Source organism: Paenirhodobacter enshiensis (genome assembly GCF_000740785.1).
Taxonomy (GTDB): Bacteria; Pseudomonadota; Alphaproteobacteria; order Rhodobacterales; family Rhodobacteraceae; genus Rhodobacter; species Rhodobacter enshiensis.
The window spans coordinates 1-50,356 of record NZ_JFZB01000033.1; the positions used below are offsets into that span (position 1 = coordinate 1).

General features: G+C 67.5%; 51 protein-coding genes, 1 tRNA gene and 1 other RNA gene. 30 read left to right on the top strand and 23 right to left on the bottom strand.

The features are described 5' to 3' along the window. Nucleotides 1-168 precede the first annotated feature (168 nt). The 10 genes from CG50_RS17105 to CG50_RS12965 form a co-directional block, all read right to left on the bottom strand. Nucleotides 169-330 carry a hypothetical protein gene (locus tag CG50_RS17105; RefSeq protein ID WP_161785408.1) on the bottom strand — a complete coding sequence of 54 codons (162 nt, stop codon included), beginning with the start codon at nucleotides 328-330 and terminating at the stop codon, nucleotides 169-171. A 67-nt stretch (nucleotides 331-397) separates the two neighbouring features. Beyond that, nucleotides 398-616 carry a hypothetical protein gene (locus CG50_RS16875; protein WP_152559523.1) on the bottom strand — a complete coding sequence of 73 codons (219 nt, stop codon included), beginning with the start codon at nucleotides 614-616 and terminating at the stop codon, nucleotides 398-400. Nucleotides 617-672: 56 nt separating this feature from the next. Beyond that, on the bottom strand, nucleotides 673-879 hold the full coding sequence (locus CG50_RS12930; RefSeq protein WP_036639173.1) for a cold-shock protein: 207 nt from the start codon (nucleotides 877-879) through the stop codon (nucleotides 673-675). Nucleotides 880-1,785: 906 nt separating this feature from the next. After that, nucleotides 1,786-1,875 (bottom strand) — tRNA-Ser (locus tag CG50_RS12935). Between the two features lie 94 nt (nucleotides 1,876-1,969). Next, entirely contained in the window at nucleotides 1,970-3,223 is a 1,254-nt protein-coding gene (locus CG50_RS12940; RefSeq protein WP_036639175.1) for an NAD(P)/FAD-dependent oxidoreductase, read from the bottom strand. Nucleotides 3,224-3,342: 119 nt separating this feature from the next. Then, on the bottom strand, nucleotides 3,343-4,278 hold the full coding sequence (locus CG50_RS12945; protein WP_036639177.1) for an FAD:protein FMN transferase: 936 nt from the start codon (nucleotides 4,276-4,278) through the stop codon (nucleotides 3,343-3,345). Then, nucleotides 4,259-6,466 carry a PepSY domain-containing protein gene (locus CG50_RS12950; protein WP_036639180.1) on the bottom strand — a complete coding sequence of 736 codons (2,208 nt, stop codon included), beginning with the start codon at nucleotides 6,464-6,466 and terminating at the stop codon, nucleotides 4,259-4,261. The genes CG50_RS12945 and CG50_RS12950 overlap by 20 nt, the downstream gene beginning before the upstream one ends. 160 nt (nucleotides 6,467-6,626) lie before the next feature. After that, nucleotides 6,627-7,100 (bottom strand): DUF2271 domain-containing protein, encoded by a 474-nt coding sequence (locus CG50_RS12955; protein ID WP_036639182.1) that lies wholly within the window; start codon nucleotides 7,098-7,100, stop codon nucleotides 6,627-6,629. Between the two features lie 35 nt (nucleotides 7,101-7,135). Continuing rightward, nucleotides 7,136-7,543, bottom strand: coding sequence for a hypothetical protein (locus CG50_RS12960; protein ID WP_036639184.1), 408 nt, complete (start codon nucleotides 7,541-7,543; stop codon nucleotides 7,136-7,138). A 130-nt stretch (nucleotides 7,544-7,673) separates the two neighbouring features. Next, nucleotides 7,674-8,015 (bottom strand): PepSY domain-containing protein, encoded by a 342-nt coding sequence (locus CG50_RS12965; protein ID WP_036639186.1) that lies wholly within the window; start codon nucleotides 8,013-8,015, stop codon nucleotides 7,674-7,676. A gap of 170 nt (nucleotides 8,016-8,185) precedes the next feature. Here CG50_RS12965 and CG50_RS12970 point away from each other — a divergent pair, with 170 nt between their 5' ends. The 8 genes from CG50_RS12970 to CG50_RS13005 all read left to right on the top strand — a co-directional run bounded on the left by CG50_RS12970 (nucleotide 8,186) and on the right by CG50_RS13005 (nucleotide 19,014). Continuing rightward, nucleotides 8,186-8,845 (top strand): response regulator transcription factor, encoded by a 660-nt coding sequence (locus CG50_RS12970; RefSeq protein WP_036639188.1) that lies wholly within the window; start codon nucleotides 8,186-8,188, stop codon nucleotides 8,843-8,845. Then, the gene (locus CG50_RS12975; RefSeq protein WP_036639191.1) at nucleotides 8,842-10,191 is read left to right on the top strand and encodes a sensor histidine kinase; all 1,350 of its coding nucleotides are present in this window, start codon (nucleotides 8,842-8,844) and stop codon (nucleotides 10,189-10,191) included. The genes CG50_RS12970 and CG50_RS12975 overlap by 4 nt, the downstream gene beginning before the upstream one ends. Nucleotides 10,192-10,223: 32 nt before the next feature. Beyond that, complete coding sequence (locus CG50_RS12980; RefSeq protein ID WP_036639193.1) at nucleotides 10,224-10,934, top strand: VIT1/CCC1 transporter family protein; 711 nt, start codon at nucleotides 10,224-10,226, stop codon at nucleotides 10,932-10,934. Nucleotides 10,935-11,132: 198 nt separating this feature from the next. Beyond that, entirely contained in the window at nucleotides 11,133-12,362 is a 1,230-nt protein-coding gene (locus CG50_RS12985) for an efflux RND transporter periplasmic adaptor subunit (RefSeq protein ID WP_245615728.1), read from the top strand. Between the two features lie 12 nt (nucleotides 12,363-12,374). Beyond that, nucleotides 12,375-15,485, top strand: coding sequence for a multidrug efflux RND transporter permease subunit (locus CG50_RS12990; protein WP_036639196.1), 3,111 nt, complete (start codon nucleotides 12,375-12,377; stop codon nucleotides 15,483-15,485). Continuing rightward, nucleotides 15,482-16,180 (top strand): response regulator, encoded by a 699-nt coding sequence (locus CG50_RS12995; protein ID WP_036639198.1) that lies wholly within the window; start codon nucleotides 15,482-15,484, stop codon nucleotides 16,178-16,180. The genes CG50_RS12990 and CG50_RS12995 overlap by 4 nt, the downstream gene beginning before the upstream one ends. Then, entirely contained in the window at nucleotides 16,170-17,249 is a 1,080-nt protein-coding gene (locus tag CG50_RS13000) for a sensor histidine kinase (protein WP_036639200.1), read from the top strand. Before CG50_RS12995 ends, CG50_RS13000 begins: the two co-directional genes overlap by 11 nt. Continuing rightward, the gene (locus CG50_RS13005; protein WP_036639202.1) at nucleotides 17,242-19,014 is read left to right on the top strand and encodes an ABC transporter ATP-binding protein; all 1,773 of its coding nucleotides are present in this window, start codon (nucleotides 17,242-17,244) and stop codon (nucleotides 19,012-19,014) included. The genes CG50_RS13000 and CG50_RS13005 overlap by 8 nt, the downstream gene beginning before the upstream one ends. A gap of 18 nt (nucleotides 19,015-19,032) precedes the next feature. Here the strand turns inward: CG50_RS13005 and CG50_RS13010 are convergent, their stop codons facing one another. Next, nucleotides 19,033-20,550 (bottom strand): MFS transporter, encoded by a 1,518-nt coding sequence (locus CG50_RS13010; protein WP_036639204.1) that lies wholly within the window; start codon nucleotides 20,548-20,550, stop codon nucleotides 19,033-19,035. An 84-nt stretch (nucleotides 20,551-20,634) separates the two neighbouring features. Between CG50_RS13010 and CG50_RS13015 the strand changes: the two genes are divergently transcribed. Beyond that, entirely contained in the window at nucleotides 20,635-21,171 is a 537-nt protein-coding gene (locus CG50_RS13015; RefSeq protein WP_036639207.1) for a TetR/AcrR family transcriptional regulator, read from the top strand. A gap of 162 nt (nucleotides 21,172-21,333) precedes the next feature. On the opposite strand, the gene CG50_RS13020 is transcribed toward CG50_RS13015, so the two are convergent. After that, a complete protein-coding gene (locus tag CG50_RS13020; RefSeq protein ID WP_036639209.1) occupies nucleotides 21,334-23,616 on the bottom strand; it encodes an adenosylcobalamin-dependent ribonucleoside-diphosphate reductase in 2,283 nt (760 codons plus the stop codon). A gap of 202 nt (nucleotides 23,617-23,818) precedes the next feature. Between CG50_RS13020 and CG50_RS13025 the strand changes: the two genes are divergently transcribed. After that, entirely contained in the window at nucleotides 23,819-24,247 is a 429-nt protein-coding gene (locus CG50_RS13025) for a DUF1489 family protein (protein ID WP_036639211.1), read from the top strand. 72 nt (nucleotides 24,248-24,319) lie between these two features. Here the strand turns inward: CG50_RS13025 and CG50_RS13030 are convergent, their stop codons facing one another. Both CG50_RS13030 and CG50_RS13035 read right to left on the bottom strand, forming a co-directional pair. After that, the gene (locus tag CG50_RS13030; RefSeq protein WP_036639214.1) at nucleotides 24,320-25,138 is read right to left on the bottom strand and encodes an SseB family protein; all 819 of its coding nucleotides are present in this window, start codon (nucleotides 25,136-25,138) and stop codon (nucleotides 24,320-24,322) included. Further along, nucleotides 25,135-25,797 carry a uracil-DNA glycosylase family protein gene (locus tag CG50_RS13035; RefSeq protein WP_081880437.1) on the bottom strand — a complete coding sequence of 221 codons (663 nt, stop codon included), beginning with the start codon at nucleotides 25,795-25,797 and terminating at the stop codon, nucleotides 25,135-25,137. Before CG50_RS13035 ends, CG50_RS13030 begins: the two co-directional genes overlap by 4 nt. A gap of 131 nt (nucleotides 25,798-25,928) precedes the next feature. Here CG50_RS13035 and CG50_RS13040 point away from each other — a divergent pair, with 131 nt between their 5' ends. Genes CG50_RS13040 through kdsA form a run of 3 tightly spaced genes read left to right on the top strand, consistent with a single transcriptional unit; the run spans nucleotide 25,929 to nucleotide 29,096 of the window. Further along, on the top strand, nucleotides 25,929-26,579 hold the full coding sequence (locus tag CG50_RS13040) for an ABC transporter ATP-binding protein (RefSeq protein WP_036639216.1): 651 nt from the start codon (nucleotides 25,929-25,931) through the stop codon (nucleotides 26,577-26,579). A gap of 16 nt (nucleotides 26,580-26,595) precedes the next feature. Next, on the top strand, nucleotides 26,596-28,242 hold the full coding sequence (locus CG50_RS13045) for a capsule biosynthesis protein (protein WP_338048285.1): 1,647 nt from the start codon (nucleotides 26,596-26,598) through the stop codon (nucleotides 28,240-28,242). A 20-nt stretch (nucleotides 28,243-28,262) separates the two neighbouring features. Beyond that, nucleotides 28,263-29,096: a 3-deoxy-8-phosphooctulonate synthase gene (gene kdsA, locus CG50_RS13050; RefSeq protein WP_036639222.1), complete on the top strand. Its 834-nt coding sequence runs from the start codon at nucleotides 28,263-28,265 to the stop codon at nucleotides 29,094-29,096. Between the two features lie 50 nt (nucleotides 29,097-29,146). On the opposite strand, the gene nikR is transcribed toward kdsA, so the two are convergent. Further along, on the bottom strand, nucleotides 29,147-29,677 hold the full coding sequence (gene nikR / locus CG50_RS13055; protein ID WP_081880438.1) for a nickel-responsive transcriptional regulator NikR: 531 nt from the start codon (nucleotides 29,675-29,677) through the stop codon (nucleotides 29,147-29,149). A gap of 148 nt (nucleotides 29,678-29,825) precedes the next feature. Here nikR and CG50_RS13060 point away from each other — a divergent pair, with 148 nt between their 5' ends. The 6 genes from CG50_RS13060 (at nucleotide 29,826) to ilvD (ending at nucleotide 35,126) form a co-directional block, all read left to right on the top strand. Beyond that, nucleotides 29,826-30,602: a DUF4198 domain-containing protein gene (locus CG50_RS13060; RefSeq protein WP_036639223.1), complete on the top strand. Its 777-nt coding sequence runs from the start codon at nucleotides 29,826-29,828 to the stop codon at nucleotides 30,600-30,602. Between the two features lie 10 nt (nucleotides 30,603-30,612). Beyond that, nucleotides 30,613-31,230, top strand: coding sequence for a cobalt transporter CbiM (gene cbiM, locus CG50_RS13065; RefSeq protein WP_036639225.1), 618 nt, complete (start codon nucleotides 30,613-30,615; stop codon nucleotides 31,228-31,230). Then, nucleotides 31,227-31,784 (top strand): cobalamin biosynthesis protein CbiL, encoded by a 558-nt coding sequence (locus CG50_RS13070; protein WP_245615729.1) that lies wholly within the window; start codon nucleotides 31,227-31,229, stop codon nucleotides 31,782-31,784. Before cbiM ends, CG50_RS13070 begins: the two co-directional genes overlap by 4 nt. After that, complete coding sequence (gene cbiQ, locus CG50_RS13075) at nucleotides 31,781-32,485, top strand: cobalt ECF transporter T component CbiQ (protein WP_051909995.1); 705 nt, start codon at nucleotides 31,781-31,783, stop codon at nucleotides 32,483-32,485. Before CG50_RS13070 ends, cbiQ begins: the two co-directional genes overlap by 4 nt. Further along, nucleotides 32,482-33,186: an energy-coupling factor ABC transporter ATP-binding protein gene (locus tag CG50_RS13080; protein ID WP_036639227.1), complete on the top strand. Its 705-nt coding sequence runs from the start codon at nucleotides 32,482-32,484 to the stop codon at nucleotides 33,184-33,186. Before cbiQ ends, CG50_RS13080 begins: the two co-directional genes overlap by 4 nt. A 104-nt stretch (nucleotides 33,187-33,290) precedes the next feature. Continuing rightward, complete coding sequence (gene ilvD / locus CG50_RS13085) at nucleotides 33,291-35,126, top strand: dihydroxy-acid dehydratase (RefSeq protein ID WP_036639229.1); 1,836 nt, start codon at nucleotides 33,291-33,293, stop codon at nucleotides 35,124-35,126. A gap of 148 nt (nucleotides 35,127-35,274) precedes the next feature. Here ilvD and CG50_RS13090 read toward each other — a convergent pair whose 3' ends face one another. Beyond that, a complete protein-coding gene (locus tag CG50_RS13090) occupies nucleotides 35,275-35,670 on the bottom strand; it encodes a VOC family protein (protein WP_036639232.1) in 396 nt (131 codons plus the stop codon). A 66-nt stretch (nucleotides 35,671-35,736) separates the two neighbouring features. Further along, nucleotides 35,737-37,023: an Nramp family divalent metal transporter gene (locus tag CG50_RS13095; protein WP_036639234.1), complete on the bottom strand. Its 1,287-nt coding sequence runs from the start codon at nucleotides 37,021-37,023 to the stop codon at nucleotides 35,737-35,739. A gap of 135 nt (nucleotides 37,024-37,158) precedes the next feature. Between CG50_RS13095 and mntR the strand changes: the two genes are divergently transcribed. Beyond that, nucleotides 37,159-37,599: a manganese-binding transcriptional regulator MntR gene (mntR, locus tag CG50_RS13100; protein WP_036639268.1), complete on the top strand. Its 441-nt coding sequence runs from the start codon at nucleotides 37,159-37,161 to the stop codon at nucleotides 37,597-37,599. Between the two features lie 142 nt (nucleotides 37,600-37,741). Continuing rightward, on the top strand, nucleotides 37,742-38,011 hold the full coding sequence (gene rpsO / locus CG50_RS13105; RefSeq protein ID WP_036639236.1) for a 30S ribosomal protein S15: 270 nt from the start codon (nucleotides 37,742-37,744) through the stop codon (nucleotides 38,009-38,011). Nucleotides 38,012-38,103: 92 nt separating this feature from the next. Here rpsO and CG50_RS13110 read toward each other — a convergent pair whose 3' ends face one another. Next, a complete protein-coding gene (locus tag CG50_RS13110) occupies nucleotides 38,104-38,436 on the bottom strand; it encodes a DoxX family protein (RefSeq protein WP_036639238.1) in 333 nt (110 codons plus the stop codon). Nucleotides 38,437-38,741: 305 nt separating this feature from the next. On the opposite strand from CG50_RS13110, the gene pnp reads away from it, so the two are divergent. From pnp to CG50_RS13130, 4 genes are all read left to right on the top strand, one after another. Continuing rightward, entirely contained in the window at nucleotides 38,742-40,895 is a 2,154-nt protein-coding gene (gene pnp, locus CG50_RS13115; RefSeq protein ID WP_036639239.1) for a polyribonucleotide nucleotidyltransferase, read from the top strand. Nucleotides 40,896-41,020: 125 nt separating this feature from the next. After that, the gene (locus CG50_RS13120) at nucleotides 41,021-42,130 is read left to right on the top strand and encodes a glycosyltransferase family 8 protein (RefSeq protein WP_036639240.1); all 1,110 of its coding nucleotides are present in this window, start codon (nucleotides 41,021-41,023) and stop codon (nucleotides 42,128-42,130) included. Beyond that, nucleotides 42,123-42,911, top strand: coding sequence for a hypothetical protein (locus CG50_RS13125; protein ID WP_036639241.1), 789 nt, complete (start codon nucleotides 42,123-42,125; stop codon nucleotides 42,909-42,911). Before CG50_RS13120 ends, CG50_RS13125 begins: the two co-directional genes overlap by 8 nt. After that, nucleotides 42,901-43,743: a hypothetical protein gene (locus CG50_RS13130; protein WP_036639242.1), complete on the top strand. Its 843-nt coding sequence runs from the start codon at nucleotides 42,901-42,903 to the stop codon at nucleotides 43,741-43,743. The genes CG50_RS13125 and CG50_RS13130 overlap by 11 nt, the downstream gene beginning before the upstream one ends. A gap of 124 nt (nucleotides 43,744-43,867) precedes the next feature. Here CG50_RS13130 and CG50_RS13135 read toward each other — a convergent pair whose 3' ends face one another. From CG50_RS13135 to CG50_RS13145, 3 genes are all read right to left on the bottom strand, one after another. Then, entirely contained in the window at nucleotides 43,868-44,968 is a 1,101-nt protein-coding gene (locus tag CG50_RS13135; protein ID WP_036639243.1) for a TRAP transporter substrate-binding protein, read from the bottom strand. 198 nt (nucleotides 44,969-45,166) lie between these two features. After that, entirely contained in the window at nucleotides 45,167-45,820 is a 654-nt protein-coding gene (locus tag CG50_RS13140; protein ID WP_036639244.1) for a 3-oxoacid CoA-transferase subunit B, read from the bottom strand. 14 nt (nucleotides 45,821-45,834) lie between these two features. Beyond that, nucleotides 45,835-46,488, bottom strand: a complete 654-nt coding sequence (locus CG50_RS13145) for a CoA transferase subunit A (RefSeq protein WP_036639245.1) — start codon at nucleotides 46,486-46,488, stop codon at nucleotides 45,835-45,837. Nucleotides 46,489-46,954: 466 nt separating this feature from the next. Between CG50_RS13145 and CG50_RS13150 the strand changes: the two genes are divergently transcribed. The 3 genes from CG50_RS13150 to CG50_RS13160 all read left to right on the top strand — a co-directional run bounded on the left by CG50_RS13150 (nucleotide 46,955) and on the right by CG50_RS13160 (nucleotide 48,422). Beyond that, nucleotides 46,955-47,329: a DsrE family protein gene (locus CG50_RS13150; protein WP_036639247.1), complete on the top strand. Its 375-nt coding sequence runs from the start codon at nucleotides 46,955-46,957 to the stop codon at nucleotides 47,327-47,329. 126 nt (nucleotides 47,330-47,455) lie between these two features. Beyond that, nucleotides 47,456-47,836 (top strand): YbaN family protein, encoded by a 381-nt coding sequence (locus CG50_RS13155; protein WP_051909996.1) that lies wholly within the window; start codon nucleotides 47,456-47,458, stop codon nucleotides 47,834-47,836. Nucleotides 47,837-47,897: 61 nt separating this feature from the next. Further along, nucleotides 47,898-48,422 carry a flavin reductase gene (locus tag CG50_RS13160; RefSeq protein WP_036639250.1) on the top strand — a complete coding sequence of 175 codons (525 nt, stop codon included), beginning with the start codon at nucleotides 47,898-47,900 and terminating at the stop codon, nucleotides 48,420-48,422. A 6-nt stretch (nucleotides 48,423-48,428) separates the two neighbouring features. Here the strand turns inward: CG50_RS13160 and CG50_RS13165 are convergent, their stop codons facing one another. Next, nucleotides 48,429-48,698 (bottom strand): DksA/TraR family C4-type zinc finger protein, encoded by a 270-nt coding sequence (locus CG50_RS13165; RefSeq protein WP_036639252.1) that lies wholly within the window; start codon nucleotides 48,696-48,698, stop codon nucleotides 48,429-48,431. Between the two features lie 341 nt (nucleotides 48,699-49,039). On the opposite strand from CG50_RS13165, the gene CG50_RS13170 reads away from it, so the two are divergent. Continuing rightward, a complete protein-coding gene (locus CG50_RS13170) occupies nucleotides 49,040-49,762 on the top strand; it encodes a Bax inhibitor-1/YccA family protein (RefSeq protein WP_036639254.1) in 723 nt (240 codons plus the stop codon). Nucleotides 49,763-49,903: 141 nt separating this feature from the next. Further along, nucleotides 49,904-50,063: non-coding RNA, 6S RNA (ssrS, locus tag CG50_RS17570), on the top strand. A gap of 104 nt (nucleotides 50,064-50,167) precedes the next feature. On the opposite strand, the gene CG50_RS17110 is transcribed toward ssrS, so the two are convergent. Continuing rightward, the coding region (locus CG50_RS17110) for a hypothetical protein (RefSeq protein WP_036639255.1) at nucleotides 50,168-50,356 on the bottom strand (189 nt) is incomplete at its 5' end.

Consider the following 50,356-nt stretch of genomic DNA (forward strand, 5'->3'; position numbering starts at 1 on the left):
CTCCCGGCAGGGTTTTTCAGCGGCCTGCTAAAAAGCGAAACGGCAGGGATTTCTCCCTGCCGCTCCACCTCCCGGTGAGAAACCTGACGAACGCCGATCGGTTCTATTTGGAGCCATATCGCGCTCAGTCATCTGACCGGGAATTCTGCTCATCGCCTTGGCGGTGAGTTATTCCTGAATGCCACGCGGCAGTGCAAGCCGGCGCTCGGGAGATCTGTCGCTGGCAAGGCTTCTGAAGAAATCATGCCAGCCGAGGCTGGGGTGGTCTTCCCGACGCGGCGATTTGCACGCTCCGTGCGGTTTGCCCAAAGGCATCTTTTCGGCGGTCATGTCTGGCCCTCCGTAACATCCAGAGGAACATCCCCTGGAGTATCTGTCTGATGTGCTGTCGCCCGAATCAGTCGTGCGATTCTGATTTTTCGGATGGGGCAACATGTGCCTTTCCATCCATGTCCCGCGCCAGGCGAGCGGCGCGCAGGCTTGCAGTCAGATCTGCCCGCGTTTCGGCTTCGTCTCCAAGGATCAGCTTGACGGCAGCATCCGTGCGTTCCCACGCGGTTGTCGGTGTCTGAGACGCCACGGGGAAGAGGGAGCCGGTCTTGCCGTTATGGGACATGAAGCCTCCTTGAGAGTGCGATCCGGCCATTGTGGCCGGATCTCTCGTCGTCTGGATCAGGCGATCTTCAGATCGCAGGCAGACTCGCGACCGTCGCGGCCGCTCTCGATGTCGTAGGTCACGGCCTGTCCATCGTTGAGCTGCGAAATGCCCGCACGCTCAAGAGCCGAAATGTGGACGAAAATATCCCGTCCGCCGTTCTGCGGCGCGATGAAGCCGAAGCCTTTGTTTGCATTGAACCATTTCACGGTGCCATTGGCCATCGTGAGATCTCCTGTAATAAATGCCACCCGCAGGACGCGGTGGCCCAGCTCAGTCAATTCTAAAAGGCAGACTGAAGCCGGCAAAGGAGACAGGTGCAGTTGGGAACAACGTAGCCCGTTCTCACTATATGACTTTTCTACATTTTACAAGGGAAAAGGTCCTCATCGGCTTTCCCTTGCCGAATTGTGAATTGAATTTGCACGTCATCCGGTGCGTCAGACGAGCTGATCCGTCCAGCCTTCGAGGCCGGTGAGGACATTCGTTCCGAAGAAATGCAGCGGCGGGACATCTGCGCCGTCGCGCCCGCGGGCAACCACTACGCGGCCGATGCGGGGGGGGCGGGTCGAACACCCACCATCTGCCATCGAGACAGACCTCCATCCCCGCAGCGAAATCGCCCGGAGGATAGGGTGGCTCCATCCCCATATCGCCCAGATATCCGGTGCCGTTGCGCGCCGTCCAATCATTCACGTGCGATGCCTCGCACGGTGCAGGTCGCAACAATGCGGTGGTATCGGTCAATGCCGTGGAGCTGATCCTGTGGCCATGAACGTCGATAGTGTCGCCGTCAATGACCGAGGCCGTGCCGCTGATCGAGGCGGCAAGCGCCGGCCGGCCAAGCAATGCCAGAGCGATATAAGGGTGCCTTTCATAGCGCACGGGACAAACGGGCTCGGGGCCTGGGGACAATGCCGAGGTGTCGGAAGTCTGGGGGCTTCGGCCGCCTGACCCGCGTGTCCCCTTCGTTTGCACTCAGAGCCGACAGCGAAGGGGGGTAGGGGTCTGCTCCGAATCCAAAGCCGCCATCCGTAGCGACCTGACGCAATCAAGCGTTTTCAGGATGGCGGTTTTGTGATGGGGAAGACCGAAGGTCACGAAAATAATTCAATTATTTCAATGACACGTGGCGGAGTGGAAGGGATTCGAACCCTCGAGACGGTTTCCCGCCTGCACCCTTAGCAGGGGTGTGCCTTCGACCACTCGGCCACCACTCCGTCGCCTCGTATATTGTCCCGAACTGCCCGAGACAAGACGAAAGACGCGTTCCGGGAAAACTCCCGCAATACAGCTGCCGCAACTGGCGCAGACTCAGCTGCGCAGGCTCACCGTGCCTTTGCGATGGGCCGGGTCCAGCGCGTCGAGAACCTCCGAGCGCGCGCCCTCCATCCGCTCGGCCAGCAATTCAGCCGTGGTCGGGCCGAGGGTAAAGCCCTGATGGCCATGGCCGAAATCGAACCACAGCCCGGCGTGGTTCGGCGCCGGGCCGACCAGTGGCAGCATGTCGGGCAGGCAGGGACGGTTGCCGAACCATTGCGGCTCCTCGATCCGCGCGCCGAGCGGCACCAGCCCCGAGGCCGCCGCGATGCCGCGCCGCAGCTGCACCGGATCCGACGGATCGGTCGGCTGCACCAGCGCCGCCCCGGTCGCCAGCCGCAACCCCTTGCGCATCGGCGTCAGCAAGATGCCGTTCTCGGCGTCGAGGAACGGGCGTGCCAGGCGGACAGGGCTGTCGAAATGACCGTGATAGCCGCGCTTCCACAGCATCTGGATGCCATAGCCGAAGCGGGCCAGCAGTTCGGGCGACCAGGGGCCGAGTGCCACGACCGCCTTTTCGCCGGTGACGAGGCCGCGCGCGGTCTCGACGCTCCAGCCGGCACCCGCCTGCCGCAGGCTGAGCGCATCGCCACGCAGGAAGGTGCCGCCGCGGCGCTCGAACAGCGCGGCATAGGCCGCGGTCAGCGCGCCCGGATCGGCGCAGGTCCAGCAGTCGTGCCACAGCACCGCGCCGGCCATCGGAACGCGGATCGCGGGCTCGGCCTTCGCAAGGGCCGCGCTGTCCTCGATCCCGGCCGAGACGCCGTAGTCGCGCGCCAGTGCCTCGGCGCGGCGGGCGGCGGCCTCGAAACGATGCGCGCTGCGGTAGACATCGGCATAGCCGTTGCGGCGGATCAGCGCCTCGGCCTCGGCGGCGGCGATCAAGGGCGCATGATCGGCGGTCGAGCGGCGGGTGAGCTGGGCATAGATCTTCGAGATCGCCCGGTGCCGCTTCGGGGCGGAGGCGCGGAAATACCGCCACAGAACCGGGGCGAGCGCCGGCAGATATTTCGGATCGTAGACCACATCGTTGCTGCGCCCGAACGCGTAGGAGAGCAGCGTCATCGGATCGTGCGGGATCGGATGCGGCTCGGCCGCCTCGGCCTGGATGAAGCCCGCGTTGCCATAGCTGGTTTCCTCGCCGGCGCCGCGCCGGTCGACCAGCACCACGCGATGGCCGCGGGCCTGAAGTTCCAGTGCCGCGCTCACGCCGACCATGCCGGCGCCGAGGACGATGATTTCCGTCATGATCTGTCTCGTCGGTGAAAGGGCCTGCGGGCCGCATGTCGAACCGGCGCCGCTTCGGGGCGAGGAAACATCTCCCCGTCCGCCTGCGCAAGGTCTTTCTGGGCGTCGCGTCGGGATGCTCAGGCCGCGCCGCGGGTGCCCGAGGTTTCAGCCTCCGGCCCGCCCAGCAACAGCACCTCGACCCCGATCCGTTCGGCCAGCGCCTTCCCGTCCTCGCCCAGCACCATGAAGGCACTGGCGAGCGCATCGGCCTCCATGCAGCTTCCCGCGAGCACCGTGGCCGAAGCCGGCCCGCCCAGCACCGGCCCGCCGCGGCGCGGGTCCATCGTATGCGACAGGAACCGCCCGCCGACCGCGATCCGGTGGCGATAATCGCCCGAGGTGGCGATGGCGGTGTCGTGCAGCTCGAACACCGAATGGGGGGCGCGGGCCTCGGGATCGGGACGCTCGACCGCGACGGACCAGCCGCGGCCGTCGGGCTGGCGGCCGATGGCACGCAGTTCTCCGTCGATCGAGGCGAGCGCCGCCGCGATCCCATGCGCCTCCAGCACGTCGATCAGCCGGTCGACGCCGTATCCCTTGGCGATGCCGCACAGATCGAGCATCATCGGCGCGTGCTTGCGTGCCCGTCCCGCGGTCAGGTCGAGTTCGAGGGTCTCATGGCTCGGCCGTCGCGTCCGGCCGAGCGCGGTGCGGATCGCCTGCGGATCGGCCGGCACCGGGCCGAAGCCCCAGGCGCGGACCGCATCGCCCATCGCGATCTCGAAGGCGCCCCCCGACAGCCGCCCGATCTGCAACGCGCAATCGAGCACCGTCAGCAGCCTGACCGGCAGCGCCTGCCACGCACCGACGGGGGCGGCGTTGAACCGCATCAGATCGCTGTGCGGCCGCCAGGTCGACATCTGCGCATCGACCTCCTCGACCGCGGTCTGAAGATCGGCCGCGAGCGGGCCGAGGTCCGCGCCGGCAGGGGCGTAGAACACCACCGACCAGCGCGTGCCCATCGTCGGGCCGTTCAGCGTGCGGCGGACCGGATCAGAAGATGTCTTCGGCATAACGTCCCTCGGCTTTCAGGCGGGTCAGATCTTCGCCACGCTCGGCGAGAATGTCGTTCAGCACGCCGCGCACCCCGGCGGCCATGTCGCGCCCGCCGCAGACCATGACCTGCGCCCCCTCGGCGAGAAGCGCGCTCAGCGCGGCGCGGTCGCGGCTCATCCGGTCCTGCACGTGCTCGGGCCGGGCGCTGCGCGAGAAGGCGGTTTCCAGCGTGGCGAGCTGGCCGCGGTCCTGCCAGCGGTGCAGATCGTCGCCATAGAGAAAATCGCTGTCCTTGCTGCGTGCGCCGAACCACAGATGCACCGGCCGGCCGCGCCGGTTCGCCCGCACGAAGCCGGCGAGTGGCGCGATCCCCGCGCCCGCGCCGATCAGGATCAGCGGCTTGCGGCCGGGTTCGGGGTGGAAGGCGGGGTTCGGGCGCACGAAGGCGGCGATGCGGTCGCCGGGTTGCAGATCGTTCAGCTGGCCCGAGCACAGCCCGCCCTCCTGCCGGCGCACGCAAATCTCGACGAAGCCATCGCGCCGGCCCGAGGCGAGCGAGTAGAACCGCGGCAGATCGGATCCGGCGGGCACCACGCCCAGCAGATCGCCCGCCTGGAACCGGGCGAAGCCCTGACCGCTCAGCCGCGCCCACAGCCCGATGGGCGGCAGTGCGAAGCGCAGGATCGCGGCGGGGGCACCGACTTCGGCGCCATGGTCGCGGCGCGAGATCAGGCTGAGCGTCACGGCCGGCGGCACCTCGGGCAGGTGGGTCAGATCGAGCGCGATGCCGAGTGCCGCTCCCAGATCGCGGCTCCAGCGGGCGAATTCCTGCGGCGACTGGCGGTTGATCTGGCAAGGCGCGATCAGCTCGGCCCAGCCGAGGGTGCGGGTGGCCTCGGCAAGCTGCGCGGCATAGCCGCAGAAGGTGGTGAAGCTGCGATCGCCGAAGCCGAGGATCGCGACGGGCGCCGTGGGCGGCGCGGGCAGGGCGGCGATGCGGGCCAGAACGCCGCGCGCGACGGTGGGCGCCTCGCCCTCGCCATAGGTCGCGGCGAGCAGGATGAAGCGTTTCGCGCGGCCGTAGCGGGCGGGGTCGAACTGGCTCAGCTCGGCGGCATGGACGCTCTGGCCGGCCTTGGTCAGGCCGTCGAACAGGGTGCGCGCGAAGCCCCAGGTCGTGCCGCCTTCCGAGGCGACGAGGAGGATCGTCTCGGCGGTGCCGGCGGCCGTGTTGCCCGGGATCCGCACGCCAGAGCGCCGGGTGCGCAGCCATTGCACCGTCCCGGTCAGCACGAGGACCGGCACGCTCAGCACCATCAGCCCGAGGATCAGCCCCAGAACCGCCGCGCCGCGCCCGGTGTGCAGCATGGTGACGATGGCGCTCGCCCGTTCCCAGGCGGTCGGCGCGACCGAGGCGAGCACCGCCCCGCTGCCCGGGTCGATCAGCGCGGTGCCGCCCGTCGTGGTCAGGGTATAGACGTCGGTCGGGTCCTGCGGATCGGGGAAGGTCAGTTTCACGAGGTCGCGCGCCGGGGTCGTCGCGAACAGCGCGATCCGCTCGGGCGGCAAGGGCGGCAGCCCCTGTGCCAGAACCGGATCGGGCTCGGCGCTGTCATCGGGCAGCAGCGAGAAGGCCGAGGCGGTCATCCACAGCCCGGTGAGCGAGGACAGCATCAGCCCGCCCACCGCGAAGCGCGCCAGATCGACATGCACCCGGCCCGGCCAGGGGCCGCGGCTGCGCCCGAACCAGTGCCGCCATCCGCCCATCCGCCGCGCCACCATCGCCGCGCCGGTCAGCGTCAGAACCAGCATCCCCGCCGCGCTGAACGCCATCACCAGCCGCCCGTTCCGGCCGAGGAACAGCGCCCGGTGCAGATCGGTCAGCCACAGTTCGGCCGGCGAGGTGGCGGCGGGCGCGACATCGGTGCCGGTTGCCGGATCGACCACCGCGCGCCCGGGCGTGCCGCTTTCGTCGCTCCACCAGGCGCTGATCTGCCCCGAGGGGGCGCGACGCAGCTGTTCGAGGCCCGGATGCGCCGCCCCGACCCGCCCGAGCAGATCGGCGAGGCTTTGTTCCGCCCCGGCCTGTGGCGAGGACAGCCGTTCGAGCGCGGGAAACACCGAGAGCGCGGCGCCGCTCAGCGCCGAGACGAGGATCAGAACGGCCAGGATCAGGCCGGGCCAGCGGTGAACGGAACGCAGCATGATATCCTCGTGCAGTCGGTCGGGGCGGGAAAGGGGGCAGAATGCCCCGGGGCGGTCGGTGGCGTCCGCCCCGGAGCGGGGTCGGATCCGTGCCGTCGCGCCGCGCGCCGTTTCGGGAAACGGCGAGGGCGGAAGGCCGCGGACCCGGACGATTGTCGGTTCAGAAACTCACGGTCATCGTGTCGATGTAGCTGCGGCCCTTGACCGGCTTGCCCGATCCCGCCTTGCTCAGCGGCATGGTGATCTCGTTCGGGCTCGGGCGCATGTCCTCGGCACCGGCATCGACATGCAGCACATAGCCGGCATCGAGCAGCGCGTCCTTCACGTCGACGGTGATCTTCAGCGTCTTGCCCGCCCCGACCGAGGCGCCGGTGATCCCGTCGAGCTGCGCCAGATCGCCGCCCGAGGCCGCCCGCCAGCCGCGCAGGTCCTTGTAATACTTGCTCTGCTGACCGGCCATCCACAGAGTGCCGGCGTATTTGCCCTGCGGGTCGGTCAGGTAGAAGGCGACGAAAGCGCCACCGCCGCCGTAGGCGCTCATCTGCGTGGTGATGGTCACCGGCCGGGCTTCGGCCAGAAGCGGAACCGCGGTCAGTGCGGTGCTCAGCGCAAGGGCGCCCAGAAGACGTTTCATCCGGTATTCTCCTTCGATCGGATCGGTTGTCGGGGTCAGTTCATCTGCACGACAGGCTTCGTGCCCGGCGTGAACAGGCCGTTTCCGGTGGGGGCGGCCGAGGGGGCAGGCGTGCCGGGCATCGCGGTGTCGGGGTGGGATGCGGTGTCGTCATCGGCCTCGGGGGCTGCGTCGTCGTCATGGTCTTCAGAGCCGGCGCTCTGGCTGCCGTGGTCGGAGCCATGCGCGCCATCATGGCCGCTGTCATGGCTGCCATCGTGGCTGTCGTCATGACGGCCCGAATCGTGACCTTCGCCTTTCGCATCGGCAAGACGCAGCGGTTCGGCATCGGCCGTCGCGGCCATGCGCTGCGCGTCGGAGGGCATCGGGGCCGCTGTCAGCGCGCCGGCGACGCTGGTCACCACCGCCGTGGTCAGCGCGAGGAGAGCAAGAACGGATTTCATCGCGGGTTCCTTGTATTAGGACTGTCCGGGTATCGAACTGTTCGGGAACCGTGTCCCGCGTCAACCTGACCACCGCCTGACGGCGCGTGGCTTTTCGCTTCAGCTTGCCGTCAGAAAAGGCCCGCGGCGGTCACCTTTCCTGCTGCGTCGGTGTATCGTGGCGATAACCGTGCCCGTTCTGGCCCTCGACTTCGCTCGACAGCACCGCAAGCGTAGCCGGATCCAGCATCAATTCGATGTCGCGGCCCTGCGCATCGAGGGCATGGACCTCATAGCATCCGTCGTCGATCTTGATGTGACGCACCGTCAGCCCGCGGCTTTCGGCCAGCGCCTGCACCGCCGCACGTGGCTGCCAGTCGGACATCGGCACATGGCACTCGGCATCCTCGGCCGCGGCGACATGCGGCAGGGTCGCAAGAGCCAGCAGGGCAACCAGCGCCGGCAAGAGGCGCACACGGGGCGGGTTCGGCATCGGTATCTCCGGGCGGGGGCGTCACCGCAAAGGGGCTGTGCAGAAGGTCTTTCTCGCGCCTGAAACTGACGTCATCCTGAAGCGGAGCCGAGTCGTTCGCGGTGCCGGCGGTGACGTTCAGCTTGCCGTCAGTTTCCTGCGCGATACCCGTGCCCGACCCCGGAGGAACCATGCGCATTCTGCTGATCGAAGACGACGCCGTGCTTGGTGCGGCGGTGCGCGACCAGATCGCGGCCGACGGCTATCCGGTCGACTGGGTGCGCCGGCTCGATGCGGCGGGCGATGCGCTGGCGGTGGCGGGCTACGATCTGATCCTGCTCGATCTGATGCTGCCCGACGGGCGGGGCCTTGCTTTCCTGAAGACGCTGCGCGGCCGGGCCGATGCGACGCCGGTCATCATCATGACCGCGCTCGATCAGGTCTCGGACCGGATCGAGGGGCTGAACGCGGGCGCCGACGACTATCTGGTCAAGCCCTTCGATCTGGCCGAGCTGTCGGCGCGCATCGGATCGGTGGCACGCCGCTATGCCGGCAATCCCAATCCGCTGATCCGCCTTGGATCGCTGAGCGTCGATCTGGCGGCGCGTTCGGTGCGCCGCGACGGCCAGCCGGTGGTGCTCACCGCGCGCGAATGGGCGCTGTTCGAGGCCTTCCTCAGCCGTCCCGGGCAGCTTCTGTCCAAGGCACTCCTTGAGGAACGGTTGTATTCCTTCGACGACGAGGTCGGCTCGAATACCGTCGAGGTCCATGTCAGCCGGCTGCGCAAGAAGCTTGGGGCCGGGGCGATCGAGACCGAGCGTGGCCTCGGCTACCGGCTGGGCCGCGGATGAGGGCGCCGCAATCGCTGCAGCTTCGGCTGGGGCTGGCGGTCGGGCTGGCGGTCACGGTGCTCTGGGTCGGGGCGGCGGTGGTGACGGTGCATTTCGCCCGCTCCGAGCTTGACGAGGTATTCGATTCCGCGCTCGCGGAAACCGCGCAGCGTGTCCTGCCGCTCGCGGTGAGCGAGATTCTCGGCCGCGAGGGGGCGGTGGGGACGCAGACCGTTCCCGCGATCCGCCCGCATGAAGAGCATTACACCTATGTCGTGCGCGATGCCTCGGGCGCCGTGCTGTTGCAGTCGCATCGCGCCGATCCGGCGGCCTTTCCGCCCTATGCCGGGCCCGGTTTCGCGCAGACGCCGGCCCTGCGTCTGTATTCCGACGAGGCGTTGCGCGGCAGCCTGACCATCACCGTGGCCGAACCGATGGAGCATCGCGATCATGTGGTGCGCGAGTTGCAGATCGGTCTGCTGGCGCCGCTCGCGCTGATGGTGCCGCTGGCGCTCGGGGCGATCGCTGCGATCCTGCGGCTTGGTTTCGCGCCGCTGCGCCGGTTCCGGCTGCGGCTGGCGGCGCGGGGTGCTACGGATTTGTCGGCGGTCGATGCCCGCGGTCTGCCGGCCGAGGTGCGCCCGCTCGCGCAGACGATGAACGCGTTGCTCGCGCGTCTCGATGCTGCGTTCCAGTCTGAGCGTGCCTTCGCCGCCAATGCCGCGCATGAGCTGCGCACGCCGCTGGCGGGCGCTATCGCTCAGGCGCAGCGGTTGCGCGCCGAGACTGCGGATCCGGCCGCCGCCGCCCGTGCCGCCGAGATCGAGGCCGTGCTGAAGCGACTGACCCGGCTGTCCGAGGGGCTGATGCAGCTTGCCCGCGCCGAGGGGGGCCGGCTTCGCGGCGCGCGCGAGACCGATCTGCGGCTGGTGCTGCGGCTGATTGCCGGGGACACCGCGCGGCTCGCCGGCGCGCCCGCCGTCGCGCTGGATCTGCCCGATCATGCGCTGCTCTCGGATCTCGATCCCGACCTGTTCGGCATCCTGTGCCGCAACCTGATCGACAACGCGCTGCGCCACGGCACGCCGGGCGCCGGGGTCCGCGTCGAGCTGCGCGACGACGGCACGCTGAGCGTCGAGAACGATTGCCCCCCCATCGCGCCCGAGGCTCTGACCCGCCTCGGCACCCGGTTCGAGCGCGCGAGCGGATCGCCCAACGGCAACGGGCTCGGCCTTGCCATCGTCGGCGCCATCGTCGGGCGCGCCGAGGGGCGGTTGTCTCTCGCCTCGCCGATCCCCGGCACAGACCGCGGTTTTTGCGTCAGCGTCGCGCTGCCGCTGCGCGCCGGGCCGCGCGACCCATCCTGATTTCATTTCCCCAGCAAGAATTGCGAGGCATCATGACCAAACTTCCCTATCAGTCGGCCCACGAGGAGCTGCATTTCATCAACCGCTCCGGCTGGCTGCGCGCCGCGGTTCTGGGCGCGAATGACGGTATCGTCTCGGTCGCCTCGCTGATCGTCGGCGTCGCGGCGGCCGATCCCTCGCCTGGGGCGGTGCTGATCGCCGGGGCGGCGGGTCTCGCGGCCGGGGCCATGTCGATGGCGGCGGGGGAATATGTCTCGGTCAGCTCGCAATCCGATATCGAGCGCGCCGACATCGCCCGCGAGACCGCGGCATTGCGCGACACCCCCGAGGAAGAGGAGCGCGAACTCGCCTCGATCTTCGAGAGCCGCGGGCTGAGCCCGGCGACCGCCGCCCTCGTCGCGCGCGAGTTGACCGAGAAGGACGCTCTCGGCGCCCATGTCCGCGAGGAGCTGGGGCTGAGCGATGTCCATTCCGCCAACCCGCTGCAGGCGGCGCTGGCCTCGGGTCTGACGTTTTCGGTGGCGGCGGCGATGCCGCTTGCCGCGGCTCTGCTCGCGCCCGAGGGGATGGTGATCCCGGTCGTGGTCGGCGCGACGCTGGTGTGCCTTGCGGTGCTCGGTGCGCTCGGCGCGGTGGCGGGGGGCGCGCCGAAGCTGCCGGCGACGGCACGTGTGCTGTTCTGGGGCGCTGCCGCGATGGCGATCACCGCGGGCGTCGGCCGGCTGTTCGGCGTCAGCGTCTGAGCGCAGGGCAGGGGCGGTGCGCCGCCCCTGCCGATCCTTTCCAACTGCCGCGGACTGCGGTGGATGTTCGCATTATATTGGGGCGGTAGCGCCCGGCACCTCTGACGGAGCGCCGCGCAGGACAGGCCGCCCGATCTGGCCCGCCGCGCCGAGCGTGTGTCGCGACGGCTGCGCCGATGCAATCTCCACACTACCTCCATGAAATCTCAGCAGTTCGTCCATCGGGCGATGGCAATTGCCGTCGGCGCGAAACCGATGGGATGCAATATGGCACGCCGCAACATCTTGATCCTTTCGTTCCCTGGCCTGATGGCCGGAACCTTTCTCTTGGTCCACCTTGCCGATCGTCCGGATGCCGTCTTGGCGGATGCGATCGGGTCGGAGATGGCGGTCCAGCTGACAGTTGAAACGGTTCAGCCAGAGCGGATCACCCTCTATTCCGATTATTCCGGCCGGGTCGCGGCGTTTCGGCGGGTCGAGATCCGGCCACAGATCAGCGGCTTGATTCAGGAAAGGCACGTGGAAGAGGGGACCCGGGTCTCGGCCGGCGAGGTTTTGTTCCGTATCGATCCGGCTCCGCTGAAGGCTGATCTTGTCATGGCAGAAGCGGCGCTTGCGCGCGCCGAAGCCATCGAGGCCCATGCACAACGCACCGCCGCACGCGCGGAGGCATTGTTTGCCATGAATGCGATCAGCCGGGAAAAGAGCGATACGGCCAACAACGATCTTCTGCTTGCCCGTGCAGGCGTCGTGGAAGCGCGCGCCGTGGTGGAGCGCAAGCGGCTGGATCTCGATTTCGCCACCCTGCGCGCCCCGATCAGTGGCTACGTCGCAGCCGGGCTGGCCGATGTCGGCGCGCTTGCCTCACCGGGCAGCGAGAAACCGCTGGCGGTGTTGCAGGATCTTGAGAAGATCTTTGTGGACCTGCGCCTGCCCGCCGGGGATCTGGATGCCATCCTGATCGCCGCCGGGGACGGGGTGGGGCCGGTGCGGATTCTGCCTGACCGCAACGGGGCAACGCCGCTGACGGGAAAGCTCAAGTCCTCGGACGTGATTGTCGATCCGGGGACGGGATATGTCAGCGTCCGCATCGAGGCCGCAAACCCCGACCTTGCCCTGCTGCCTGGCATGTTCGTGCGCGCAAGGCTGCCGCGCGGCGTGCTTCCCGATGCGCTGCTGGTGCCCGAGGAAGCGGTGTTGCGGACCGCGAGCGGTGAGGCGCAGCTTGTCATCGTCTCGTCAGAGGGCATGGCCATGCGCCGCGACGTGCAGCCGGGCGAGCGCATCGGCAACCGTGTCGTCATCGCCTCGGGCCTGATGCCCGGCGAGACTGTGGCGATCCGTGGGCAGGACCGGGTGCCCGCGGGGAGCGTGACAGCGGTCACCCCCCGTGCCGCGGATGTCCCGTCGTCAAATCCCCAACTCTGAGAGACAGGTGCAATGCCGCAGTTCTTCATCCTGCGCCCGGTCTTCGCCTGGGTGATCGCCGTCTTCATCGCGCTGGCCGGGATCGTCGCGCTCCCGCAGCTGCCGGTTGCGCGGTTCCCCGATCTCGCGCCGCCGAGCGTGAGCATCTTCACCACCTATGCCGGAGCCGACGCACAAACCGTCAGCGACAGCGTGATCCGCCCGATCGAGAAGGAACTCTCCAGCGTCAAGAACGTGCTGTATTACGAGTCGAGCGTGGATTCGACCGGCGGCGCGACTATCACCGTCACCTTCAGGCCCGGAACAAACGCCGAGATGGCCCAGGTGGAGGTGCAAAACCGCCTGAAGAACGCCGAGGCCCTGCTGCCCGCCCCCGTGCGCCGGGCCGGTCTGGGTGTCGAGGCGGCGGAGTCGGGCTTTTTGATGGTCATCACGCTCAAGTCGCGCGCAGGTGCGACCGATGAGTTGAGCCTTGGCGAGTATCTGAGCCGCAACCTGGCTGAAGAGCTCAAGCGGGTTCCCGGTGTCGGGCGCGTGCAGCAATTCGGCTCGGAGCGTGCGATGCGGGTCTGGGTCGATCCGGCGAAGCTGTCTGCCTACGGTCTGACAATGACCGATGTGACCGAAGCCATCGCGCGTGAAAACGCACAGGTCGCGCCGGGCCGGCTGGGAGATGAGCCGACGCTTCCCGGCACCCGGGTTTCGACGCCGCTGACGATCCGGGGCCAGCTGAGCACGCCCGAGGCCTTTGCCGCGATCCCGCTGCGGGCCAATGCCGACGGCGCGCGCCTTGTGTTGGGCGATGTGGCGCGGCTGGATCTCGGCGCGCAGACCATGGCCTTCAGCGTCAGCAGCAACGGCAAACCGGCTGCGGCAGCCGCGATACAGATGTCGCCCGGCGCCAATGCCGTTCGCACCTCGGCGGCGATCGAAAAGCGGCTGGACGAGCTGCGCCCTGCCATGCCCGAAGATATGGAGGTCTCGATCTCCTACAACACCGCGCCCTTCGTGAAGGTGTCGATCAACAAGGTGATCCAGACGCTGATCGAGGCGATGGTTCTGGTCTTTCTGGTGATCCTGCTGTTCTTGCAAAAGCTGCGCTACACGCTGATCCCGATCATCGTTGCGCCGATCGCGCTTTTGGGCACCTTCGCGGTGATGTGGCTCGCGGGCTATTCGATCAATGTGCTGACGATGTTCGGTATGGTGCTGGCGATCGGCATCATCGTCGATGACGCCATCGTCGTGGTCGAGAATGTCGAACGCATCATGGCGCGGCAGGGCCTCTCGCCCCGGGCTGCGACGCAGCAGGCGATGCGCGAAATCTCGGGCGCCATCGTCGGCATCACGCTGGTTCTGGTCGCCGTCTTCATACCGATGGGGCTGGCCGGCGGATCGGTCGGCGCGATCTATCGCCAGTTCACCCTGTCGATGGCGGTGTCGATCCTGTTCTCTGCCTTCCTCGCCCTGACGCTGACGCCGGCGCTTTGCGCGACGCTGCTGAAACCGACCGGCGGGCATGGCGAGGGGCGGGGCTTCTTCCGCTGGTTCAACCGCCGCTTTGACGCGCTGACCCGGCGCTATACCGGTTGGGTCGGCCTGACGCTGCGGCGTGGCGGGCGGATGCTGGTGCTTTATGCCGCGCTGCTCGGTGGCATGGCATTTGGCTACATGCACATCCCGACCTCGTTCGTCCCGAAAGAGGATCAGGGCAGTTTCATGGCCATGTTCGAGTTGCCCGCCGGCGCCACCGCAGAGCGCACCCGCGCCGTGATCGCCGCCTATGAGGCCCATACCGCGACCCGCCCGGACATCGCCGAGAACACCGTGATCCTCGGCTTCGGCTTCTCTGGCTCGGGCCCGAATGCGGCGCAGGCCTTCACCAGCATGAAGGACTGGGGCCAGCGCAAGACCAGCGTGGATGAGGAGATCGCCGCCGCCGAAGCCGCAATGGCCGATATCCCCGAAGGCATCGCGACGATCATGACCCCCCCGGCGATCGAAGCGTTGGGCACCACCTCGGGTTTTTCGCTGCGGCTGGAAGATCGCGCCAATGCTGGCCCCGCCGCCCTGAAAGCGGCAGAAGACCAGCTGCTCGCCCTGGCGGCGGCGAGCCCGCTGCTGTCCGGTGTGATGAGCGAGGGCCTGCCCGACGGCATGAGCATCGCGCTCAACATCGACCGGGAAAAGGCCCAGGCTCTCGGGCTTCGGTTCGACATGATCAGCGAGACGATAGGGACCGCCATCGGATCGACCTATGTGAACGACTTCCCCAATCAGGGGCGTATGCAACAGGTGATCGTGCAGGCGGACGCCGCCGCGCGGATGCATGTCGAAGACGTGCTGCGGCTGGAGCTGCGCAATCTTGACGGCGGCATGGTGCCCCTGTCCGAGGTGGTGACCCCGGTCTGGGAAAGCACGCCACTGCAACTGGACCGCTACAACGGCTATCCGGCGGCGCGCATCTCGGGCGAGGCGGCAAGCGGTGTGTCGAGCGGGGCGGCCATGGCCGAGATGGAGCGGCTGGCAAAACAGCTGCCGCAGGGCTTTGCGGTGGAATGGACCGGGCAATCGCTGCAGGAACAGCAGTCGGCCAATCAGGCGCCGATGCTGCTTGCGGCCTCGATGCTGGTCGTGTTCCTCGTGCTGGCGGCGCTTTACGAAAGCTGGTCGATCCCCTTCGCGGTGATGCTGGTGGTGCCTCTGGGGGTTCTGGGAGCGGTAAGCGCGGTGCTGCTGCGCGGTGCGGACAATGATGTGTTCTTCAAGGTCGGCCTTGTCACCATTATCGGGCTGTCGGCCAAGAACGCGATCCTGATGGTGGAATACGCCCGCCACCTGCGCGAGCGGGGTTTGGGGCTTCATCGCGCGATCATGCACGCTGCGCGCCTGCGCCTGCGCCCGATCCTGATGACCTCGCTTGCCTTCATTCTGGGTGTCGTGCCGCTGATGCTGGCGCAGGGGGCCGCATCCGAGATCCAGAACGCGATTGGCACCGGCGTCTTCGGGGGGATGGTCTCGGCCACGGTGCTGGCAGTTTTCTTCGTGCCGGTGTTCTATGTCACGGTCAGCCGCCTGGCACGGCGGGCGATGCCAGACAAGACGCGAGAGGCCGCGACATGACCGATGCCCTGATCCTGATCGTCGAGGACGAGCCCGAGATTGCCGAAATTCTCGAAAGCTACTTCGCACGCGAGGGCTTCCGCGTGATCTGCGCCCGCGACGGCACGACGGGCCTCGCTCACCACCAGCGCCTGCGCCCCGACCTGGTGGTGCTGGACATCAAGCTGCCCGGGCAGGATGGCTATGAGGTTCTCGCCGCGATCCGGCGCCGCGGCGAGACGCCGGTGATCATGGTCACCGCGCTCGCAGAGGATCTGGACAAGCTGCAGGCGCTGCGGATCGGGGCCGACGATTATGTGGTCAAGCCCTTCAACCCGCTGGAGGTGGTGGCCCGCGCCCGCGCCGTGCTGCGCCGCACGAGGGGGCATGGCCCCGATCACCTGTTGCGGGTGGGCCCCCTGACGGTCGATCCTGAGGCCTATCGCGCCGTGCTCGACGGCGAAGCCGGGCCGGTCGCGCTGGATCTGACGCCCACGGAATACCGCATCCTCGCCCATATGGCGCGCTTTCCGGGGCGGGCCTTCAGCCGGGGCGATCTGGTGGACGCCTGTCTGCCCGAGGGCTCTGCGCTCGATCGCACCGTTGACAGCCACGTGAGCAATCTGCGCCGCAAGCTGGCGGCCGCGGGCGCAGATGACATGCTCGAAGGCGTGCGCGGGATCGGCTACCGACTGGATGTGCCCGATGTCCGCTAACCTGAACGCGCGCATTTCCAGAACGATGATTGCCTTGACGCTGATCGCGGCGCTGATCGTCTATCTGGGGCTGATGGCCTATTTCCTCTTCATCTACGAATGGCTCTATCCCGAGCCCGAGGGATATGCCGGCTGGCGCACGGCGGATACCGTCATGGTGCTGACGCTGCTGGCCTTTGGCCTGCTGACGGCCTCAGGGATCGGCTGGAGGCTGGCGCGGCGCATCGTCGAGCCGCTGAAATCGGTTGCAGGGGCCGCGCGGCGGATCGCGAGCGGCGATTTTTCCGCCCGTGCCGCCCTGCCGGCGGGCAGCTTCCGCGAAGCTGCGGATCTGCTTGCGGATTTCAACACCATGGCCGAGCGTCTGGAACGCGCCGAGGCCGAGCTTGCCTATTCCAACTCGGCCATCGCGCATGAGTTGCGCACTCCGCTGACCATCCTGCGCGGCCGCTTGCAGGGGTTGTCGGATGGCGTCTTCGATCCGACGCCACAGCTTTATGCGCGGCTGATCGCGCATGTCGATCAGCTCTCGGCCATTGTCGAGGAGCTGCGCACGCTGGCGCTCGGCAACGCAGGCCAGCTGGAGCTGAGCTATGGCGGCTTCGATCTGGCCGAGGAGGTCGGCGCCGCGCTGAACGGGCTCGAGGCGGAGCTGACCGCGGCGGGCATCACGCTGACCCGCTCTCTCTCTCCGGCCCGGATCGTGGCCGACCGGACGCGGCTGCGTCAGGTCTGTGTCGCGGTGCTGGAAAACTGCCGCTGCTATGCGCCGCAAAGTCAGGTCCATGTCGAGACCCGGGCCGAAGGCGATGAGGTGATCTTTCGCTGTTGCGATACCGGGCCGGGCCTGTGCGCGGAAGATCAGGCCCGTGCCTTCGACCGGTTCTGGCGGGCCGAGGCTTCGCGCGGGCGCAGCCTTGGCGGCTCGGGCCTCGGCCTGCCCATCGTGCGTGCCATCGCGCGCGCCCATGGCGGCGAGGCGCGGATCCTGCCGCGCCCCGCTCCGGGCCTGAGCCTGGAAATCCGCCTGCCGAAACGGCCCCCATCCGCGGGAATGACCGATGACTGACGAACCCGACGATTATGACGATCTGGCCGCGCGGCATGTGTCGATGCGGCGCGTTCTGCGGCTTTTCGCGCCCTACCGGGCGCGGATCGCGGCGGTGGGGACGCTGATGATCCTTGCGTCGGCCATCGGGCTTGCCGGGCCGTTCCTGCTGCGCGCGATCATCGACATCGCCTTGCCGCAGCAGGATCTTTCGCTGCTGATCTGGCTGGCGGGCGGGATGATCGCGGCGGCGCTGGCCTCGGCCGGGATCGGCGCGCTGCAGATCGTGCTGAGCGCCCGCATCGGACAGGCAATCCTGCATGATCTGCGGGTCCGGCTTTACGCGCATCTGCAGACGCTGTCGCTGCGGTTCTTCACCGGCACCCGCAGCGGCGAGGTGCAGTCGCGGATCGCGGGCGATATTGCCGGGCTGCAATCGCTGATGACCGATACTGCGAACGAGCTCGGCCGTTCGCTCAGCGCGGTCGCGATGACCGCGGTGGCGATCGTTCTGCTGGACTGGAGGCTGGCCCTGTTCGTTCTGCTGATCGTGCCGATGACCGTGCTGATCAGCGCCCGGGTTGCCAGGCTGCGCGAGGCGCTGACCTTTCAGCAGCAGGCGCGTGCCGCCGACCTGTCCGCCGCGGTGCAGGAAACGCTGTCGGCCCCCGGGATCATCCTGGCCCGCACCATGGGGCGCGGCCCCTGGCTCACGCAGCGCTTTGCCCGCATCTCTCGCGATCTGGCGCAGCTGGAGGTCCGGTCGCATACCGCGGGCGAATGGCAATGGTCGCTGATCGGCTTCGCGCTGGCAACGCTGCCCGCGCTGACACTGCTTGCGGGCGGTTTGCTGATGCACAGCGGGACCGCGGCCAGCATCGGCACGCTGGTGGCGATGATCGCGCTTCAGGAACAGCTGCTGTGGCCGTTCGAGCAGCTCCTTGAGATCGGCCGCGACACCCGCAAGACCCGCGCCCTCTTCGCCCGCATCTTCGACTATCTCGACAAGCCGGTCGAGATCACCGAGCGCACGGACCCGGTCACGATCCCGCGCTCCGAGATGCGCGGTGCGGTGCAGCTCGATCATGTCAGCTTTGCCTATGCCGACGGGCGCGGCCCGGCGGTGAATGATGTCAGCCTGACCATCCCCGCCGGCAGCCATGTCGCGATTGTCGGCCCCACAGGCTCGGGCAAGACGACGCTCGGCTACCTTCTGGCGCGGCTTTATGATGTCGAGGCGGGCGCGATCCGGTTTGACGGGGTGGACCTGCGCGATCTGAGATTTGTCACGCTGTCGCAGATGCTGGGGGTGGTGTCGCAGGAACCTTATCTGCTCCATGCGTCGGTGGCCGAGAACCTGCGCTTTGCCCGGCCCGAGGCGACCGAGGCCGAGATGATCGCGGCCGCGAAGGTGGCTCAGATTCATGACCATATCGCGGCTCTGCCCGAGGGTTATGACACGCTGGTCGGCGAGGGCGGCTTCAGGTTCTCGGGCGGTGAGAAGCAACGGCTGGCGCTGGCCCGCACGATCTTGCGGGATCCGCCGATCCTGCTTCTCGACGAGGCGACAAGCGCACTCGACACAAGGACCGAGCGTGCGATGTCCGAGGCGCTGGAGGGGCTGTCGAAGGGGCGCACCACCATCACCATCGCGCACCGGCTCTCGACCGTCCGCGATGCCGATCTGATTGTGGTCATGCAGCGCGGGCAGGTGGTCGAGACCGGCACTCATGCCCAGCTGGCCGCACGGGGCGGTGTCTATGCCGGGCTTCTCGCCGGCACCTGATCGCCCGGCGAGAAGCGTTCAGGGCCGGCCGGCGGCGGGGCGCGTCTGAGACAGCAGCAAGAGCACCAGAACCGTCAGCAGGCTCATCAAGATGGCCGCGGTTGTCAGCAGCACCGAATGGGTCGCGGAAAACGCGGCCTTACCGGCGGAGATCATCGCCGCCCCCGGGTCGGAGCCAAGCTGCCGGGCGGCGATATAGACATCCCCGATCGAGCGGGATGCCTGATCGGCCAGTGTCTCGGGAACTCCTTCGGGCAGCACCAGATGGCGCTCGAAAACCACCGACATGAAGACGCCGAACAGGGTGATTCCCAGACCGCTGCCCAGTTCATACCCCGTTGCCTCAAGCGAACCCGCCGCTCCCGCCTCGCTGGCGTCGGCGGCGCCCATGATCGCGATGGACGAGGCGGTGAGGCCTATACTCAGGGCAAGACCGAGCACCGCCAGCAGCACCGGCACGATCGGCCCGGGGGCGCGGAAATCCGTGATGGCAAGGCCCGCAAGCGCCTCTGCCGAGACCGCCAGCGACAGGCAGGCCACCGGCCGCAGCCCGAAGCGCGCGGACAACCAGCCGGCAACGGGCCCTCCGAGCGCTGCCGCCGCCATGATCGGGATCATGAACAGCCCCGCCTGAAGCGGTGTCTTGCCCAGCACATATTGCAACTCCTGCGCCAGAGTCAGTTCGACCCCCGCCAGCGAGCCGCTGGCCACGACCGCCATGATGATCCCCGCCACGATCGCCGGGCGCGAAAACAGCGACAGATCCAGCATCGGTTCGGGGCTGCGCAGCTGCAGCCGGACAAAGACCGACAGGAGCACCGCGCCGAGGGCCAGGACCAGCAGGACGACCGGCAACGGCTGTTTCGCGCCAAACCCCGCCTTGATCGCATAGACGGTGGCGATCATGCCAAGGATCAGCAGCAGCGCCTGGCCGATGGCCCAATGGCCGGGGGCGATCTCCTCGCGCCGGGGCAGCAGGATCCAGCAGGTGGGCAGCACGATCAGCATCACCGGAACATTGACCAGGAAGACCGACCCCCACCAGAAATGCCCCAGAAGCGCGCCGCCGATCAGCGGCCCCACCGCCGCACCCGCCGCGCCCACCGTGCCCCACAGCCCCAGTGCAAGGCCGCGCTCGGCCGGGTCCTCGAAGGTGCGGCGGATGATGCCAAGAACGCAGGGCATGATCATCGCCCCGCCAAGCGCCAGCAGCATCCGCGCCGCGATCAGCATCGGCGCCGAGGGCGCAAATGCCGCCAGCGCCGAGGCCAGCCCAAAAACCGTCAGCCCGGTCAGCAGGATGCGCCGGTTTCCAACCCGGTCGGCCAGGGTGCCCATCGGCACCAGAAGCCCCGCCATCAGCAGAGGATAGATGTCGATGATCCACAGCACCTGGGTGTTCGACGCCGCAAGGGCCTGGGTCAGCGTCGGCACCGCCACATGCAGGATGGTCATGTCCAGCACCACCGGCAGGAAGGCCAGCATCACGGCCATCAGCACCAGCCAGCGTTTCGGACCTGGTTGACGAATGGACATGCTTCACCTGGAATCGAGTTGTGACCGCTCATATAAATACGCACGTATTGATTTCAATGCTCCAATGACCACCCGAGGAGTCCAATGGGCCGAAAGCCGACAATCACCCGCGCGCGACTGCTGGATGTTGCCGAGGAGATCGTGCGCACAGGCGGTGGGGCGGCGCTGACCATCGGGGCGCTGGCGCAGGCGGCCGGGATTTCAAAAGGCGGGGTGCAATATTCCTTTGCCAGCAAGGATGATCTGGTGCGCGCCCTGGTCGAGCGCTGGACCAGCCAGTTCGATGCCGTGATGGGGGCCGGGGAAGAAGTCGATCCCGTGGCATTTGTCCGGCGTTACATCGCGTCGACCCGGGCCTCGCAGCCGGCGATGAATGCCAAGATGGCGGGACTTCTGGTCAGCTATCTGGAAGACCCGGTCAACCGACGCGAGACGCGCAACTGGTATCGTGGCATCTTTCGCCGGCTCGGCGGCAGCTCGGCCGCGGCCCAGACCGCGCGCGTCGCCTTTCTGGCAGTGGAGGGGCTCTTCCTCATGCGACTGAACGGCATCGACGAAAGGGGGGACTGGACGGCGTTCCTCGATGATGTCGAGGCGATCCTGGCCCGTCTGACCCTCTGAGCGCTCCCGGCTGCTGTCGGGGCATTCTCGTCGGAAGTCCATAGCGGCCATGGTGTTCGCTGCAAAGCGGGATACGTTTCGTCCCTGACACCCCTTGCGCAGATCTATGCTGCGTTTTGAGCATTCATCTGCTTTCTCTGACTGCCCCTGGCCTGCGATGGCTCAGCCGCATTTCGAGAAGCCGCAATCGGCGCAGGTCAGGCAGCCCTCGACGCGGTGAACCGCGCTCGATCCGCACGACGGGCACAGATCGCCGGGCGGGGGCGCGCTGACTGCCGTCACGGGGGCGGGCTGCGGGGAGACGGGCTCCGGTTCGGCCTTCGGGTCGCTCTTCAGCCCCATGCCTTCGCCGGCGATGAAACCGATGGCGATCAGGTGGCGTTCGATCACGCCGCCGATGGCCGCGAGGATCGAGGGGATGTATTTCCCTTCGATCCAGGCGCCGCCGCGCGGGTCGAACACCGCCTTCAGCTCCTCGACCACGAAGGACACGTCCCCGCCGCGCCGGAACACCGCCGAGATCATCCGTGTCAGCGCCACGGTCCAGGCGAAATGCTCCATGTTCTTCGAGTTGATGAACACCTCGAACGGGCGGCGCCGGCCGTCCTCGAAGATGTCGTTGACGGTGATGTAGAGCGCGTGTTCGGAACCGGGCCATTTCAGCTTGTAGGTCGCGCCTTCGAGCGACGACGGCCGGTCGAACGGCCGGGTCATGTCATGTTCGGGCGTGCTTGCCGGGGCCGGGGCGGCCGGCTCGACCGACAGCACCGAGCCGGTCACCGCATTCGGCCGGTAGGTGGTGCAGCCCTTGCAGCCCATGTCCCAGGCCGCCATGTAGACATCGCGGAACGCCTCGAACGGAATGTCGGCGGGGCAGTTGATGGTCTTCGAAATCGAGCTGTCGACCCATTTCTGCGCCGCCGCCTGCATCCGGACGTGATCCATCGGTTCGAGGGTCTGGGCGGTGACGAAGCTGTCGGGCAAGGGTGCGTCGCCCATGATCTCGCGCCACAGCCGCACGGCGTAATCGCTGACCTCTTCTTCGGTCCGGCTGCCGTCCTTTTGCAGCACCTTGCGGTTGTAGGCGAGGGCGAAGATCGGCTCGATCCCCGAGGAGACATTGCCCGCGTAAAGCGAGATGGTTCCCGTCGGCGCGATCGAGGTGACCAGCGCATTGCGGATGCCGTGGCGTGCGATGGCCGCGCGCACGTCCTCGTCCATCTGCATCATCGTGCCGGAGGCGAGATAGCCCTCGGCCTCGAACAGCGGGAAGGCGCCCTTCTCCTGCGCCAGATCGACGGAGGCGAGGCAGGCCGCGCGCGCGATCTCGTGCAGCCAGGCTTCGGTTTGTTCCACTGCCGCCTCCGAGCCATAGCGCAGCCCGGTCATCGCCAGCGCATCGGCAAGCCCCGTCACCCCGAGGCCGATCCGGCGTTTCGCCTGCGCCTCGGCCGCCTGCTGTTCGAGCGGGAAGCGCGAGGCATCGACCACGTTGTCCATCATCCGCACCGCCACCCGCACCAGATCGTCGAGCGCCTCGGTGTCGAGCGCGGCCCCGGGGGCGAACGGATCGCGCACCAGCCGCGCCAGGTTGACCGAGCCGAGCAGACAGGCGCCATAGGGCGGCAGGGGCTGCTCGCCGCAGGGGTTGGTGGCGGCGATGGTCTCGACGTAATTCAGATTGTTCATCCGGTTGATGCGGTCGATGAAGATCACGCCGGGTTCCGCGTAATCGTAGGTCGAGCGCATGATCCGGTCCCACAGCTCGCGCGCCGGAAGGGTGCGGTAGACCTTGCCGCCGAACCGCAGATCCCAGGGCGCGCCGGCCTTCACGGCGGTCATGAAGTCGTCGCTGACCAGCACCGAGAGGTTGAACATCCGCAGGCGTTTCGCGTCTTGCTTGGCGGCGATGAAATCCTCGATGTCGGGGTGGTCGCAACGCATCGTCGCCATCATCGCGCCGCGCCGCGAGCCCGCCGACATGATGGTGCGGCACATCGCGTCCCACACGTCCATGAAGCTCAAGGGACCCGAGGCATCGGCCGCCACCCCGTGCACCACCGCGCCCCGCGGCCGGATGGTCGAGAAGTCGTAACCGATCCCGCCGCCCTGCTGCATGGTCAGCGCGGCTTCCTTCAGCATCTCGAAGATGCCGGCCATGCTGTCGGGGATGGTGCCCATGACGAAGCAGTTGAACAGCGTCACATGCCGCCCGGTGCCGGCGCCCGCCAGAATGCGCCCGGCCGGCAGGAAACGGAAATCTTCGAGCGCCGCATAGAACCGCTCTTCCCAGACCGAGGGCTCGGCCTCGACCGAGGCGAGCGCGCGCGCCACGCGGCGCCAGCTGTCCTCGACCGTGGCATCGACGGGCGTGCCGTCGCCCGCCTTCAGGCGATACTTCATGTCCCAGATCTGTTCGGCAATCGGGGCGGCAAAACGGCTCATCGGCGGACCTCTTGAATGCAGGCCCTGTGTCCGGCGGAGCCGGGCGCGGGGAGGGGGAAGGATGTTCGCGACGAAGGTAGCCCATCGCCGGAAAATGGCCAGCCTCGCGTTTGTCGCACCGCCCGGTCCTTCCCGGGGCCTTGCCCCGGTTGCCGGCCCCGCCGCGACGGCCTAGATGAGGAACCGCAATCCCGGAGGGCACATGATTCACCTGGTCAAGCTCTGCGTCGGCGCCGAGGGCGTCGATGACCTGATCGACTGGCAACGGCTGCATTTCGGCGACGGCCCGGCGCGGCACCTGACCCGGATGTGGCCCAAGCGCGAGGCCGAGATCCTCGATGGCGGCTCGCTTTACTGGGTGTTCAAGGGGCTGGTGCTGGCGCGGCAACGCATCGTCTCGCTCGACGAATCGATCGGCGATGACGGCATCCGGCGCTGTGCCATCGGCCTCGATCGCGAGGTGGTGCTGACAGAGGCGCAGCCGCGTCGCCCGTTCCAGGGCTGGCGCTATCTCGACCCCGATGCCGCGCCGGCCGATCTGCGCCGTGGCGAGGCGGCGAGCGCCCGCACGAAGGAAGCGCCCTTGCCGCGTGCGCTGCAGGCGGCGCTGGCCGAAATCGGTCTGCGCTGAGGGGGCCGTCCCGAAAATGACGAGGGCCGCCTTTCGGGCGGCCCTTCGCGTTTCAGGATCGGCTTGCCGCGCTCAGCGCAGGAACGGCGGCTTCGACGGGTCCATACCGGGTCCGAGGCGCGGGGCCTCTTCCTCTTCCTCGGCGGCGAGCGCCTCTTCGTCGGGCAGATGCAGCACCAAAGCCTTCGAGAGCACAACCTCGGCCGCCGGATCGTCCTCGGACAGGAACGTCACATCGAGTTCGCCGGCATCGAGACCGGAGAAGGCCAGCGCCTCGCCCATCGCCTTGGCGATGCCGGGACGGGCCTCCTCGGGCGCGCCGAGGATCGCCAGCACATGGCCGCGCCGGCCGCCTTCATAGGTCACGCCGGCAAGGGCGGCATGGCTTGCCATGCCGGTAATCTGGTCGAATTTCGCCTCGAATGCCGGCAGCAGCAGCGCCAGCATCGCCGGCGGCAGCTCGGGCGCGTCGAAGGACAGCGGCAGCGCCTCGGTCTGCACCGGGGTCTGGGTCAGCGCCTCGGTCAGCCATTCCATCGCCTCGGGCGGCAACAGCATCGCGGACTCCGCCACGCCGAGGTTGATACCGAGGCCGATGTTCTCGCCCGCCAGATGCTGCGCGATCACCCGGCCGGGCAGCGCCGCCCAGTGCACCGGCCCGCCCTGCGCGAATTCGGCCAGACGGTCCTCGGTGTCGAAGGCGAGGACGATATCGCCCGCCTCGGTCTCGAACAGCTGGGGGATGATGTCATTGTCCTCGTCGGGATCGGCCTCGAGCAGCAGGAACAGCTGCGCATCGGCAAGCCGGTCGTAGACGGCGAGGCGCAGTGCCTCGTTCTCGGGATCGGCCTCCATCGCGGCATGGGCACGGTCGTAGGGGGTGGGCGTCATGTCAGGACCTCCTTCACCCGGGCACGCAGGGCGGGCACCAGCTCGGCCTCGAACCACGGGTTGCGTTTCAGCCATGCCGTATTGCGCCACGACGGATGTGGCAAGGGAAAGACGTCGGGCGCGAGGGCGCGCCAGCCCGCGACCGCCTCCGTCACCGGGCGCGGGCCGAGATACCAGCGCTGCGCCGCACCGCCCACCAGCAGCGTCAGCCCGACCGGGCCGAGCGCTTCGGTCACCCGCGCGCGCCATGTCTTCGCGCAGATCGCCGGCGGCGGCAGATCGGCCCCTTTCGCGTCATAGCCCGGAAAGCAGAATGCCATCGGCACGATGGCGATGCGCCCGATGTCGTAGAAAGTGGCCGCGTCGATCCCCATCCAGTCGCGCAGCCGGTCGCCCGACGGATCGGTGAACGGCCGGCCCGAGGCATGGACCCGCGCCCCCGGCGCCTGCCCGACGATCAGCATGGGGGTGCCGGTCGGCATCCGCGCACCGGGGCGAAACCAGACCACCGGACGCGGAGCGTGGTGCGTCGCGGTGGCGGCGAAGCGGGCCTCGCACAGCCGACAGGCGCGGATCCGTGCGATCAGCGCGGCCGCATCCCCGGCCGGCGGCGGCGGGGCAGGGCTGGGGCATTGCGGCGGCGGGGCGGTTTGAGGCATGATGGGTCAGGCTTTCGGCCGGGGGCGCATCCCGGCACGGCGATGAGTTGATTGTTTACGATATTGCGCGAGGATAGGCGAGGCGGCGCGACGGGAGCCGCCGGCCGCCGGAGCCGGGAAGCTGGAGAGCGATGCTGGAATTCGACAACGTCAGCAAGTCCTTCTGGACGGGGACACAGCGCAAGGTGATCCTCGACCGGGCGAGCTTTCGGGTCGAGCTGGGGCGCTCGATGGGGATCCTCGCGCCCAACGGCACCGGCAAGACCACGATCATCAATATGATGGCCGGGCTGGAAAAGCCCGACGAGGGCGAGATCCGCAGAACCTGTCGGGTGTCGTTTCCGCTCGGGTTCATGGGGGGGGTGGTCGGCAAGCTCAGCGCGCGCGAGAATGCCCGCTACATCGCCCGGATCTATGGGCTCGATCCGGATTACATCGAGGCGTTCTGCCGCTGGCTGTGCGACCTGAAGGAATATTTCGATCAGCCGATCAGCATCTACAGCTCCGGGATGCGGGGGCGGTTCACCTTCTCGTTGCTGCTGGCGCTGGATTTCGACATCTATCTGATCGACGAGGGGATGCCCGGCAACACCGATGTCGAATTCAACCGCAAGGCAGGCTCGATCCTGCGCGACCGGCTGGACAATGCGACGGTGGTGGTGGTCTCTCATCAGGCCTCGACGATCGAAAAATTCTGCCACAGCGCGGCGGTGCTGCGCGACGGCAGGCTTTACATGTGCGACACCCTCGAAGAAGCGAAGCGGATGTATGACTACACCTAAGGCGTTCAGATATCGTTTGCGTCGGGGCGAGGGTCGCTCTGCCCCCGGGAAATCGCCGGCCGCGGAGGGCAGCTTCGGCGCGCCGACCGAGGACGGTTTCGATCCGGCGTTGTTCCCCCCGGTCGGGGCGAAGCCGGAGGCGGCGGCAGATCCGCAGCCCCCCGGGGGGGCGGCCGCATCCGCCTCTCCGGCGCCGGCATCGGCTGACCCGGTCCCGGTCGAGGCGGAACTGGCGGCCATCCGCGCCGAGGGGCTGACCGGGCGCCAGCTGCGTCTGGCCCGGCGGATCGGCAAGAAGCATGGCATCGACGCCGAATCGGATTTCGAGATCGTGCGTCAGCTGCGTCGCAAGGGCATCGACCCGTTCGACCGCAGCGATCTTCTGGACAGCGGTGCCGTGGCGGAAAGCGAGGCGGGCAGCGGCGGGCGTTCTGTCGTTCCGGTTTCCGACAAGGCCACCTTGCCACAGACCAGCCGTCCCGGCGCACTGGCCCCCCTGACCGAGGGCGAACGCGCCCGCGATATCATGCGCGTTCAGCGCGACATCGCGCGCCGGCGCCGGCGCAAGGTCGCCCTTCTGGTCGCGCGGCTGGCGTTCTTTGTCTTCCTGCCGACGCTGATCGCGGGGATCTATTTCTACAAGATCGCGACTCCGATGTATGCGACCGATTCGGCCTTTGTGATCCAGAAGGCGGATTCGGTCGATGCCGGCGGCGCGGGCATGGGGGGGCTGCTGTCGGGCACGCAATACGCCACCAGCCAGGATGCGATCACGGTGCAGAGTTATCTGCAGTCGCGCGATGCGATGCTGCGCCTCGACCATGACGAGGGCTTCCGCAAGGTGTTCTCCGCCCCTGACATCGACGCGTTGCAGCGTCTGCCGGCAGAGTCGAGCGACGAGGCGGCGTTCAAGCTTTATTCCCGCATCGTCAAGGTCGGCTACGACACCAACGAGGGGATCGTGCGGATGCAGGTCTCGGCCCCCACGCCGCAGCTGTCGAAGCAGTTCTCCGAGGCGCTGATCTCCTATGCCGAGGAGCAGGTCGACAAGCTGACCGCGCGGATGCGCGCCGATCAGATGAAGGGCGCGCGCGACAGCTATGACGATGCCGAGAAGAAGGTCGGTGACGCTCAGGAGCAGGTTCTTGCCTTGCAGCAGCAGCTGGGCGTTCTGGATCCGGTGTCGGAAAACTCCGTGGTGATGAGCCAGATCGGCACGTTGCAAGGCCAGCTGGCGCAAAAACAGCTGGAGCTGGGCCAGCTGCTCGACAACCCGCAGCCGAACCAGGCCCGGGTCATCGGCGCGCGCGGCGACATCGCGCGGTTGCAGCAGATGATCGCCGATCAGCGGGCCGAGCAGACCAAGGACCGCAACGGCACACAGTCCCTGGCCGAGATCACCGGCCGGCTGCAACTCGCGCAGGCGGATCTGGCGACGCGTCAGACGCTGCTGGCCTCGGCCGCGACGCAGCTGGAATCTTCGCGGATCGAGGCGAACAAGCAGGTGCGCTATCTCGAACTCGGGGTGCGGCCGATTCCGCCCGACCGGCCGACCTATCCGCGTGCCTTCGAGGATACGGTCCTTGCCTTCCTCGTGTTCTCGGGCATCTATCTCATGCTGTCGCTGACGGCCTCGATCCTGCGCGAGCAGGTGTCGGGCTGAACCGGGAAGGAATACCAGGAATGAAGAACGTTGAGATCGGCGGGCTGACCGTCGGCAACGACCGGCCGCTGACGCTGATCGCGGGGCCTTGCCAGCTGGAGACCGAAGCCCATGCGCTGATGATCGCCGAAACGCTGGTGAAGATCTGCGAGACGGTCGGGGCGCAGTTCGTGTTCAAGGCGAGCTATGACAAGGCGAACCGCACCAGCCTGAAGGGCAAGCGCGGCGTCGGCATGGAGGCCGGGCTGAAGATGCTTGAGACCGTGCGCGCCGAGTTCGGCTGCCCGGTGCTGACCGACGTGCATGACATCGCGCAGGCCCGCGCCGCGGCCGAGGTCGTCGACGTGATCCAGATCCCCGCCTTCCTGTGCCGGCAGACCGATCTGCTGCTGGCCGCGGGCGAGACCGGCTGCGTCGTCAACGTCAAGAAGGGGCAGTTCCTCGCGCCCTGGGACATGCCGAACGTGGCGGAGAAGGTGGCCTCGACCGGCAATGACAAGATCCTGCTGACCGAGCGCGGCGCCTCTTTCGGATACAACACTCTCGTGACGGACATGCGCTCGCTGCCGATCATGATGCAGACCGGTTATCCGGTGATCATGGACGCCACCCATTCGGTGCAGCAGCCGGGCGGGCAGGGCAACTCCTCGGGCGGGCAGCGCGAATTCGCGCCGCTGATGGCGCGCACGGCGGTGTCGATCGGGCTCGCCGGCGTGTTCATCGAGACGCATCAGGACCCGGATCATGCGCCGTCGGACGGGCCGAACATGATCCGCCTCGATCAGATGGGGACGGTGATGAAGACGCTGATGGATTTCGACCGGCTGGCGAAGGCCGATCCGTTCCGTCTGTAACCGGGCAGGCTGTAACCGGGCCGCCCGTTTGCTGCCATCCGGCGGCGGGCTCAGAAACTTGCCAGCACGCGCATGTGGTGATGCGCATGGGCGTGCTGTTCCTCTTCCTCGGCGTGGTGATGCCCGTGGGGGTGAGGCTCCGCCTCGGCGGCGGGGGCGTCATGGACATGCGCCGCATCGTCGCGCGCCACCGGGATCATCCCGAGCGTGCCGTGCATGATCCCGCGCTCCAGAAACAGCGCTTCGGCGTAGCCGGTCACGGCACGGGCATCGCCGCGCATCACCGCCACCTCGACCGAATGCCGGTGATCGAGCGGCACCGACAGCGCCGCCACCGTCTGATCGTGCCGGTCGAGCCGGCCTTGCGGCAGCCGCGCGGCCAGATTGCGCGTCGACAGATCCGCCACATAGCTGACCACGCCATAGCATTCGGCGCCCTCGGGTGGCTCGGCCCGCGCGGCAAGACCGCGGCGCAACAGATCGCGGATCGCCTCCGAGCGGCTTTGCGCCCCATGCGCGTCGAGCCAGGCCTCCAGATCCGCGGCCAGCTCGTCGTCGAGGGTGATGGTGGTGCGCTGCATGGAAGGAAACCTCCGGGGTTCGGGCAAGGCTAGACCGGGGCGGGGGCTTCGGCAAGCGGGCGGCTCGGGCCTTGTCGGACGCGTTTCCGGGTCGTATGAGGAAATGTAAGATAATTCATACTCCCTGCCGTCGCCGCCGAGGTCCGTCATGTCCGTCCGCTCCGCTTTGATCTGCGCCGCCGCTCTCAGCCTTTCGGCGCTGCCCGCCGCCGCGCATTTCCAGGAGATCCTGCCCTCCGCCGACGTGCTGCCCGAGGGCGGCAAGGTCACGCTCGACATGCTGTTCACCCATCCGGTCGAGGGCGCCCCGGTGATGGAGATGCGCCGTCCCGCCCGCGTCGGCATGGTGCTGAATGGCACGGACACCGATCTGAGCGACAAGATCGCGCCGCACCCGGTGCCGGGCGGGGCGGGCTGGCAGGTCTCGGCTGATCTCGAAGACCCCGGCGCGGCGGTGTTCTACGTGAAACCGCAACCCTATTGGGAGCCGGCCGAGCGGAAATTCATCGTTCATTACGCCAAGGTAGTGGTGGACAGCTATGCCTCGGGCGAGGGGTGGGATGCGCTCGTCGGTCTGCCGGTCGAGATAGCGCCGCTGACCCGCCCGACGGGGCTGTGGACCGGCAATCTGTTCACCGGCACCGTGCTGCAGGACGGCAAGCCCGTGCCCGGCGCGACGGTCGAGGTCGAATTCGTCAACGATGGCCGGGTCGATCCGCCGAACGATGCCTTCGTGACGCAGGTTCTCAAGGCCGATGCGAATGGCACGTTTTCCTATGCGATGCCGCTGGCCGGCTGGTGGGGCTTCGCCGCGCTGGTCGAGGGCGATGCACCGATGACCTCGCCCGAGGGCAAGCCGGTGCCGGTCGAGGAAGGCGGGCTGATCTGGGTGAAGGCGACCGACATGGCCGCCAAACGGAACTGAGGGGCGGGCGATGGCGCATATCCCGGACGGAATTCTCTCGGCCCCGGTGCTGATCGGCGGCGGGATCGTGGCGGCGGCGGGGGTGGCGATGGCGCTGCGCCGGCTCGATGACCGGGCGATCGTGCGCACGGCGATCCTGTCGGCGGCGTTCTTCACGGTGTCGCTGATCTCGGTGCCGCTCGGGCCGACGAGCGTGCATCTGATGCTGGGCGGGCTGATGGGGATCATGCTGGGCTGGGGGGCGGCGCTGGCGGTGCTGGTCGGGCTGGCGCTGCAGGCGGTGATGTTCGGCATCGGCGGGGTGACGACGCTCGGGGTCAATACGCTCGATATCGCGGGGCCGGGGGTCGTCATGGGGCTGCTCCTCGGCCCGGCGATCCGGCGCGCGACGGGGACGCGGCGCGGCGTTCTGGCGGGCGTGGCGGGGGCGGGCGCGGTGTTGGGCACCGGGGCGCTGGTGTCGCTGGTGCTTGCGCTGTCGGCGCCCGAATATACCCCGGTCGCGCGGATCGTGCTGGCGACTTACGTCCCGCTCGCGCTGGTCGAGGCGGCGATCACCGCCGCCGTGGTCTCTTTCCTTGCCCGGACCGAGCCCGCGGCGCTGGAGCCATCGGGGGCGAAAAGATGATCTTGCGGGTTCTTTCCGTCCTTGCCGCGCTGCTGGCGCTCTCCGTCCCGGCCGAGGCGCACAAGCTGAAGCTGTTCGCCACGGTCGCGAACGATCGGGTCTCGGGCTATGCCTTCTTCATCGGCGGCGGTCGGGCGGAGGGGGTGGACTGGAGTGCCACCTCGGGCAGCGGCGGACCGATCGCCAGCGGCAAGACCGACGATCAGGGCAATTACGCCTTCGCCGTGCCGGGGCCGGAGGCCGCGCCGGTCACCGTCTCGGTCGACACGCATGAGGGGCATATGGCGTCGGTCACGCTCGGGGCGGAGCGGTTCGGCGGCGCGCCGGCACCCGCCGCAGCGCCGGAGGCGGACCCCACAGGGACCGACCGAGACGCCCACATGGCCGCGCTGGTCGAGGCCGCGGTGGCGCGTCAGGTCACCCCGCTCGCCGAACAGATCGAGGCGCTGCAGGACCGGCTGCGCTATGCCGACATCTTGTCCGCCCTGTTCATGATCGCCGGGCTTGCCGGCGCCGGGCTGTGGCTGAGCGGCCGGCGCAAGGGGGAGAAGTGAGCGACCTGCGACTGCGTCTGATCGGCGCGCTGGCGGTTCTGATCGCACTGTCGCAGCTGCACCGGGTTGAGGTCGCCCTTGCCGCGCTGGTTCTGCTGCTTGTCGGTGTGACGGCGCTGCGGCCGGGACGCGATCTGTGGCACCGGCTGCTCCATGTCGAGGGCTTCGTGCTGATCCTGGTGCTGCTGTTGCCGCTGACGGTGCCGGGGCGCCCGGTCGCGCATGTCGCGGGCCTTGCGATCACCGCCGAGGGGCTGGTGCGCGCCGGGTTGATCGCGTGCAAGGTCACCTCGGCGGCGCTGGTGCTGCTTGCGGCCTTCGGGCGGGTGGAGCCGATCCGCCTTGGCGCCGCGCTCCATGCCCTCGGCGTGCCCGAGGCGCTGGTGCGGATCTTCGTCCTGGCGCTGCGTTACCTCGGGCTGATCCGCGACGAGGCCGGCCGGCTGGTCGATGCGATGCGGCTGCGCGGCTTTCGCCCGGGGCTGAACCGGCACAGCTGGACGAGTTACGGCAATCTGATCGGGATGCTGCTCTTGCGCGCACTCGCCCGCGCCGGCCGGATCGAGGAGGCGATGCGCCTGCGCGGATTTTCCGGCCGCTTTCCCCATGCCGCCCTTGCCCCCGCCGTGCTCAGCGACAAGATGGCCCTCGCCGCGCTGATCGCGGCCGCGCTGATCCTGACCCTGGTGGACCGCCTATGATCCCGCTGCTTTCCCTGACCGGGCTGACGGTCGCGCGCGCTGGCGTGCCGGTGCTGCGCGAGGCGGCGTTGCAGTTGTTCCCGCGCGACCGGCTGGCCATCGTCGGGCCGAACGGCGCGGGCAAGACCACGCTGTTGCGCACCATCGTCGGCCTCGAACCCGTCGCGGCGGGGCGGCTGGTGCTGTTCGGCCAGCCCTGCACCACCGAGCGCGACTTTCGCCCCCTGCGCCCGCGCATCGGCTTCCTGTTTCAGGACAGCGACGATCAGCTGTTCTGCCCGACGGTGCTGGAGGACGTCTGCTTCGGCCCGCTGAACTGCGGGCTCAGCCCCGCCGAGGCCGAGGCCCGGGCGCGCGAGACGCTCGACGCGCTCGGCATCGGGCATCTGGAGGGGCGGGTGACGCATCGGCTGTCGGGCGGCGAGAAACGTCTGGTGTGTCTTGCCGGGCTTCTGGCGATGCGCCCTGAGGTGCTGCTGCTCGACGAGCCGACGAACGGGGTCGATGCGGCGAACGGGGCGCGGCTGCGCACGGCGCTCGCCGCTTTCGAGGGCGCGATGATCCTCGTTTCGCATGACGAGGGGTTCGTGGCCGAGATCGCCACCCGCGCCATGCTGATCGCCGGTGGCCGGCTGAGCGAGGCCGAGATCCACGTTCACCCGCACATGCACGTTCACCCGCATCTGCATCCGAAGGCCTGAGCGGGCAGGGCAGCCCTGCTGACCCAAAGGGGTTTGGCAATCCGGATTTATATCGTTATGACGGACGGGCTGTTTTCGCAGCAATATTTCGCCAGGAGCCAGCAATGCCTTACTATCGTTCTCGAAAATCCACTCACGGCCGCAACATGGCGGGCGCGCGCGGCCTTTGGCGCGCCACCGGCATGCAGGACGGCGATTTCGGGAAGCCGATCATTGCTGTCGTCAACTCGTTCACCCAGTTCGTTCCGGGCCATGTCCATCTGAAGGACATGGGCCAGCTCGTCGCGCGCGAGATCGAGAAGGCCGGCGGCGTCGCCAAGGAATTCAACACCATCGCCATCGACGACGGCATCGCGATGGGCCACGACGGTATGCTGTATTCGCTGCCCTCGCGCGAGCTGATCGCCGATTCGGTCGAATACATGGTCAACGCCCATTGCGCTGACGCGATGGTCTGCATCTCGAACTGCGACAAGATCACCCCCGGCATGATGATGGCGGCGATGCGGCTGAACATCCCGGTGATCTTCGTCTCGGGCGGGCCGATGGAAGCGGGCAAGGTCTCGGCCGACATCATCGACCACGGCGTCGATCTGGTCGACGCGATGGTCTACGCGGCCGATGACAATTATACCGACGAACAGGTCGAGGCGATCGAGAAGGCGGCCTGCCCGACCTGCGGGTCGTGCTCGGGCATGTTCACGGCGAACTCGATGAACTGTCTGGCCGAGGCGCTCGGCCTCGCGCTGCCGGGCAACGGCTCGATGCTGGCGACACATGCCGACCGCAAGGAGCTGTTCCTCGAAGCCGGCCGGCGCATCGTCGAGATCACCAGGCGCCATTACGAGGCCGAGGAAAAGGGCCTGCTGCCGCGCGACATCGCCACCTTCGACGCGTTCGAGAACGCGATGAGCCTCGATATCGCGATGGGCGGCTCGACCAACACGGTGCTGCATCTGCTGGCCATCGCCTATGAGGGCGGGGTGAGTTTCACCATGGAGGACATCGACCGGCTGAGCCGCAAGGTGCCCTGCCTGTGCAAGGTCGCCCCGGCGAAGCAGACCGTCCACATGGAGGACGTGCACCGCGCCGGCGGCATCATGGGCATCCTGGGCGAGATGGGCCGTGCCGGTCTGTTGCACATGGGCGCACGCACGGTTCACGCCCCGACGCTCGGCGAGGCGATCGCGAAATGGGATGTGGCGACCTCGAACGATCCGAAGGTCGAGGAGTTCTATCGCGCCGCTCCGGGCGGTGTGCGCACCACCCAGGCGTTCAGCCAGGCGGCGCGCTACAAGGAGCTCGACCGCGACCGCCAGAGCGGTGTGATCCGCGATGCCGAACATGCGTTCTCGAAGGACGGCGGGCTTGCCGTGCTGTTCGGGAATGTCGCGCTGAACGGCTGCATCGTGAAGACCGCGGGCGTGGACGAGTCGATCCTGACCTTCTCGGGCCCGGCGAAGGTGTTCGAATCGCAAGACGATGCGGTCTCGGGCATCCTGACCGGCAAGGTGCATGAGGGCGAGGTGGTGGTGATCCGCTTCGAAGGGCCGCGCGGCGGACCGGGGATGCAGGAGATGCTGTATCCGACGAGCTATCTGAAGTCGAAAGGGCTCGGGAAGAAATGCGCGCTCCTGACGGACGGGCGGTTCTCGGGGGGCACCTCGGGTCTGTCGATCGGTCATGTGAGCCCCGAGGCCGAAGAGGGCGGGCTGATCGGTCTGGTCGAGACCGGCGATGTCATCGAGATCGACATCCCGAACCGCACGATCAACCTGCGCGTGGCCGAGGATGTGCTTGACGCGCGCCGTGCCGCCAGGGGGCCGCTGCCCTGGAAGCCCGCCGCGCCGCGCTCGCGCCAGGTGTCGACCGCGCTGAAGGCTTATGCGATGCTGGCGTCGTCGGCGGCGAAGGGCGGGGTGCGGATCCTGCCGGAGTGATCCGGGGCCTCATGTGACGATGCGGGGAAGGGAGGGGGCGCCGCCCCCTCTTTGCCTTTCAGGCAAATTCACCCCCGGGATATTTTCGGAAAGATGAAAGAGAGCGCGGCGGCACCGGAGGGTGCCGGACGCCGTGCGTGGGTGTCGCTCAGAGGTAGCGGCCGCCGCGTTCGAGGACCTCGATCTGATAGCCGTCGGGGTCGGCGATGAAGAAGAAGCGCGCGATGCGTGCGCCCGCCGGGGCGAAATCGACGATCTTGCGCGGCGCGAGGCCGGCCGCGGTGAGGCGGGCGTGCTCGGCCGCGAGATCGTCGACCGAGACGGCGACATGGCCGTAGCCGGTGCCGAGGTCATAGGGCTCGGTCCGGCCCTTGTTCACGGTCAGTTCGAGTTCGAAGCTGCTTTCGTCATTTGCCAGATAGATCAGGGTGAAGTCCGGGAAATCCAGCCGGTCGCGGGTCTTCAGCCCGAAGGCGGTGTCGTAGAATGCGAGGGAGCGCGCCTCGTCGAGCACGCGGATCATGGTGTGGATCATCTTGGCCATCGGGGCCTCCTGTTGCCGGTCGGGTTGCCCTCAGCGATAGGGCGCGGGCGGGGGACCGGCAAGGGGTCAGATCCCCGGCACCGGCAAGCCGAAGGTCGAGGCGAGCAGCACCGCGTCGAGTAGCAGGATCACGCAGGCGGCGAGGATCGCCACCGTGCGGGTCAGCCGGTGGCTGACGAATTCGCGCATCACCTCGCGCCGGCCGATGAAATAGACCAGCGCCAGCATCGGCACCGGCAGGGCGATGGAGAGCGCGACCTGCGACATCACCAGTGCATCCGTCGCATTCACCCCCATCATCACCACGACGAAAGCGGGCACCATCGTCACCGCCCGGCGCAGCCACAGCGGGATGCGGATCTGCAGGAAGCCCTGCATCACCATCTGCCCCGCCATCGTGCCGACCACCGAAGACGAGATCCCCGAGGCGATCAGCGACACCAGGAACACGCCCGCCGCCGCCGCGCCGAGGAGGGGGGTGAGGGTGTGATAGGCGGTTTCGATTTCGGCCACGTCGGAATGGCCCGAATGGAAGGCCGAGGCCGCCATCATCACCATGGCCATGTTCACCATGCCCGCGACGGTCAGGGCGGCGATCACCTCGATATTGGAGAAATGCACGACCCGGCCGCGCTCGGCATCGGAATGGATCGTGGCGCGGTGCTGGGTCAGGCCGGAATGCAGATAGATCGCGTGCGGCATCACGGTGGCGCCGATGATGCCCACGGCGATGATCAGCGCACCGGCATCGGCGAGCTGCGGCGTCATCAGCCCCTGCGCAGCCGAGCCCCAGTCGATCGGGGCGATCACCACCTCGACGAGGTAGCACAGCCCGATCACCCCCACGAGCGCGCCGATGATCAGCTCGATCGGGCGAAAGCCCAGGCCTTCGAAGGCGAGGATCGCATAGGTGACGATCGCGGTGATCCCCATCCCCCACAGAAGCGGCATCCCGGTCAGCAGTGACAGACCGATGGCGCCGCCGAGGAACTCGGCCAGATCCGTCGCCATCGCCGCGACTTCGGAGATCGCCCACATCACCCAGACCAGCGGGCGCGGCAGGTGCAGCCGGCACAGCTCGGCCAGGTTCTTGCCGGTGACGATGCCGAGCTTGGCCGAGAGCGCCTGAAACAGCATCGCGATCAGGTTGGCGAAGAGCACCACCCACAGCAGCGTGTAGCCGTATCCCGCGCCGGCCTGGATGTTGGTCGCGTAATTGCCCGGGTCCATGTAGGCCACCGAGGCGACGACCGCCGGCCCCGCGAAGACCAGCACCGCCATCGGACCGCGCCTGCGACCGTTCAGCACATCCGCCATCGCCGATTGCGTCCGTGCCGACAAAGAGCCCTGCATTCGTTGTCCTTCCACCGAAATTCGCCGCAGAGTTTAGCCTTGGCTACATTAGTGTCAACCGGCTTCACAGTCTGATGCGGTTTTCATTGCCACCGTCCTCGTGTAACCTGTCTCAAAACCGACATGGACGGCCTCATGCGAGTCACCGATCAGAGCATCTCCGAGCCGGATCTTCCGTGCGACGCCGAGCGTTTCAATCAGGCGCGCGCGGCGCAATCCGTTGCCGTGCTTGAAGATTATGCCGAGATGATCGACGATCTGATCGCCGAGATGGGCGAGGCGCGGATCACCGACATCGCGAGCCGCATGGGTGTGACGAATCCGACCGCGACCAAGGCCGTCGCGCGGATGAAGCGCGAGGGGCTGGCTGTGTCGCGGCCCTATCGCGGCGTGTTCCTGACCCCCGAGGGGGTAACGCTGGCCGCCCGCGTGCGGGCCCGTCATCAGGTGGTGCTGGAGCTGCTGATCGCGCTCGGTGTGCCGGCGGAGACCGCCCGCCTCGATGCCGAGGGGATGGAGCATCACGTCTCCGACGTCACGCTGAAAGCGTTCGAGGCGTTTCTGGCGGCGCGCTGAGCCGGCTGGGCCTCGCCTGACAATTAGCTTTGATTCGTTGGCGTTTCCTGCTATGGGCGCCCATCCGCCTGCGGGTGGAGCCAAGGGCCCTGCTGGACGACATCCCGGCTCGTGCCGTCATTTTTGTTACAGGAGACATCCGATGTCGATCACCGTCGAAGACAAGAACCAGATCCTCAAGGACTATGCGACGAAGCCGGGCGACACCGGTTCGCCGGAAGTCCAGGTCGCGCTGCTGTCGAAGCGCATCGCCAACCTGACCGAGCACTTCAAGGTCCACGCGAAGGACAACCACTCGCGTCGCGGCCTGCTGATGCTGGTTGCGCAGCGCCGCAAGCTGCTCGACTATCTGAAGTCGCGCGATCAGGCGCGCTATGCCTCGCTCATCGAGCGTCTCGGCCTGCGTCGCTGAGCCTTCCGACATGGCCGGCCTTCGGGCCGGACAGCAAACGCCCGTGCCGAAAGGCCGGGCGTTTCGCATTTCCGCAGAGCGGTTCTTCCGGCTTACAGCATCGACAGCATCGCGCCGGTCAGCACGAAGACGATTCCGGGGGCGATGGCATGGGTGCGCTGATGGTGCCAGAGCACGGTGATCACGGCCGCCGCCATCACCGCCATCGCCAGCACTCCGCCGGGCAGCCGGGTCGGGGGAAAGGCCATCAGCGCGGCGGCGCTCAGTTCGCACAGCCCGGTGATGTAGTGAAACCACGACGGATAGCCCCAGTGGGCATATTCCGCGGCCAGCATCGGCGGCGCTATGATGTTGAACAGCCCGCCGGCGACGAAGAACGCGCTTAGTGCCCAGGCGAGGAGGGTCGGATCGTATCCCGAAAGCATGGAAGTCTTCCTCTGATCATTCGATGGCCCGCCCGGTCCCGGCCCGGAGGCCGACGGAACACATGGCGCGGAGAAAGGATCGTCCGGGTCATTTTCTTATTGGCCCGCGAAGACGGGGCGTCAACCGTGCACGCCACTCCTGTCTTCCCAAAGGTCGCGTTTTCCTGTATGGGCCTTGGCCATCTGCGATGTGACGCCCTCGGGCCCCCGGGCGCATGCAAAGGATAGGGGGCGGCGGCAATGGGGCCGCCATAGGCAGGGAGACAGGGGAAGGCCCCCTGCGTGCTCCCAAAAGGATACGCTGAATGTTCAACGTTGTGAAAAAATCCATCCAGTGGGGCGGCGAGACGCTGACGCTGGAGACCGGCAAGATCGCGCGTCAGGCCGACGGTTCCGTCGTCGCCACGCTCGGCGAGACCTCGGTGATGGCGAACGTGACCTTCGCCAAGTCGCCGAAGGAAGGCCAGGACTTCTTCCCCCTGACCGTGCATTACCAGGAAAAATACTACGCCGCCGGCAAGATCCCTGGCGGCTTTTTCAAGCGCGAGGCCCGTCCGTCCGAGCGTGAGACGCTGGTCTCGCGCCTGATCGACCGTCCGTGCCGCCCGCTGTTCGTCGAAGGCTTCAAGAACGAAGTCCTGGTGATGGCGACGGTTCTGTCGTGCGACCTCGAGAACGACCCGGACATCGTGGCGATGATCGCCGCCTCGGCCGCGCTGACGATCTCGGGCGTGCCGTTCATGGGCCCGATCGGCGCCGCGCGCGTCGGCTTCAAGGACGGCGCTTACGTCCTGAACCCGCGCATGGACGAGATGACCAACCTGCGCAACAACCCCGAGCAGCGTCTCGATCTGGTCATCGCCGGCACCAAGGACGCCGTGATGATGGTCGAATCCGAGGCCTATGAGCTGTCGGAAGCCGAGATGCTGGGCGCGGTCAAGTTCGGCCACGAGCAGATGCAGCCGGTTATCGACGCGATCATCGCGCTCGCCGAGGATGCCGCGAAGGAGCCCTTCGCCTTCTCGCCGCCGGAATACGCCGCGCTCTACGCCAAGGTGAAGTCGCTCGGCGAAGCCGACATGCGCGCCGCCTTCGCGATCAAGGACAAGCTGGCCCGTCAGGACGCGGTCGCCGCGACCGTCACCAAGGTCAAGGCTGGCCTGAGCGAAGACGAGCTGGCCGACAAGAACCTGCCGATGGCGATCAAGAAGCTGGAATCGTCGATCCTGCGCGGTGACATCATCAACGGTGGCGCCCGCATCGACGGCCGCGACACCAAGACGGTGCGTCCGATCACCATCGAGACCGGCGTCCTTCCGCGCACCCACGGCTCGGCGCTGTTCACCCGCGGCGAGACCCAGGCGCTTGCGGTCACCACGCTCGGCACCGGCGATGACGAACAGATCATCGACGCGCTGAACGGCAACTCGCGTCAGAGCTTCCTGCTGCACTACAACTTCCCGCCCTACTCGGTCGGCGAAGTGGGTCGCGTGGGTTCGCCCGGCCGCCGCGAGATCGGCCACGGCAAGCTCGCCTGGCGCGCGCTGCAGGCGGTTCTGCCGCCGGCGACCGAGTTCCCCTACACGATCCGCGTCGTGTCGGAGATCACGGAATCGAACGGTTCGTCCTCGATGGCCACCGTCTGCGGTTCGTCGCTGTCGATGATGGATGCGGGCGTGCCGCTGAAGGCTCCGGTCGCGGGCGTCGCGATGGGTCTGATCCTCGAAGACGACGGCAAGTGGGCCGTGCTGACCGACATCCTCGGCGACGAGGATCACCTCGGCGACATGGACTTCAAGGTCGCGGGCACCTCGAACGGCATCACCTCGCTGCAGATGGACATCAAGGTCGCCGGCATCACCCCGGAGATCATGGAGCAGGCCCTCGCCCAGGCGAAGGACGGCCGGATGCACATCCTCGGCGAGATGGCCAAGGCCATGACCGCGCCGCAGGGCTTCAGCGCCTATGCGCCGAAGATCGAGACCATGACCGTTCCCACCGACAAGATCCGTGAAGTGATCGGTTCGGGCGGCAAGGTCATCCGCGAGATCGTCGAGGTTTCGGGCGCCAAGGTCGACATCAACGACGACGGCGTGATCAAGATCGCGTCCTCGGATGCGGCGGCGATCCAGAAGGCGCATGACATGATCTATTCGATCGTGGCAGAGCCGGAAGTCGGCAAGATCTACACCGGCAAGGTGGTGAAGCTGGTCGATTTCGGTGCCTTCGTGAACTTCTTCGGCAAGCGTGACGGTCTGGTTCACGTGTCTCAGATCGCCAACAAGCGTCTGAACCACCCGAACGAGGCGCTGAAGGAAGGCCAGGAAGTCAAGGTCAAGCTGCTCGGCTTCGACGACCGCGGCAAGGTTCGCCTCGGCATGAAGATGGTCGACCAGGAGACCGGCGAGGAAATCGCCCCCGAGAAGAAAGAGGAAAAGGCCGACGGCGCCGAAGCCTGATCCTTTCCTTTTCGTCAGGAAACGGCCCCGGATCTTCCGGGGCCGTTTTTTGTTGCATGTCGGGCGGAGCGACGCCACACAGAAGGCCGGAACGCCCCGGGGACGGGGCCAGTGGAACGGTCGGAATGCACGCGATTTATCTGGTCACCGATGACAGGCTCGCCGATGTCGCGGGGCTTCAGGCCCGGCGGCTGGCGGTGCAATGGGGCTGCGATGTGCATGTCTTCGTCGAACGTCGCGACCCCGCCGCGACGGTGCGCGAATTCGGCACGGGTGAGGGGGTCGTCTATCATTACGACCAGCTCGCGGCCGAACTGCCCCCCGGCCTGCCCGAGGACAAGAAGTGGCCGCGCATCGTCTACATGCGCTTGTTCGCGCCGAAGTTCCTGCCCGGCTACGACCGGCTTCTGTATCTCGATGCCGATATCCTGTCGCTTCGGGCGGAGCCCGCGGTCTGGACGGTCGATCTGCCGTCGGGGCTGGGGGCGGTCAGCGACATCGCCACGCTGAGCAAGGCGCCGCAGGATCTGAAGGGCGTGTCGCGCGCGGCGTGGCTCGCCTCGATCGGTGTGAGCTCGGGGCGGTATCTGAACTCGGGGATGCTGCTGATCGACCCGGAGAAATGGGCCCAGATCGACTTCGCGGCCGAGTTGCCCCGCTATTTCGCCGCTTTCCCCGACGCCGCGCGCTACGATCAGGACTTTCTGGCCCATCTGTTCGACGGCCGCTGGACCGAGCTGAGCCCGCGGCTGAACTATCAGGCCTATGTGCTGGAGCTGGGCCTGACCTGCGCGGTGGCGCCGGTGTTCGTGCATTTCTGTCGCACGCAAAAGCCCTGGCACGGCGATAACCGCGGCTGGCGCGCGGCGACCGATGCCTCTTACACCGCCGCCTATCGTCAGATGTTTCTCGATGCAGGGCTGGACCCGGCCGATTATGCCCGTCCCAATCCGGTCAACATGGTGCGGCGGGCGCGTTACCGGCTGCGGCTGTGGCTTCGGGGCAGGGGCGTCGTCTCGGCGCGCGAGCGGCGCGACATCGCCGCCTGGCACAAGCGATCCGAGGCATTCTTGCAGTTCATGCAGGAGGGGCTGGCGTCAGGGCGCTTCGCCGACGAGACCCGCCGCACTCTCGATGCACCGCGCTGCGAGCCGGTGTTCGATGGCCGCTTCGTCGTCGGGGTCGAATGCCGGCGCGAGTTGCAGGCCCAGCTGAAAGGCCCCCGGCATGTCTGATCCCGTCCTGATCCTGACGATGAAATGGGGGACGCTTTACGGCCCCGATTACGTGAACAACCTCGCGCGCGGGGTGCGGCAGAACCTCGGCCGCCCGCATCGCTTCATCTGCTTCACCGATGACGCGATCGGCCTTGATGCCGGCATCGAGGCGCTGCCCTTGCCCGACCTCGGCCTGCCGCCCGGCCACAAGGACAGCCGCTGGCGCAAGCTGGCGCTGTTCCGCCGCGATCTGGCGGGGCTTTCGGGCACGGCGCTGTTTCTCGACCTCGACCTCGTGGTGACGGGCAGCCTCGATCCGTTCTTCGATCTGCCGGGCGAGTTCCTGATCATCCGCGACGACGATCTGTTCCGCCCGAAGCCCCTGCGCAAGCTGAACCCGGCGCGCGATGCATTTCTGCATTCGGTCGGCAATTCCTCGGTGTTTCGTTACACGGTGGGGGCGCAGGCCTATATCCTCGACGCTTTCCTTGCCGATCCGGCGGCCGCGACCGCGGGTTACGAGATCAGCCAGCAGTTCCAGTCCGCTCAGCTCGCCTCGCACGGTCAGCTGGCCTACTGGCCGCGGGGCTGGTGCGTCAGCTTCAAGAACGACGTGGTGCCGCGCGGTCTCGCCAGCTACCTGCGTGATCCGGCGCTCCCCGAGGGGGCGCGGATCGTCGTTTTCGCCGGCAATCCGAAGATGGACGTGGCGCTGACCGGCGGCGGACAGAAATGGTATCGCCGCATAGGCGATGTCAGCTGGCTGCGCCGGCTGTGGGAGCAGGGCCGTGATCGCTGAGGCGCTGCGCGCTTTCAAGCACCGGCTGCGCACCCGCCGCGCGCTCGCCGAGATCGCCGGGCGCCACATCGCGGCCCCGGCCGCGCATGGCCTTGGTGCGGAGCTGATCGTTTCGCTCACCTCCTATGCCGGGCGGTTCCCGACGCTCGTGCCAACGCTGCACAGCCTGTTGCGTCAGGACATGCGCGCCGACCGCACCATCCTGTGGCTCACCGAGGCCGATCGCGCCCTCTTGCCGCCCGGGATCGCCGCCCTGACAGCCGAGGGGCTGGAGATCCGCACCACCCCCGATCTGCGCTCCTACAAGAAGATCGTGCCGGCGCTTCTGGCCTTTCCGCAGGCCTTCATCGCGACCGCCGATGACGACGTGCCTTATCCGGCGCATTGGCTCTCCGACATGGTGCGGGTGGCGCAGTCGCATCCCGGCTGCACCGTCGCCCACCGCGCGCATCGGCTGGGCTGGACCGGGGACGGCACCCTGACGCCCTATGAAAGCTGGGAAAAGAACATCGACGGCACCGCCGAGGGTCCGGAAATCTTCGCGACCGGCGTCGGCGGCGTGCTCTATCCGCCGGGCATCCTGCACCCGGACACCACGCGCGACGATCTGTTCATGAGGCTGTGCCCGAATGCCGATGACATCTGGCTCTACTGGATGACCCGGCGCGCGGGCCATGTCGCGTGCCATGTCGGGCCGAAGGTGCGGGTGATCGAATGGCCGCGCTCGCAGGGGGGCAGCCTGCGGCTCACCAATCTCGGCGCGGCGGGGCAGAACGGCAACGACCGCGCCATCGCCGCATTGACCGCCCATTACGGCCCGCCCCCCCGCTGATCCCGAAACCGACGAAGGCCGCGACACGTGCCGCGGCCTCCCTTTCGGCTTTCTTCAAATATCCCGGGGGGCTGCGGCTTGCCGCAGCGGGGGCAGAGCCCCCTCCGCCCTCAGGGACAAGAGATTACTTCACCTGCGCGTGCTGCGAGGCCATGGCATCGAACGGCAGCTCGGCGAAGCGGAACCACACCTGTTCCTTCTGCCAATAGGGCAGCCAGTTGTCGTAGAACTTCTTGAAATCCGCGTTCTGCGCCGCGACCTCGGTGTAATAAGCGCGCGATTCCCGGAACGCCGCTTCCAGCACGTCATTCGGGAAGGTGCGCAGCTGCGCGCCGTTCGCCACCAGCCGATACAGCGCATCGGGATTGCGCGCGTCGTATTTCGCCACGCAACGCGTCAGCGTCTCGGTCGAGACCGCCTCGATCGCCGCCTGGTAATGCTTCGGCAGCTCGTTCCACTTGTCGAGGTTGACGTAAAGCGGCACGTTCGCCGTGCCTTCCCACCAGCCCGGCGCGTAGTAATACGGCGCCACCTTGTAGAAGCCGAGCTTCTCATCGTCATAGGGACCGGAGAACTCCACCGCGTCGATGGTGCCCTTCTCGAGCGAGGCATAGATGTCGCCGCCCGCGATCTGCTGCGGGATCACGCCAAGCCGCGACATGATCGTGCCGCCGACGCCGGCGATGCGCATCTTCAGCCCCTTGAGATCGTCGAGCGACTTGATCTCCTTGCGATACCAGCCGCCCATCTGCGCGCCGGTATTGCCGGCCGGAATGGCGTGGACGTTGTATTGCTTGAGGAAATCGTTCACCAGCTCCAGCCCGCCGCCGTAGAACAGCCACGAATTGTGCTGACGCGTGTTCAGCCCGAACGGCAGCGAGGTGTCAAAAGCGAAGGCCGGGTTCTTGCCGACATAGAAGGTCGACAGCGTATGCGCGCATTCGACGGTGCCCGCCTGAACCGCGTCGAGGGCCTGCAGACCGGGCACGATCTCGCCGGGCGCGAAGACCTGGATCTGGAAATTGCCCTCGGTGATCTCGGCGATGCGGTTCGACAGCTCGGTCGAGATGCCGAACAGCGTGTCGAGGCTTTTCGGATAGCTCGAGGTCAGCCGCCAGGTGATCTTCGGGTTCGCCTGCGCGATGGCGGGTGCGGCAAGGGCCGTCGCGGCGGTGCTCGCGGCGGCGACAAGGCCGGCGCGGGTGATGAACGAACGTCTGTGCAAGGCGGTCCTCCCGGAAAGTCAGCCGGGTGCCCTCCTGCGCCCGGTCGCCGGAACCTAGCAACTTTATGCCCGGTGTCACGCCGAAAATGAAATTTTCGCACAATAATGTGGCTGTTTCGGTTTCATCGGGCACGGCAATGAAAAACGCCCGGCACGGGGGCCGGGCGTCTCGTCTCGATGCGATGCTCTGTCGTCGCTTCAGGCCAGCTTCATCTCGGGGATGTCGCCTTCGACGATCAGCCGTGCCTCGGTCTGGGCGACGATGTCTTCGACGCTGACGCCGGGCGCGCGCTCGCGCAGCACCAGACCGGCCTCGGTCGGCTTCAGCACCGCCATGTCGGTCACCACCAGATCGACCCGGCGCAGCGAGGTCAGCGGCAGCGTGCACTTGCGCACCACCCGCGCCTCGCCCTTGGCCGAGTGCTGCATCGCCACGATCACCGCGGCCGCTCCGGTCACCAGATCCATCGCGCCGCCCATGCCCGGCACCATCTTGCCCGGCACCTGCCAGTTCGCCAGCTGCCCGGCCTCGTCGACCTGCAGCCCGCCCAGCACGGTCAGGTCCATGTGACCGCCGCGGATCAGCCCGAACACCATCGTGCTGTCGATGGTCGCCGCGCCCGGTTCCGCCATCACGAAGCCCGCGCCGGCATCGGTCAGATGCGGGTCCTCCATGCCTTCGGGCGGCCGGCCGCCGGTGCCGATGAAGCCGTTCTCGGTCTGGAAGAAGATACCGTGCCCCGAGGGCACGAAGCGCGCCACCATGCTCGGCAGGCCGATGCCCAGATTGACCAGCATCCCGGCCTTGAGTTCCAGCGCGACGCGGCGCGCGATCAGTTCCTTGGGTTCCATCTCGTCTCCCTCCCTCAGGCGCCGCGGGTCAGCAGGTGATCGACGATCGCACCCGGCGTGTGCACGTCATCGGGCGCGATGGCGCCGGTGGGCACGATGGATTCGGGTTCGGCGATCACGACCTTCCCGGCCATGGCGATGGTCGGGTTGAAGTTGCGCGCGGTGAACGCATAGGACAGATTGCCGATGTAATCGGCGCGCCAGGCCCGGACCAGGGCGAAGTCCGCCTTGATCGGCTTTTCCAGCAGGAAGCGCTTGCCGTCGACTTCGATCACCTGCTTGCCATTCTCGACTTCGGTGCCGAGGCCGGTGGGCGTCAGCACGCCCCCAAGGCCGAAGCCGCCGGCGCGGATGCGCTCGATCAGCGTGCCCTGCGGCACCAGCTCGACCTCGATCTCGCCGGCGATCATCTTGGCCTGGGTCTCGGGGTTCAGCCCGATGTGCGAGGTGATCATCTTGCGCACCGCACCCGCCGCGACCAGCGCGCCGATGCCGATGCCCTTGTGGCCGGAATCGTTGGCGATGATCGTAAGGTCGCGCGCGCCGCGCGCCACCAGGGCGTTCATCATCCGCATCGGCCCGCCGACGCCCATGAAGCCGCCGATCAGAAGACTTGCCCCGTCGGGGATCATCTCTGCGGCTTCTTCCGGCCTCAAAACCTTTCTCATCGCTGTTCCTTTCGCTCCGGGGCGTGTCGGGGCGCCTTGGCGTCGACCGTCCCCCCTCCTCGTTCCGGCGGCTGCGCTCCTCGCGTGGGCCGGGGTGTTTCCCATGCGCGGCTCCGGGGGCTGGCCGCTCCGGCCGGGTCCGCGCGGCATGGCGAAAGCCCCCGGGGAGCCGGGGGCGCTTCGCGCCGGACGATGGGGCCAAGACCGGGCCAATGCAAGCGAGCGGGCGACCCATTGTCGCAGTGACGTCGCGTCTCATGAGACCGGTGCTGCCCCTTGATCGTATTCCGATACAGGAATATGAATTGGAAACGGAATGTCGGACCGCTCTTCGGGGCGCGATCCGGTTCCGCCAAGTTGGGCCCGCGCCTGCCCCGGCTGCGGATGCCCCTGCGCCGGTGCCGAAGGAGGGCGGCACCGGCGCCCTTTCGCCCGGACCCGGGCCAGCCCCTCCCCGGAGAGCAAGATGCAGACCGCCGATTTCGTCGCTACCATCTTCGACAATGCCACCTCCAGCCCCGGCAAGGTCACCGTCGGCCTCACCATGGCGCTGAATGCGCTGAAAATGGGCCACAGCGCAGTGATTCTGCTGATGGTCGACGGGGTGGAGCTTGCCGTGCCGGGGGCGATGGCAGCCATCGACATCGGTGCGCCGTTCCGTCCCGCGGCCGACCTGCTGGCCGATTTTCTGGCAGCCGGCGGCCGGATCGCGGTGTGCTCGGCCTGCCTTGTCCATCACGGCATGAGCGCCGATCAGGTGGTTCCGGGCTACGAGATCATCAACGCTCCCGATGTCGTCGCGGCGCTGATGGCGGCGAAGGGGACGCTTCAGCTGTCCTGAGCGCGTCGTTCCGGCCGGGCTCTCCGGGGTGCCGGGGGGCCGGCGCTCCACTTCCCCGGTGGAGGACTTCACGCTAGGCTCGGCCCGTTCCGCCCCATCCCGGGGCTGCCGCAGCGAGGAGCGCATATGAGCCGCAGCGACAATATCGTCATCCGTGTGCTGTTTCTGGCGCTCGGAGGGATGTTCGTGCTTCTGGGCTTCGTCGGGGCGTTCCTCCCGGTGCTGCCGACGGTGCCGTTCCTGATCCTCGCGGCCGGCTGCTTCGCCCGCTCGTCCGAACGGCTGGAAAACTGGTTGCTGTCGCACCGTCATTTCGGCCCGCTGCTCAGCGACTGGCGCGAGCGCGGCGCGATCCCGCGCCGGGCCAAGCTGCTTGCGCTTGCGGGGTCGGGGGCAGGCTTCGTGCTGTTCGTCTGGGGGCGGGCGCCTGGCTGGCCGCTCGGCCTCGCGGTCGGGGCGGTGATCGCCGGCGCGATGCTCTATGTGTTCTCCCGTCCCGATGCCTGAACGGACTTGCCTCGTGGGGGAAAGGGTGCATCCTGCGCGCATCATTCGAAAGGCTGCCGCCATGCCCCAGGTCTCTTCCTCTTCCGAAGTCTCTCTCGCTTCCGAAACCGTCTCGCGCGATCTGTTTCGCGAGGGCATGGCGCGATTGTCAGCGGCGGTGAACATCGTCACCACCGACGGGCCGGGGGGCAGGGCCGGCTTCACCGCCTCGGCAGTCTGCTCGGTCACCGACACGCCGCCGACGCTTCTGGTGTGCATCAACCGCTCCAGCTCGGCCGCGCCGGCCTTCGCGGGCAACGATGTCCTGTGCGTCAACACCATCGGGCCGGATCACGTCGCGCTGGCAAAACTGTTCGGCGGCAAGACCCCGATGGCAGAGCGCTTCGATCACGGCGACTGGCACACCGGCACAAGCGGCGCTCCGATCCTCGACGGTGCCGTGGTCTCCTTCGACTGCCGTATCGCGCTGCGCCAGGTCGTCGGCACCCACGAGGTGATGTTTTGCGAGGTTCTCGGTGTCCGGGTCCGCCCCGACACCCCCGCCACTGCCTATTTCAACCGTGCCTTCCACGATCTTCCGGCCTGAGGCCCGTCATTTCAGCTGACTGTCCTTGGAGCCGCGCCGGTTGATCCCGGCCCGGGCCCTGAACCGGTGGTCGCGCGCATTCTGGCACTCGATGCACAGCTTGACACCGGGCAGAGCCCTGCGCCGCGCCTCGGGGATCGGCTCGCCGCATTCGGCGCATTCGGTCAGGCTTTCGCCCACCGGCTGCGCACGCGCCTTCAGTCGCGCCAGCTCGTCCTGGATCGAGGCCTCGATCTGCTCGTTCACGGCGCCGTCCTGCGCCCAGCCCCCTGCCATTTCCTGCTCTCCCCGTTTGGCGCCCTTCCGTCTTTGCCCTTTCGGCTTTCCCGAAATATCCCGGGGGAGCTGCGGCTTGCCGCAGCGGGGGCAGAGCCCCCCGGGCAGGCCGGTCGAAGGGCCTGCCATCAGACATTATCGCCGCAACCCTGCAGGTCAAATCTTCATTTTGCGTCAACTTCGGTTCCCCTCGTGCACCGGCCGGACTGCGACGCATGGACGCGGGGCGGCACATTCGCGCGCCCCTGGCCAGATCAGCGCTTGAAATCGCATCTCAGGTTCCCAATATCGGCAAGGCAATCGCGGTCACTGGGCCGCGCCCTATTCGATTGGAGAGGACAATGCCGGATTTCAACACGATGCGCGCCAGCTCCGCGGCAACGCGCGCGACGCAGATCGATGAGGGTCTGCGTGTCCACATGAACAAGGTCTACGGCCTGATGTCGATCGCCATGCTCGTGACGGGCGCGGTCGCTTGGGGTGTGGGCTCGAATGATCAGCTGGTTCGCGCGATCTTCGGCACGCCGCTCAAATGGGTGGTGATGCTCGCCCCGCTCGCCGTGGTCTTCGCTTTCGGCGCGATGATCAACCGCATGGCGACTTCGACGGCGCAGATCGTGTTCTTCGCCTATTCGGCGCTCATGGGCCTGTCGATCAGCTTCATCTTCGCCGCCTATACCGGCATCTCGATCGCCCAGACCTTCCTGGTCACGGCCATCGCCTTCGCCGGCCTGTCGCTTTACGGTTACACCACCAAGCGCGATCTGACGGCCTTCGGTTCGTTCCTGATGATGGGGCTGATCGGTATCGTGGTCGCCTCGCTGCTGAACATCTTCATTCATTCGAGCGCGCTGAACTTCGCGATCTCGGCCATCGGCGTGCTGCTCTTCGCGGGCCTCACCGCCTTTGACACGCAGAACATCAAGAACACCTATCTGCAGCTTGCCGCTACGGATAACGAGTTCCTCGGCAAGGCCGCCATCCTCGGTGCCCTGCAGCTTTACCTCGACTTCCTGAACCTGTTCATGTTCCTGCTGCAGTTCATGGGCGACCGCCGCGAGTGATCGCTGCCTGGCTTCCGAACATGACGACGGGGCGCCCTGTGGGGCGCCCTTTTGCATTGCCGGGGCGCAGGGCGCTTCCCTTTCGATTCCACCGCGCTGCGGCCTTGTCAGGGCAGCGCCGACCTCCTATCTGAGTGGAGGCGGTTACTGCTCCTCTCGTATCGGGCCATTTTTCCAGTGGCCGATAACCATTCCTGAGGGAGCTGGCTCTGACGGGGTCCTGGCCCCGTTATCTGGCACCCACCTGATCACGTCAGGCTCTCGGGAAATCTCACGCCCGCACGGTCGCTGCGGTTTCCGCCACTTCCCGTCTCGTGCCCCGCACTGGACGATGACATGCGAAAAGGCCCCTCCTCGCGGAGGGGCCTTCGTCGTTTTCACCGGAGAATGGATCGAATACGCCGCTTAGCGGCGGCGATGGACGCGCACCGGCACCGGAATGGCACGGGTGTCGGCCACAGGGGCCATCAGAGCGACGATTGCCGCCCCGGCAGAGCCGAGGACCGCAAGCCCCAGCACCGCCGTCACGACCGGAGCCGCGACCCCGGCGCGCTGCGCTACGTAAGCACCACATATCGCCGCCACGGTCAGCGC

Coding starts and splice junctions, on each gene's coding strand:
- CG50_RS17105 (WP_161785408.1), bottom strand. CDS start 330: ATGACCGCCGAAAAGATGCCTTTGGGCAAACCGCACGGAGCGTGCAAA.
- CG50_RS16875 (WP_152559523.1), bottom strand. CDS start 616: ATGTCCCATAACGGCAAGACCGGCTCCCTCTTCCCCGTGGCGTCTCAG.
- CG50_RS12930 (WP_036639173.1), bottom strand. CDS start 879: ATGGCCAATGGCACCGTGAAATGGTTCAATGCAAACAAAGGCTTCGGC.
- CG50_RS12940 (WP_036639175.1), bottom strand. CDS start 3,223: ATGACGGAAATCATCGTCCTCGGCGCCGGCATGGTCGGCGTGAGCGCG.
- CG50_RS12945 (WP_036639177.1), bottom strand. CDS start 4,278: ATGCCGAAGACATCTTCTGATCCGGTCCGCCGCACGCTGAACGGCCCG.
- CG50_RS12950 (WP_036639180.1), bottom strand. CDS start 6,466: ATGCTGCGTTCCGTTCACCGCTGGCCCGGCCTGATCCTGGCCGTTCTG.
- CG50_RS12955 (WP_036639182.1), bottom strand. CDS start 7,100: ATGAAACGTCTTCTGGGCGCCCTTGCGCTGAGCACCGCACTGACCGCG.
- CG50_RS12960 (WP_036639184.1), bottom strand. CDS start 7,543: ATGAAATCCGTTCTTGCTCTCCTCGCGCTGACCACGGCGGTGGTGACC.
- CG50_RS12965 (WP_036639186.1), bottom strand. CDS start 8,015: ATGCCGAACCCGCCCCGTGTGCGCCTCTTGCCGGCGCTGGTTGCCCTG.
- CG50_RS12970 (WP_036639188.1), top strand. CDS start 8,186: ATGCGCATTCTGCTGATCGAAGACGACGCCGTGCTTGGTGCGGCGGTG.
- CG50_RS12975 (WP_036639191.1), top strand. CDS start 8,842: ATGAGGGCGCCGCAATCGCTGCAGCTTCGGCTGGGGCTGGCGGTCGGG.
- CG50_RS12980 (WP_036639193.1), top strand. CDS start 10,224: ATGACCAAACTTCCCTATCAGTCGGCCCACGAGGAGCTGCATTTCATC.
- CG50_RS12985 (WP_245615728.1), top strand. CDS start 11,133: ATGAAATCTCAGCAGTTCGTCCATCGGGCGATGGCAATTGCCGTCGGC.
- CG50_RS12990 (WP_036639196.1), top strand. CDS start 12,375: ATGCCGCAGTTCTTCATCCTGCGCCCGGTCTTCGCCTGGGTGATCGCC.
- CG50_RS12995 (WP_036639198.1), top strand. CDS start 15,482: ATGACCGATGCCCTGATCCTGATCGTCGAGGACGAGCCCGAGATTGCC.
- CG50_RS13000 (WP_036639200.1), top strand. CDS start 16,170: ATGTCCGCTAACCTGAACGCGCGCATTTCCAGAACGATGATTGCCTTG.
- CG50_RS13005 (WP_036639202.1), top strand. CDS start 17,242: ATGACTGACGAACCCGACGATTATGACGATCTGGCCGCGCGGCATGTG.
- CG50_RS13010 (WP_036639204.1), bottom strand. CDS start 20,550: ATGTCCATTCGTCAACCAGGTCCGAAACGCTGGCTGGTGCTGATGGCC.
- CG50_RS13015 (WP_036639207.1), top strand. CDS start 20,635: ATGGGCCGAAAGCCGACAATCACCCGCGCGCGACTGCTGGATGTTGCC.
- CG50_RS13020 (WP_036639209.1), bottom strand. CDS start 23,616: ATGAGCCGTTTTGCCGCCCCGATTGCCGAACAGATCTGGGACATGAAG.
- CG50_RS13025 (WP_036639211.1), top strand. CDS start 23,819: ATGATTCACCTGGTCAAGCTCTGCGTCGGCGCCGAGGGCGTCGATGAC.
- CG50_RS13030 (WP_036639214.1), bottom strand. CDS start 25,138: ATGACGCCCACCCCCTACGACCGTGCCCATGCCGCGATGGAGGCCGAT.
- CG50_RS13035 (WP_081880437.1), bottom strand. CDS start 25,797: ATGCCTCAAACCGCCCCGCCGCCGCAATGCCCCAGCCCTGCCCCGCCG.
- CG50_RS13040 (WP_036639216.1), top strand. CDS start 25,929: ATGCTGGAATTCGACAACGTCAGCAAGTCCTTCTGGACGGGGACACAG.
- kdsA (WP_036639222.1), top strand. CDS start 28,263: ATGAAGAACGTTGAGATCGGCGGGCTGACCGTCGGCAACGACCGGCCG.
- nikR (WP_081880438.1), bottom strand. CDS start 29,677: ATGCAGCGCACCACCATCACCCTCGACGACGAGCTGGCCGCGGATCTG.
- CG50_RS13060 (WP_036639223.1), top strand. CDS start 29,826: ATGTCCGTCCGCTCCGCTTTGATCTGCGCCGCCGCTCTCAGCCTTTCG.
- cbiM (WP_036639225.1), top strand. CDS start 30,613: ATGGCGCATATCCCGGACGGAATTCTCTCGGCCCCGGTGCTGATCGGC.
- CG50_RS13070 (WP_245615729.1), top strand. CDS start 31,227: ATGATCTTGCGGGTTCTTTCCGTCCTTGCCGCGCTGCTGGCGCTCTCC.
- CG50_RS13080 (WP_036639227.1), top strand. CDS start 32,482: ATGATCCCGCTGCTTTCCCTGACCGGGCTGACGGTCGCGCGCGCTGGC.
- ilvD (WP_036639229.1), top strand. CDS start 33,291: ATGCCTTACTATCGTTCTCGAAAATCCACTCACGGCCGCAACATGGCG.
- CG50_RS13090 (WP_036639232.1), bottom strand. CDS start 35,670: ATGGCCAAGATGATCCACACCATGATCCGCGTGCTCGACGAGGCGCGC.
- CG50_RS13095 (WP_036639234.1), bottom strand. CDS start 37,023: ATGCAGGGCTCTTTGTCGGCACGGACGCAATCGGCGATGGCGGATGTG.
- mntR (WP_036639268.1), top strand. CDS start 37,159: ATGCGAGTCACCGATCAGAGCATCTCCGAGCCGGATCTTCCGTGCGAC.
- rpsO (WP_036639236.1), top strand. CDS start 37,742: ATGTCGATCACCGTCGAAGACAAGAACCAGATCCTCAAGGACTATGCG.
- CG50_RS13110 (WP_036639238.1), bottom strand. CDS start 38,436: ATGCTTTCGGGATACGATCCGACCCTCCTCGCCTGGGCACTAAGCGCG.
- pnp (WP_036639239.1), top strand. CDS start 38,742: ATGTTCAACGTTGTGAAAAAATCCATCCAGTGGGGCGGCGAGACGCTG.
- CG50_RS13120 (WP_036639240.1), top strand. CDS start 41,021: ATGCACGCGATTTATCTGGTCACCGATGACAGGCTCGCCGATGTCGCG.
- CG50_RS13125 (WP_036639241.1), top strand. CDS start 42,123: ATGTCTGATCCCGTCCTGATCCTGACGATGAAATGGGGGACGCTTTAC.
- CG50_RS13140 (WP_036639244.1), bottom strand. CDS start 45,820: ATGGAACCCAAGGAACTGATCGCGCGCCGCGTCGCGCTGGAACTCAAG.
- CG50_RS13145 (WP_036639245.1), bottom strand. CDS start 46,488: ATGAGAAAGGTTTTGAGGCCGGAAGAAGCCGCAGAGATGATCCCCGAC.
- CG50_RS13150 (WP_036639247.1), top strand. CDS start 46,955: ATGCAGACCGCCGATTTCGTCGCTACCATCTTCGACAATGCCACCTCC.
- CG50_RS13155 (WP_051909996.1), top strand. CDS start 47,456: ATGAGCCGCAGCGACAATATCGTCATCCGTGTGCTGTTTCTGGCGCTC.
- CG50_RS13160 (WP_036639250.1), top strand. CDS start 47,898: ATGCCCCAGGTCTCTTCCTCTTCCGAAGTCTCTCTCGCTTCCGAAACC.
- CG50_RS13165 (WP_036639252.1), bottom strand. CDS start 48,698: ATGGCAGGGGGCTGGGCGCAGGACGGCGCCGTGAACGAGCAGATCGAG.
- CG50_RS13170 (WP_036639254.1), top strand. CDS start 49,040: ATGCCGGATTTCAACACGATGCGCGCCAGCTCCGCGGCAACGCGCGCG.